The organism is Gluconacetobacter aggeris (genome assembly GCF_014174395.1).
Classification (GTDB): Bacteria; Pseudomonadota; Alphaproteobacteria; order Acetobacterales; family Acetobacteraceae; genus Gluconacetobacter; species Gluconacetobacter aggeris.
Genome location: NZ_JABEQD010000007.1, coordinates 115,344 through 171,785 on the forward strand (window position 1 = coordinate 115,344; position 56,442 = coordinate 171,785).

The 56,442-nt window shown below is 66.0% G+C and carries 55 protein-coding genes, 1 tRNA gene and 1 riboswitch (2 of these 57 running past the window's edge); of the genes, 31 read left to right on the plus strand and 25 right to left on the minus strand.

Going from position 1 to position 56,442, the window contains the following annotated elements; genetic code table 11:
* The 5 genes from HLH36_RS11550 to HLH36_RS11570 form a co-directional block, all read left to right on the plus strand.
* Positions 1-354 carry the 3' portion of a hypothetical protein gene (locus HLH36_RS11550; protein WP_182986521.1) on the plus strand. It extends 705 nt beyond the left edge of the window, so the window shows 354 of its 1,059 coding nt (coding positions 706-1,059); its start codon lies off the left edge, out of view; the stop codon is at positions 352-354.
* A 129-nt stretch (positions 355-483) separates the two neighbouring features.
* Positions 484-1,620 (plus strand): ABC transporter permease, encoded by a 1,137-nt coding sequence (locus tag HLH36_RS11555; protein ID WP_182986522.1) that lies wholly within the window; start codon positions 484-486, stop codon positions 1,618-1,620.
* A 1-nt stretch (position 1,621) separates the two neighbouring features.
* Positions 1,622-2,419 (plus strand): ABC transporter ATP-binding protein, encoded by a 798-nt coding sequence (locus HLH36_RS11560; RefSeq protein ID WP_182986523.1) that lies wholly within the window; start codon positions 1,622-1,624, stop codon positions 2,417-2,419.
* 3 nt (positions 2,420-2,422) lie between these two features.
* The gene (locus tag HLH36_RS11565) at positions 2,423-3,397 is read left to right on the plus strand and encodes an MlaD family protein (protein WP_182986524.1); all 975 of its coding nucleotides are present in this window, start codon (positions 2,423-2,425) and stop codon (positions 3,395-3,397) included.
* A gap of 245 nt (positions 3,398-3,642) precedes the next feature.
* Positions 3,643-4,155 (plus strand): PqiC family protein, encoded by a 513-nt coding sequence (locus HLH36_RS11570; protein WP_338030438.1) that lies wholly within the window; start codon positions 3,643-3,645, stop codon positions 4,153-4,155.
* Positions 4,156-4,162: 7 nt separating this feature from the next.
* On the opposite strand, the gene HLH36_RS11575 is transcribed toward HLH36_RS11570, so the two are convergent.
* The 3 genes from HLH36_RS11575 to HLH36_RS11585 form a co-directional block, all read right to left on the minus strand.
* The gene (locus HLH36_RS11575; protein WP_246376766.1) at positions 4,163-5,215 is read right to left on the minus strand and encodes a purine nucleoside permease; all 1,053 of its coding nucleotides are present in this window, start codon (positions 5,213-5,215) and stop codon (positions 4,163-4,165) included.
* 62 nt (positions 5,216-5,277) lie between these two features.
* On the minus strand, positions 5,278-6,861 hold the full coding sequence (locus HLH36_RS11580) for an adenosine deaminase family protein (protein ID WP_182986526.1): 1,584 nt from the start codon (positions 6,859-6,861) through the stop codon (positions 5,278-5,280).
* Between the two features lie 47 nt (positions 6,862-6,908).
* A complete protein-coding gene (locus HLH36_RS11585; RefSeq protein WP_182986527.1) occupies positions 6,909-7,127 on the minus strand; it encodes a DUF1653 domain-containing protein in 219 nt (72 codons plus the stop codon).
* A 147-nt stretch (positions 7,128-7,274) separates the two neighbouring features.
* Between HLH36_RS11585 and HLH36_RS11590 the strand changes: the two genes are divergently transcribed.
* The gene (locus HLH36_RS11590; RefSeq protein WP_408871884.1) at positions 7,275-7,799 is read left to right on the plus strand and encodes a hypothetical protein; all 525 of its coding nucleotides are present in this window, start codon (positions 7,275-7,277) and stop codon (positions 7,797-7,799) included.
* 38 nt (positions 7,800-7,837) lie between these two features.
* Here HLH36_RS11590 and HLH36_RS11595 read toward each other — a convergent pair whose 3' ends face one another.
* A complete protein-coding gene (locus tag HLH36_RS11595) occupies positions 7,838-8,533 on the minus strand; it encodes a creatininase family protein (protein ID WP_182986529.1) in 696 nt (231 codons plus the stop codon).
* A gap of 24 nt (positions 8,534-8,557) precedes the next feature.
* Positions 8,558-9,595: a GntR family transcriptional regulator gene (locus HLH36_RS11600; protein ID WP_182967660.1), complete on the minus strand. Its 1,038-nt coding sequence runs from the start codon at positions 9,593-9,595 to the stop codon at positions 8,558-8,560.
* A 227-nt stretch (positions 9,596-9,822) separates the two neighbouring features.
* Between HLH36_RS11600 and HLH36_RS11605 the strand changes: the two genes are divergently transcribed.
* The 4 genes from HLH36_RS11605 to HLH36_RS11620 are packed head-to-tail and all read left to right on the plus strand — an operon-like array spanning position 9,823 to position 15,491.
* On the plus strand, positions 9,823-12,162 hold the full coding sequence (locus HLH36_RS11605) for a TonB-dependent receptor domain-containing protein (RefSeq protein WP_246376753.1): 2,340 nt from the start codon (positions 9,823-9,825) through the stop codon (positions 12,160-12,162).
* A gap of 1 nt (position 12,163) precedes the next feature.
* A complete protein-coding gene (locus tag HLH36_RS11610) occupies positions 12,164-13,639 on the plus strand; it encodes a peptide MFS transporter (RefSeq protein ID WP_182986530.1) in 1,476 nt (491 codons plus the stop codon).
* The gene (locus HLH36_RS11615) at positions 13,636-14,553 is read left to right on the plus strand and encodes a polysaccharide deacetylase family protein (RefSeq protein ID WP_182986531.1); all 918 of its coding nucleotides are present in this window, start codon (positions 13,636-13,638) and stop codon (positions 14,551-14,553) included. The genes HLH36_RS11610 and HLH36_RS11615 overlap by 4 nt, the downstream gene beginning before the upstream one ends.
* Positions 14,550-15,491, plus strand: coding sequence for an isoaspartyl peptidase/L-asparaginase family protein (locus tag HLH36_RS11620; protein ID WP_182986532.1), 942 nt, complete (start codon positions 14,550-14,552; stop codon positions 15,489-15,491). Before HLH36_RS11615 ends, HLH36_RS11620 begins: the two co-directional genes overlap by 4 nt.
* 210 nt (positions 15,492-15,701) lie before the next feature.
* Here HLH36_RS11620 and HLH36_RS11625 read toward each other — a convergent pair.
* Positions 15,702-15,775, minus strand: a tRNA-Gly gene (locus HLH36_RS11625).
* Positions 15,776-15,895: 120 nt separating this feature from the next.
* Positions 15,896-15,976: riboswitch (SAM riboswitch) on the plus strand.
* A gap of 123 nt (positions 15,977-16,099) precedes the next feature.
* Between HLH36_RS11625 and metZ the strand changes: the two genes are divergently transcribed.
* Genes metZ through HLH36_RS11645 form a run of 4 tightly spaced genes read left to right on the plus strand, consistent with a single transcriptional unit; the run spans position 16,100 to position 19,388 of the window.
* Positions 16,100-17,299, plus strand: coding sequence for an O-succinylhomoserine sulfhydrylase (gene metZ, locus HLH36_RS11630; RefSeq protein ID WP_182986533.1), 1,200 nt, complete (start codon positions 16,100-16,102; stop codon positions 17,297-17,299).
* Positions 17,300-17,317: 18 nt separating this feature from the next.
* Positions 17,318-17,794, plus strand: coding sequence for a Co2+/Mg2+ efflux protein ApaG (gene apaG / locus HLH36_RS11635; protein ID WP_182986534.1), 477 nt, complete (start codon positions 17,318-17,320; stop codon positions 17,792-17,794).
* A 44-nt stretch (positions 17,795-17,838) separates the two neighbouring features.
* Entirely contained in the window at positions 17,839-18,447 is a 609-nt protein-coding gene (folE, locus tag HLH36_RS11640) for a GTP cyclohydrolase I FolE (protein WP_182986535.1), read from the plus strand.
* Between the two features lie 41 nt (positions 18,448-18,488).
* Positions 18,489-19,388, plus strand: coding sequence for a dihydrodipicolinate synthase family protein (locus tag HLH36_RS11645; protein WP_182986536.1), 900 nt, complete (start codon positions 18,489-18,491; stop codon positions 19,386-19,388).
* A gap of 59 nt (positions 19,389-19,447) precedes the next feature.
* Here the strand turns inward: HLH36_RS11645 and HLH36_RS11650 are convergent, their stop codons facing one another.
* Positions 19,448-21,673, minus strand: a complete 2,226-nt coding sequence (locus tag HLH36_RS11650) for a TonB-dependent receptor (RefSeq protein ID WP_338030439.1) — start codon at positions 21,671-21,673, stop codon at positions 19,448-19,450.
* 463 nt (positions 21,674-22,136) lie between these two features.
* Here HLH36_RS11650 and HLH36_RS11655 point away from each other — a divergent pair, with 463 nt between their 5' ends.
* A complete protein-coding gene (locus HLH36_RS11655; RefSeq protein ID WP_182986537.1) occupies positions 22,137-24,260 on the plus strand; it encodes a M3 family metallopeptidase in 2,124 nt (707 codons plus the stop codon).
* Between the two features lie 162 nt (positions 24,261-24,422).
* Here HLH36_RS11655 and HLH36_RS11660 read toward each other — a convergent pair whose 3' ends face one another.
* The 6 genes from HLH36_RS11660 to moaB form a co-directional block, all read right to left on the minus strand.
* Positions 24,423-25,676: an arsenic transporter gene (locus HLH36_RS11660; RefSeq protein ID WP_182986538.1), complete on the minus strand. Its 1,254-nt coding sequence runs from the start codon at positions 25,674-25,676 to the stop codon at positions 24,423-24,425.
* A complete protein-coding gene (locus HLH36_RS11665; RefSeq protein ID WP_182986539.1) occupies positions 25,673-26,932 on the minus strand; it encodes an MFS transporter in 1,260 nt (419 codons plus the stop codon). Before HLH36_RS11665 ends, HLH36_RS11660 begins: the two co-directional genes overlap by 4 nt.
* Positions 26,933-27,216: 284 nt before the next feature.
* Positions 27,217-28,158, minus strand: a complete 942-nt coding sequence (locus HLH36_RS11670) for a metallophosphoesterase family protein (protein WP_182986540.1) — start codon at positions 28,156-28,158, stop codon at positions 27,217-27,219.
* A gap of 324 nt (positions 28,159-28,482) precedes the next feature.
* The gene (locus tag HLH36_RS11675) at positions 28,483-29,094 is read right to left on the minus strand and encodes a POTRA domain-containing protein (RefSeq protein WP_246376757.1); all 612 of its coding nucleotides are present in this window, start codon (positions 29,092-29,094) and stop codon (positions 28,483-28,485) included.
* Positions 29,095-29,209: 115 nt separating this feature from the next.
* Entirely contained in the window at positions 29,210-29,785 is a 576-nt protein-coding gene (locus HLH36_RS11680) for a DJ-1/PfpI family protein (RefSeq protein ID WP_182986542.1), read from the minus strand.
* A gap of 30 nt (positions 29,786-29,815) precedes the next feature.
* Positions 29,816-30,364, minus strand: coding sequence for a molybdenum cofactor biosynthesis protein B (gene moaB, locus HLH36_RS11685; RefSeq protein ID WP_182986543.1), 549 nt, complete (start codon positions 30,362-30,364; stop codon positions 29,816-29,818).
* Between the two features lie 129 nt (positions 30,365-30,493).
* Between moaB and HLH36_RS11690 the strand changes: the two genes are divergently transcribed.
* From HLH36_RS11690 to HLH36_RS11700, 3 genes are read left to right on the plus strand one after another with little or no spacing between them, the layout of a single operon-like run.
* Entirely contained in the window at positions 30,494-31,072 is a 579-nt protein-coding gene (locus HLH36_RS11690; protein WP_182986544.1) for a TetR/AcrR family transcriptional regulator, read from the plus strand.
* Positions 31,069-32,220 carry a heparan-alpha-glucosaminide N-acetyltransferase domain-containing protein gene (locus HLH36_RS11695; protein WP_182986545.1) on the plus strand — a complete coding sequence of 384 codons (1,152 nt, stop codon included), beginning with the start codon at positions 31,069-31,071 and terminating at the stop codon, positions 32,218-32,220. The genes HLH36_RS11690 and HLH36_RS11695 overlap by 4 nt, the downstream gene beginning before the upstream one ends.
* A 29-nt stretch (positions 32,221-32,249) precedes the next feature.
* Positions 32,250-32,603 carry a DUF2834 domain-containing protein gene (locus tag HLH36_RS11700; protein WP_182986546.1) on the plus strand — a complete coding sequence of 118 codons (354 nt, stop codon included), beginning with the start codon at positions 32,250-32,252 and terminating at the stop codon, positions 32,601-32,603.
* Here HLH36_RS11700 and HLH36_RS11705 read toward each other — a convergent pair.
* Together HLH36_RS11705 and HLH36_RS11710 are read right to left on the minus strand one after the other, a co-directional pair.
* Entirely contained in the window at positions 32,588-35,272 is a 2,685-nt protein-coding gene (locus tag HLH36_RS11705) for an AAA family ATPase (RefSeq protein WP_182986547.1), read from the minus strand. The genes HLH36_RS11700 and HLH36_RS11705 overlap by 16 nt on opposite strands.
* Positions 35,269-36,411 (minus strand): metallophosphoesterase family protein, encoded by a 1,143-nt coding sequence (locus HLH36_RS11710; RefSeq protein WP_182986548.1) that lies wholly within the window; start codon positions 36,409-36,411, stop codon positions 35,269-35,271. Before HLH36_RS11710 ends, HLH36_RS11705 begins: the two co-directional genes overlap by 4 nt.
* 254 nt (positions 36,412-36,665) lie before the next feature.
* Here HLH36_RS11710 and HLH36_RS11715 point away from each other — a divergent pair, with 254 nt between their 5' ends.
* From HLH36_RS11715 to HLH36_RS11730, 4 genes are read left to right on the plus strand one after another with little or no spacing between them, the layout of a single operon-like run.
* Positions 36,666-38,741, plus strand: coding sequence for an FUSC family protein (locus HLH36_RS11715; RefSeq protein WP_182986549.1), 2,076 nt, complete (start codon positions 36,666-36,668; stop codon positions 38,739-38,741).
* On the plus strand, positions 38,738-38,932 hold the full coding sequence (locus HLH36_RS11720; RefSeq protein ID WP_182964422.1) for a DUF1656 domain-containing protein: 195 nt from the start codon (positions 38,738-38,740) through the stop codon (positions 38,930-38,932). Before HLH36_RS11715 ends, HLH36_RS11720 begins: the two co-directional genes overlap by 4 nt.
* Before the next feature lie 12 nt (positions 38,933-38,944).
* The gene (locus tag HLH36_RS11725; protein WP_182986550.1) at positions 38,945-39,952 is read left to right on the plus strand and encodes a biotin/lipoyl-binding protein; all 1,008 of its coding nucleotides are present in this window, start codon (positions 38,945-38,947) and stop codon (positions 39,950-39,952) included.
* 51 nt (positions 39,953-40,003) lie between these two features.
* Positions 40,004-40,351, plus strand: coding sequence for a hypothetical protein (locus HLH36_RS11730; RefSeq protein WP_182964420.1), 348 nt, complete (start codon positions 40,004-40,006; stop codon positions 40,349-40,351).
* A 202-nt stretch (positions 40,352-40,553) separates the two neighbouring features.
* On the opposite strand, the gene HLH36_RS11735 is transcribed toward HLH36_RS11730, so the two are convergent.
* Both HLH36_RS11735 and HLH36_RS11740 read right to left on the minus strand, forming a co-directional pair.
* Positions 40,554-40,886 carry a chaperone modulator CbpM gene (locus HLH36_RS11735; protein ID WP_182986551.1) on the minus strand — a complete coding sequence of 111 codons (333 nt, stop codon included), beginning with the start codon at positions 40,884-40,886 and terminating at the stop codon, positions 40,554-40,556.
* Complete coding sequence (locus HLH36_RS11740; RefSeq protein WP_182986552.1) at positions 40,883-41,800, minus strand: DnaJ C-terminal domain-containing protein; 918 nt, start codon at positions 41,798-41,800, stop codon at positions 40,883-40,885. Before HLH36_RS11740 ends, HLH36_RS11735 begins: the two co-directional genes overlap by 4 nt.
* A 205-nt stretch (positions 41,801-42,005) precedes the next feature.
* Between HLH36_RS11740 and HLH36_RS11745 the strand changes: the two genes are divergently transcribed.
* From HLH36_RS11745 to HLH36_RS11765, 5 genes are all read left to right on the plus strand, one after another.
* On the plus strand, positions 42,006-42,356 hold the full coding sequence (locus HLH36_RS11745; RefSeq protein ID WP_182986553.1) for a hypothetical protein: 351 nt from the start codon (positions 42,006-42,008) through the stop codon (positions 42,354-42,356).
* Between the two features lie 154 nt (positions 42,357-42,510).
* Positions 42,511-43,254, plus strand: coding sequence for a (Fe-S)-binding protein (locus HLH36_RS11750; protein WP_182986595.1), 744 nt, complete (start codon positions 42,511-42,513; stop codon positions 43,252-43,254).
* Entirely contained in the window at positions 43,251-44,669 is a 1,419-nt protein-coding gene (locus tag HLH36_RS11755; protein ID WP_182986554.1) for a lactate utilization protein B, read from the plus strand. The genes HLH36_RS11750 and HLH36_RS11755 overlap by 4 nt, the downstream gene beginning before the upstream one ends.
* On the plus strand, positions 44,666-45,256 hold the full coding sequence (locus HLH36_RS11760) for a LutC/YkgG family protein (RefSeq protein ID WP_182986555.1): 591 nt from the start codon (positions 44,666-44,668) through the stop codon (positions 45,254-45,256). Before HLH36_RS11755 ends, HLH36_RS11760 begins: the two co-directional genes overlap by 4 nt.
* A gap of 31 nt (positions 45,257-45,287) precedes the next feature.
* Positions 45,288-45,521: a CcdB family protein gene (locus HLH36_RS11765; RefSeq protein ID WP_182986596.1), complete on the plus strand. Its 234-nt coding sequence runs from the start codon at positions 45,288-45,290 to the stop codon at positions 45,519-45,521.
* 26 nt (positions 45,522-45,547) lie between these two features.
* On the opposite strand, the gene HLH36_RS11770 is transcribed toward HLH36_RS11765, so the two are convergent.
* On the minus strand, positions 45,548-46,531 hold the full coding sequence (locus HLH36_RS11770) for an aldo/keto reductase (RefSeq protein ID WP_182986556.1): 984 nt from the start codon (positions 46,529-46,531) through the stop codon (positions 45,548-45,550).
* Between the two features lie 334 nt (positions 46,532-46,865).
* Between HLH36_RS11770 and HLH36_RS11775 the strand changes: the two genes are divergently transcribed.
* Complete coding sequence (locus HLH36_RS11775; protein ID WP_182986557.1) at positions 46,866-47,783, plus strand: DUF2272 domain-containing protein; 918 nt, start codon at positions 46,866-46,868, stop codon at positions 47,781-47,783.
* Between the two features lie 48 nt (positions 47,784-47,831).
* Here the strand turns inward: HLH36_RS11775 and HLH36_RS11780 are convergent, their stop codons facing one another.
* Together HLH36_RS11780 and HLH36_RS11785 are read right to left on the minus strand one after the other, a co-directional pair.
* Positions 47,832-48,275 carry a SufE family protein gene (locus HLH36_RS11780; protein ID WP_182964412.1) on the minus strand — a complete coding sequence of 148 codons (444 nt, stop codon included), beginning with the start codon at positions 48,273-48,275 and terminating at the stop codon, positions 47,832-47,834.
* Between the two features lie 265 nt (positions 48,276-48,540).
* Positions 48,541-48,948: a rhodanese-like domain-containing protein gene (locus HLH36_RS11785; RefSeq protein WP_182986558.1), complete on the minus strand. Its 408-nt coding sequence runs from the start codon at positions 48,946-48,948 to the stop codon at positions 48,541-48,543.
* A gap of 114 nt (positions 48,949-49,062) precedes the next feature.
* On the opposite strand from HLH36_RS11785, the gene HLH36_RS11790 reads away from it, so the two are divergent.
* A complete protein-coding gene (locus HLH36_RS11790) occupies positions 49,063-50,100 on the plus strand; it encodes a cysteine synthase A (protein WP_182986559.1) in 1,038 nt (345 codons plus the stop codon).
* A gap of 75 nt (positions 50,101-50,175) precedes the next feature.
* Here the strand turns inward: HLH36_RS11790 and lepB are convergent, their stop codons facing one another.
* The 3 genes from lepB to HLH36_RS11805 all read right to left on the minus strand — a co-directional run bounded on the left by lepB (position 50,176) and on the right by HLH36_RS11805 (position 53,220).
* Positions 50,176-50,976: a signal peptidase I gene (gene lepB / locus HLH36_RS11795; RefSeq protein ID WP_246376759.1), complete on the minus strand. Its 801-nt coding sequence runs from the start codon at positions 50,974-50,976 to the stop codon at positions 50,176-50,178.
* A 170-nt stretch (positions 50,977-51,146) separates the two neighbouring features.
* A complete protein-coding gene (locus HLH36_RS11800) occupies positions 51,147-52,424 on the minus strand; it encodes an MFS transporter (RefSeq protein ID WP_338030440.1) in 1,278 nt (425 codons plus the stop codon).
* 37 nt (positions 52,425-52,461) lie between these two features.
* Positions 52,462-53,220 carry a PRC-barrel domain-containing protein gene (locus tag HLH36_RS11805; protein ID WP_182986561.1) on the minus strand — a complete coding sequence of 253 codons (759 nt, stop codon included), beginning with the start codon at positions 53,218-53,220 and terminating at the stop codon, positions 52,462-52,464.
* A 150-nt stretch (positions 53,221-53,370) separates the two neighbouring features.
* Between HLH36_RS11805 and HLH36_RS11810 the strand changes: the two genes are divergently transcribed.
* Positions 53,371-54,093, plus strand: coding sequence for a response regulator (locus HLH36_RS11810; protein WP_182986562.1), 723 nt, complete (start codon positions 53,371-53,373; stop codon positions 54,091-54,093).
* 52 nt (positions 54,094-54,145) lie between these two features.
* Entirely contained in the window at positions 54,146-55,612 is a 1,467-nt protein-coding gene (locus HLH36_RS11815) for an ATP-binding protein (protein ID WP_182986563.1), read from the plus strand.
* Here HLH36_RS11815 and HLH36_RS11820 read toward each other — a convergent pair.
* Both HLH36_RS11820 and HLH36_RS11825 read right to left on the minus strand, forming a co-directional pair.
* Positions 55,583-56,110 carry a hypothetical protein gene (locus tag HLH36_RS11820; RefSeq protein ID WP_182986564.1) on the minus strand — a complete coding sequence of 176 codons (528 nt, stop codon included), beginning with the start codon at positions 56,108-56,110 and terminating at the stop codon, positions 55,583-55,585. The genes HLH36_RS11815 and HLH36_RS11820 overlap by 30 nt on opposite strands.
* Positions 56,111-56,161: 51 nt before the next feature.
* Positions 56,162-56,442, minus strand: the 3' portion of a protein-coding gene (locus HLH36_RS11825; protein WP_246376761.1) for an MlaC/ttg2D family ABC transporter substrate-binding protein. It continues 337 nt past the right edge of the window; the window shows 281 of its 618 coding nt (coding positions 338-618); its start codon lies beyond the right edge, outside the window; its stop codon occupies positions 56,162-56,164.

Sequence of the window (56,442 nt, forward strand, 5' to 3'; positions counted from 1 at the left end):
GCTTCAATCCCCTTCCTGGCCCGCCTGCTCGACGCCATTCCGGCGGAAACCGCCAAGATCCTGTGGTTCCCCCCCTCGGCGCGCGAACAGCAGGGTGCCCCGGGCACCCAGGTCGCCGCCACGCGCGCCGCCTGCCGCACCGCCATCGCCGCCCTCGCCCGCACCACGCCACACGTTATGGCGATCGACTTCGAAATCCCCGGCCCCCTCGCCGACAGCCGCGCCAATTTCTGGGACCCGATCCATTACCGCCAGGCCGTGGCCCGCATGGTGATGGACGACCTGGCCGCCGCCGCCATGGGTCGAGACGTGGCCCCCACGCAGGCCAGGGTCCTCGTGCCGCCGCATCCCTGATGCGGCCCCCCTTGCCCAACTGCCTCTATCTGATAAGGAAACAGGAGCCGTCAACGCGGCACCCCGTCGCCCGCCCACCCTTTTTCCCAGACCACCCGCCACGGGAATGTCCTGCGATATGGAGAGGCTGTGAACAGTACCGATCGCGGCCAACCGGAATGGTCCCTGCAAGCCGGCGACAATGCCAACGTGATCGTCCTGTCCGGCGACTGGATCGCGCAGCAGGGCCATCTTCCGGAGTTTCCGGCCGATGGCCTGCGGCAGGCGCGCCCCGGCCAGAAGCTGATTTTCCAAACCCATGATCTCGGCCGTTGGGATACCGGGCTGATCGGCTTCCTGTGGGCCCTCAAGCAGGGCGCGGCACAGGCCCAACTCGACATGCGCGCCGAGACCCTGCCGGACGCGGCGCGCAAGCTGCTCGATCTGCTGCCCGACCGTCCCGCGCCGGCTCCGCCCTTGCCTCGCCGTCGCTACGCCCCCCTGGCGGCCATCGGCACCGTCACCATCGACAGCCTGACCGAAATCGGCACCGTGACCGAGCTGGGCATCGAGACCGCCCGCGGCGGCGTGGCCAGCGTGACCGGCCGCGGCCGGATGCGCCTGACCGACCTGATGTCGAACATCCGCGACGCCGGCCCGTCGGCGCTGCTGATCGTCAGCGTCGTGAACTTCCTGGTCGGCGCGATCCTGGCCTTCGTCGGCGCGGTCCAACTGCGCAAATTCGCGGCCGATATCTATGTCGCCAGCCTGGTCGGCATCGCCATGGTGCGCGAGATGTCGGCGGTCATGACGGCGATCATCATGGCCGGCCGCACCGGCGGCGCCTATGCCGCGCGCATCGCCACCATGCAGGGCAACGAGGAAATCGACGCCCTGACCGTCTTCGGTATCCCGGTCTCGAGCTATATCATCCTGCCGTCGATCCTCAGCCTGACCGCCACCATGCCCTTCCTGTATCTGTACGGATGCCTGGTCGGGATGCTCGGCGGCTTCACGGTGGCGATCGGCATGCTGTCCGTCACCGGCGCCGGCTATTTCCACCAGACGCTCAATGCCGTGGCGCTGAACCAGTTCGTGTTCGGGTTCATCAAGAGCATCTTCTTCGCCATCCTGATCGGGCTGACCAGTTGCCGCATCGGCCTGCAGGCCGGGCGCAGCGCCGCCGATGTCGGCGTGGCCGCAACCCGCGCCGTGGTGGTCGGGATCGTGGGCGTCATCGCGCTGGACGCGATCTTCGCCGTCATCGCGACGACGATCGGAATCTGACATGGCGCCACAAACCCCCGCCGCCGATACAAGCGACACGCTGATGTCCCTCCAGGGCATCACGCTCGCCTTCGGGCCGAAAGTGATCCAGAAGGACATTTCCTTCGACATCAAGCGCGGCAGCATCTTCGCCGTCATGGGCGGCTCGGGCTGCGGCAAGAGCACCGTCCTCAAGAGCATGATCGGCCTGTTGCGCCCCACCGCCGGCCATTACCTGGTCGATAGCGAGGATTACTGGACGGCCGACCCAGCCCACCGCCAGACGGTCAGCCGACGCTTCGGCGTGCTGTTTCAGAGTGCCGCGCTATGGAGTTCGCTCACGGTCGGCGAAAACGTCGCCCTGCCGATGCAGATGCTCACGAAGATGGACCCCGCCACCGTCCGCAGCCAGGTGGAACTCAAGCTGGGGCTGGTCGACATGCTGCACGCCATCGACCAATACCCGTCCGAGCTCAGCGGCGGCATGAAGAAGCGCGCCGGCCTGGCCCGTGCCATGGCGCTGGACCCGGACATATTGTTCTTCGACGAGCCCTCCGCCGGGCTCGACCCGATCACGTCGGCCCGGCTGGACGATCTGATCCTGAACCTGCGCGACGGTCTGGGGGCCACCATCGTCATCGTCAGCCACGAACTGCCCAGCCTGTTCAAGATCGCCGATGACGGGATCTTCCTCGACGCCAAGACCAAGACCCCGATCGCCCACGGTGCGCCGTCCTGGCTCCACGATCACTGCGACGAACCGCAAGTCCACGCCTTCATGCACCGCGAACGCGAAACCGAGTCCGGGAGGACCGACTGACCCATGGCAAATCGAGAAACGATCGTTGGCGCCTTTGTCGTCGGGGGTGTGGCCCTGGGCATGGGGGCCCTGATATTCTTCGGAAATTTCAACCTCTTCTCGCCCACAAGGCAAGCTACCGTGGTGTTCCAGGGCTCGACTTCGGGCCTCAGCATCGGCGCGTCGGTCACCTTCCGCGGGGTGCGGGTCGGCGCGGTCGATTCCATCTCGATCACCTATGATGCCCGAACCCATGCCGCCTATATCCCGGTAACGGTCGAACTCCAGCCCAACCGCATCTCGATCGCCGGCAGGTCAGGCAGCCACCACAGCCTGACCCTGCAGAGCATGATCGACCACGGGCTGCGCGCCTCGCTGAACATGCAAAGTTTCGTCACCGGCCAGGCGGAGATCGACCTCGATTTCGACCCCTCCGCCCCTGCGGTCCTGCACCCCGACATCGTATCCGGCAAGCGGGTCGAGATCCCGACCCGCCAGTCCGCGATCCAGAAGGTGCAGGAAACCCTGACCCAGCTTCCCCTGAAGGAACTGGCCGACAACGCCCAGGCAGCGCTCGCCAGCATCAAGCAGTTGAGCGAACGGCTGGATCAGGACCTGCCTCCGCTGGTCGACAGCATCAAAGAGACCTCCGACCATTCGCGCATCGCCGTCGACAGCGCGACCCACGCCATCCAGGACCTGGAGCAACGGCTGGGTACGACGCTGACGGCCATCGACCGGCTGGCCAATACCGGCACCCAGCAGCTCGATGCCCGCGGCGCCGACCTGCACGAAGTGCTGCGCAACGCCAACGACACGGTGATCCAGGCCCGCGAGAGCCTGTCCGCCCTGCACGACATGACATCGCCCCGCTCGGCCGACCGCGCGAACATCGACTCCACCCTGCGCGACCTGTCCGCCGCCGCCGCTGCCCTGCGCGGCTTCGCCAGCGACGTCGAACGCAATCCGCAACTCCTCCTAACAGGACGCCGCCCATGAGAGGCTATTCTCCCAGCCGGTCTGCCGGCGATCCGACGCGCGTTTCTTGCGCTCCGGTGCTCACGGCCATCAAGGCCGCTCCGCTCCGGTGCTCGGAAACACACGCCGGGCGGCCCGCTTCGCGGCCCTCTCGCTCGGCAGACCGGCTGGGAGAACAGCCTCTCCCACGCCGGGATCAACGCGTTCCGGCGTGGCTGGCTGGCCTCGTTCTCCCCGCCCTGCTCGCCGCCTGCGCGTCGCCGCCAGTGCGATTCTACACGCTGGGCGCACCGGCCATCGCAACGGGTGCGGTGCCGGTCGGCGCCGTCACGCCGGCAACGCCGACCGTCGCGGTCGCCCGCGTCACCCTGCCCGATTATCTGGATGGCCAGGACCTGATCGCCCGCGACGGCAACCGGATCGAACGCAGCGCCACCGGCCGCTGGGCCAGCCGCCTGTCCCTGGGCGCCACCGACCTGATCACCGCGCGACTGGCCCAGAGCCGCACCGACCTGTTCGTGACCGACCAGCCACAAATCCTGCCCGCCACCTGGCGGCTGGCGGTCAATATCAGCCGTCTGGACATCGCCCATGACGGCACCGCGTCACTGGCCGCCGACTGGTCGATCATCCCGCATGACGAACACCAGCCGCTGATCCACCAGCGCGCCACCCTGACCCGCCAGGGCCCCGCCACGACCGACGATCAGGTCGCAACACTGACCCAGTCGATTTTGGACGATCTGGCGGAACGCATCGCGGCCGGGTGGCCGCGCTAACGGCCGTCTATTTGCCCTGCATCAGCGGCGTGCCCGGCACATGGTCGGCATACCGGTCCCAATGCAGCGCCAGTTCGCGCACCACGACGCTGCCGACCTGATAGGCGGCAGCGACCGAGGGCAGATAACCTGAATACCCGCCCTCGCTGGCCTCGGATTTCAGCAATTCAGCCGCACTCTCGCCCGGCGGCGGCATGTCGAAATTGCTGCCGGTCCGCAGCACCAGTACCCGCTGCGGGTCCACACGCCCGACCTGCGCCTGAAGCGTCAGCGCCTGCATCAGGCCGATTTCCTCCTCGGCCGTGGTCGCGAAGGTGCCCTTGCCCTCGGTCCAGTAGCCGACCCAGCGCTCCGCCCAGCGGTTCATCCGCTCGCCGACCCAGAAGGTCTCGCTGGACAGCGTGTCGCCCAGCAGCACGGCAGGCGGCTTCTGCGCCTGCGGATACCCGACATAGCGCGCCCGGATCGCCTTCAGCGCCGGCGTGTCGGGCAGTGCCAGCGAACGCGTCAGATTATACGCCCAGCCGACCAGCGCCGGATTGAGCGTATATTCCATGTCGCCCGACAGCGAATGCAAAGGCGGCACCGGCCTGTCGGTCGGCGTGCTGCCCTGGACCGGCGTATAACCATCCGGCCAGTCGGACGGTATCTCCCGCGCATCGATCGCATGCGACAGCCCGCCATTGATGACGCGCGGTGCCCACGCAGCCCCACCGATCGACGAGAAATTGGGATCGATCCCGGCAATGCCCGCCAGCACGAAATAGGTTCGCCGCAGGTCGAAACGCGGGTCCAGCACCAGCGCGGTGATGGCCGAAGCCATATGTTCCGGTCCTTCACCGGTGGCGATGCCCAGCACCTGAAGGTCCGGATTATAGCGCATCACCCCATGCCAGGTGCCCGGCGCCGGCAGTTCCTGCTTCAGCGGCAGCTTTTCCACCCAGGTCTGGAATTCGCCCGGCACGTCACCGGTATCCTTGCCGATCTCGAATGTCGTCACCACCACCACGCGCACGGGGATCTGCGCCGCACGGGCCCCGGCACTCCCACAGGCAGCCATGCCGCCCAGCAGGCAGGCCCCCGCCAGCCACCGGCCCAATCGTTTGCGCGATGCGTGCGTCATCATGCCGGTCCATATCCTTTCGGCCGCGCGGAGCCAGCACCCTGCCCCGCTTCGCGGATCATCATGGTTTCGAAATCATGCAGCCGCGCTTCCAGCGCCCATTGCAGACGCGCCCGGGCACTCGCGGCCAGAAAATCATGGCATGCGCCGCTAGCCGGCATTGCCCCCGTCGGCACGGACGCACAGGCCGCAACCATCCGATACGGCGCCACCCCGCGCCACAGGCTCTCGCCAGGAACAAAGGCATATTCCAGCCCGGCACGCGACAGATCGCGCAAGGCGGCATAATCCAGCGCATAGACCGTCGCCGCCCGCGCATATTCATGCGTCAGGTCGATCCGCGACACCCCCTCGTCATCGGTCGACAGCGCCACCGGCACCCCCGCCGCGCGATAGGCATCGAACGGATGCCCCGCCCCGGCAATGCCGAGAATGACATCGTTGCTGGTCAGGTTGATCTCCACCATCACCCGGCGCCGCGCCATCTCCGCCATCAGCCCGTCCGGATCGTCCTCATGCAGGATATCGACCCCATGGCCGATCCGGCGCGCCCCCGCCACCTCGACCGCCTGCCGGATATGGTCGCGCAACCCCTCGGGCGGCACCATGCCGGGCGCCAGTTCCCCCGCATGCAGCGACAGCTTCACCCCCGGATCGCGCGCGGCCAGCCAGCCGAACATGCGCATATGCAGCCCGTAATCGCGCATCGCCACCGCATCGTCCTCGGGTGCCACGATATTCACACCGACAAAACGCGGATCGGCATGGACGAGCGCATAACCGAAATCAAGCTGCGGAAAGACCATGGCAGGCGGCATGGTGCGGATCGTCTGGTACAGATAGCGCACCGTCACCCCGCATCCCGGCGCAGCCTGCGCCGTTCCGCACCGCAGCACGGCCCGCATCCGCGCCTCCATGGCGTCGACATCCTGCCGCGCCGCCCCAACCAGCGCCGGCAGGTCGGGGCCGATGGCCCGGTCAGCCTCGGCAAACGCCTCGTCATGCAGAGGATGCCGCGCCCCCAGCCCCGCCGCCGCGCCAAGCTGGGGCGAAATCATCAATTCCAGATACAGGACATGATCGCCGGCCGCATGCGTCGCCGCCTCGGCCAGCATGTCGCCGCCATGGGCCGCCTGCGCGGGCATGAAGCGCGCAAAGGTCGCAAAGAAATGGTCATGCCCCGACCGGTCGGACGCGGTCGGCACGAAATCGCGCATCGACAACGCATCGATCATATCCGCCCGCATATCCGGCCGCCCCGACAGATCGGCAGCCCGAACCCCGTCACCACCCGCCACGCAGCCCCCGGCCAGAATACGCCCCTGCACGGGCGAGACGCACAATCCATCCCGCGCCGCCCAGTCCAGCATGCTCTCGGCATAGACGGCACCGGCCAGATGATTATGCAGGTCCGCGCCCTTGGGCATGGCCCGCAGCAGCATATCCAGCCGCGCCGGATCACGGCCCAGCAGCGCGAAAGCGCGCGACGCGGCGTCGGGCGATACGGATTGGGGCGCGGCAAGGGCCTCCCCGGGCAGGATCAGGCCGGCGGCCAGGGCACAGACAACGGAGAATCGCGACATCCCGCGATCGTGCGGCGATCGATTCAAAAAGGCAACAGGCCGCCCGATCAGCCCGTCGCCTCCCGCACGGGGCTGAAACGGGGCACGCCGTCCACCTCCTCGATCCACATGGCCAGCGGCCGCACCCAGTAATCGCCGCGCGCCTCGCTGCGATAGGTCACCAGCCATTCCTCGGTCTCGGAATGCCGGCCGACACAGATCAGCGTGTACAGGCCGCCCTTGTAATGGCGGTACAGACCCGGCTGTGTCCTTTCGGTCTCGTTCATGCGTTACTCCCCTCACGGGGCTCCGGATCGCGGTCCGGAGCCAGCCTTTCCCCAGGCGGCCCCCAGGACCGCCCGCGAACCGACGGACCTCATCGCATGATTCGCCCGCCCCGTCATACAAGCCTGCTCGCCACCCTGGCCGCCGCCATGGCGCTCGCCCCCGCCGCCCTCGCCCTGGCCGCACCCCACCACCCGGCAGCCCCCGCGACCGAGAGCGGCGATCCGGTCATCCTGGCCCAGCAACCCGGCGGCGCGCTGGACCAGGCAGCCCGCACGCTCAATGCAGCCGACCTGGCGGCGGCCACGCGCAAGGGCGATACGCCCGTGGTCCTGGTCGGCTCCGCCCCCCTCTCGACCCGTGCCGGGGACGCGGCCCTGTTCGTGCAACTGCAATCGGCCAATCTGTGCGGCTCGGCCGGCTGCGCCACCTCGGTCTACCTGCGGCGCGGCCGGCGCGACTGGGTCAAGGTGCTGGATTCCGTCAGCGGACCGATCGCCCTCTCACACCGCCTCCATGGCGGCATGCGCGACCTGATCGTGGACGGCACCGACCGCTGGGTCTGGAACGGCACCACCTACCGCGACACCATGCCCGCCGCCCCCGACACCGGCCTGCGCCGCTCGATCGAACGCTTCCAGGCGCAACATCACACGGAACAACCGCCGCAATAACGGGTTGTGCCGGCACCGCCGTCGGGTACCGACCGTGATCAGACCGCCGCAATGACCCGCCGCGTCTCCTCGACCGCGATGGCCCATATGGCGTGCATCTCCGCATCCGCGCGTGCGTAGCGTCCGCCGAAATTGCCGTCGCCCAGGCGAATCCTGACCATTTCGGGCGTCACATCATGCAATTGTTCCAGCATGATGGCCGGCTTCGCCTCATCCGGCTGGGCGATGCCCGCAATACGCGTCCACGGAAAATTCTCCATCCACGACGCATGCATCGCCACTGGATCGGTCGCCGTCACGATACGCCAGGTTTCCGGCGCCCGCCACCAATCATGAAATACGCCTCTGCAATCGATATTTTTCTCGAACCACAATGAGAGTGACGACCAGATCGGACAATTTCCACCGTGCCCGTTCACAAACACAAAGCGACGGAACCCCTGGCCGTGGAGGCTGGTCACGAGGTCCTCAAGAAGGGCAAGATAAGTTTCCGTCCGCAGCGAAATCGTGCCGGGATAGGCAAGAAAACGCGGCGTCATGCCGAACGGCACAACAGGACAGACCGGAATCCCCAGCGGTCCGCAGGCTTCAAGCGCCACGCGCTCGGCCAGGATCGCATCCGTGAACAGGCTCAGATAGGCATGTTGTTCGGTCGAACCGAGCGGGATAACGATGCGATCATCCGCCTCCAGATAGGCCTCGACCTGCATCCAGTTCATCTCGCGTAAATTCATGATGTTTCCTGTGACATGCGCCCCTCACGGCCGCCGTGCGGTCAGCTCGGCGATCAGGCGGCTGACGTCATGGGGATTGGGCGTGTGCTGATATTCAAAATGGATCGATTCGTCGGGGAATTTCAGCCCGAGATCATCCGCGCCGGTGGCGTAGACGATCACATCGGCATTCCTCGTCAGGACCTCGCATTCTGGCGCGTCGATCAGGACGACCACAGGTTCCGCGATATGCGGCGCGAACTGCTGGACACCGGCTTTCATCGACCCCGCGAACTCCGGATTGATGACGACGAGCAGGACGCGACTTCCCGGATCGATCTGCGCCAGTTTCATCCGCGTCTCCATCGACGGAATGAAGGTGATGACCGCCACGCCCAGTCCGGGCAACATACGCGCGACCTCGGTGCGGCGATGTGCAAATGTCACAGCCATCTGACACAAGTCAACACGCTGCCGTTCTGACGGATTCGTCTGCAACTGGGTGATGGTCGTCGGCAGAAACCGTACCTTCCCCTCGCTCAGCCGCTCCATCTGCCGACAATAGGCAATTGTGGTCTGCATGAAATTGCCGACGACCATCACCGATGGCGGGGGCACACCCAGGCCGCCACCTTCCATCCGCGCGCTGACCAGGCCCAGGACCTCGCTCGTGCTCAGCCCCAGCGCCCGGGCACGGGTGACCAACACATCGATCGCGGATTGGATCTCCGAGCCGCGCGCGCCTCGGGCCGACCATCCGGCCATCAGGTCGGCAACGAACGTGCCTGCCCCGGTCCGTCCGCGCAGTACGCCGCCGCGCTTGAGTTCGGCATAGACCTGCCCCACCGTGACCGGGGAAATGCCCAGCCGCTCGGCCAGTTCGCGAACAGGCGGAAGCCGCTGGCCCGGCCTGATGACGCCGAGCCCGATCCCGTATTCGATCTGTCCCTTGAGTTGCGTTCCGATCGGCAGGTCCAGAGTCCTGTCGATCCGAAAGAGGGTCACGTCCAGGCGCTCGCCCCCATCCTGTTCCACCACCTCCGGGTTGGCGCTGTCCTGTCGAATGAGATCCTCCTCCTCCATCGCCGGACCTGTTCGACAACATTCGGGAACGGCGCAACGTGCCTGCTCATATTAGGACGGAAACTTGTTACACACAAGGATGCTAAAATTCGCCAAATCGTCCATTTTGTATCATTGCAGAGTAACATTTTGTGTGCTTAATCCGATAACGGTTCGTTCCGGTCGATGAATGACCTGCCGGCGGACCCGACGACCCGACATGACGCAACGGAGACGCAGGCACGCATATGTTCACCAGAAAGATGAACCCCTTCGGCGCCGCAGCCTTCATGCTGCTGTCCTCGACCGCCCTGGCTGCGACACCGCAGAACGCCACGCCCCATCAGAAGCAGCATGCGAAACCGGAGCGTTCACATGCGGCATCGAGCGCGAAGAACGAAAACGTCATGGTCACCGCGGCACTCCGGGCCGCCCACAGCGCCATCACAGACGTGTCCAGGAAGGACATGGAAAAATTCGTCGCAGGCACAAGCCCGCTCAAGATCCTCGGCAGCCTGACGGGCGCGAACTTCGTGTCCAACGATCCCCTTGGCCTCGATATCTATTCGAAATCGTTCTATGTGCGCGGCTTCAACCAGAGCCAGCTCGGCGCGACGCTCGACGGCATTCCGCTCGGGGACCAGTCTTACAACAAATATAACGGCCTCGACGTCAATTCGGCGATCACACAGGACAATATCGCCCGGATGAATCTCAGCCAGGGCGGCGGCGACGTCACGCTTCCGTCGACCAGCGAACTGGGCGGCGCGATGGAATTCTATTCCGCCGATCCGGCCGACAAGGCAGGCGGCATGATCTCGCAGATGTTCGGCAGCTACAACAGCTATCGCACCTACATAAAGGGCGATACCGGCACCTTCACGCCTTTCGGAACGAAGGCATATGTATCCTATATGCGGGTCGATGCCGATAAATGGAAAGGCTATGGTGACCAGTTCACCCAGCAGGTCAATGCCAAGATCGTCCAGCCCATCGGAAACAACAGCAGTATCAAGGCATTTTTCAACTGGAGCGATCTCGCCCAGTACGAATACCAGGACCTGTCCCTGGAGCTGCTGCACAAGGTAGGCCAGCGCCTGGACAACTACGCGCCCGACTACCGCACCGCCTACCTCGCCGCGCAGGGGATTTATCCCTCGTCCTTCGCCTCGCTGTCCGATCCCGCCGATGCCGCCTACTACAATGGCGGACAGGCCGAACGCGATTATCTGGGCGGCCTGACACTCGATTTCGACATGGGCCACCATATCCGCTGGAAGACGTTGTTCTACGGCCATGGCAGCCAGGAATACTCGACCTGGGCGAACCCCTATGTCGCATCGCCGACCGGCGCCCCGCTATCGTTCATGGTCATCCCCGAGCAGGTCCGGCGCCTGGGTTTCACGACCGAGATGACCCACACCTACGAAAACAACGTGCTGCGCACGGGCGTATGGTTCGAGAATAATTGTTACGATATCGGAAAATATTACTATTCCGAACCCGCCCTCGGGCAGGGCGCTCCGATCGGCGCAGTCGGCCCGTTCAGCACCTATGGCGGCCCGTTCGCCCAGGTCTGGGGCATGGGCTTCAACACCAACACGGTCCAATACCACCTGACCGATACGTACCACATCCTGCCGGGCCTCGCGATCACCGGCGGTTTCAAGTCCCTCGTCGTCACCACGGCCGGCGGTGCGAACGAAAATAACGTCTCCTACACCCATGTCGACCAGTTGCCGAACGGCAGCGTCACCTCATCGGCAGCGTTCCTGCCGCACGTCAATATCGACTGGCATTTCCTCAAAAACCACGAGCTTTATTTCGACGTGGCAGAGAACATGCGCGCCTTCACCTACGAAGGCTACCAGTCGGGTAGCGTGCCGTCCCTGTGGGGCGTCAAAAACCAGGCGGCATTCGATATCGCGCGCCGGACATTGCGTCCGGAACGCAACTGGACCTACGTCGTCGGCTATCATTATTACGGCAAGGTCGTGTCGGCTTCCGTCGACGCCTACCGCTCGAACTTCACCAACCGCCTCGGGCTCATGGCCTCCGGCTCGCTGGTCAATCCGACCTCGACCGTCGGCAATCTCGGCGGCGTAACCATGAACGGCGTGGATGCCGACGTCGTGATCCACCCGATCCGCCATCTCGCAATCGACAACAGCATCAGCTACAATCGCTCGACATACGATAACAACATCACCTCGGCAGGCGTGCTCTATTATCTGCAGGGCAAGAAGGTTCCCGCCTACCCTCAGTTCATGTACAAAACGAGCCTGACCTACAGCTACGAGGGGCTCTCGGCTCATTTCGATGCAAGCTACATTTCACGCCGCTACCTCAGCTACACCAACGATACCAGCGTGCCGGGCTTCTGGATGACGAATGTCGGTGCGCGATACAGCTTCGGCCAGCAGAGCATCTTCCGCGACCTCTCGGTCTCGTTCGATGTCTACAACCTGCTGAACACACCCTACATCTCGACGGTGGGCGAGCAGGGCTTCCCGCTGGTGGGCGACCGCCAGTCCCTGCTGGCAGGCTCGCCCCGCCAGTTCTTCGGCTCCATCAGCGCCAGGTTCTGACATGATGGAGCCCCGCCGACGCACCTTCCTGCGGATCGCCACGCTCGAATTGTGCGAACGGTTCGGCTTCTACGGCCTGCAGAGCGTCTCGGTCCTGTATTTCGTCAGGACCATGGGTCTGTCGGAACAGGGCGCCATCATGCTGTGGGGCGCATTCAGCGCCCTCATGTTCGGCGTGCCCGTTCTGGGCGGCTGGCTTGGCGACAGGATTCTGGGCGCCCGGCGGACGGTCGCCGTCGCGCTCGCACTGCTGGCCATCGGCTATACCGGCCTGGCCAGCGGCATGGGCGGCGCGACCGGTGTCTCGCTGGTGCTGGCCGTCCTGGTCTGCGGCGGCGGCATCTTCAAGCCCAACATCACCAGCCTGCTGCGTCACGCCTTCAGCGGCGCCGACGACCGGCTCGATATCGTTTTCACCATCTACTACATGTCCATCAATATCGGGGCGACAATCGCGGCCCTCGCCATTCCCTTCCTCGCCGTGCATATCGGCTGGCAGGCAAGCTTCGGTATCGCCGCCGCCGTGCTGTGGGCCGGTTTCGCGGTCTCGCTGACGCTGCCGGCCACGGCGCCCCCGCCGGCCGGCGCGCCGGATCGCCGCCTGTGGCTGCTGCTCGGTGCCGGTATCGGCGCGGCCTTTACACTGCTTCACTATCCGGCGCTCGCGAGGGCCTGCATCTGGGTCGCGGCCGCCGCCATCCTGCTGATCTGGATCATGCTCTACCGGCGTTCGAAACCCGCCTGGCGCGCGGGCCTGAAACTATCCTTCGCCCTCCAGTCCGAAGCGATCCTGTTCTTCCTGTTCAACCAGCAGATCGCGACCTCACTGACCGGCTTCGCGCGCGACCACGTCGCGGCCACGATCCGCCTCGAGGGCATGGACTGGGCGCTGCAACCCGGCCAGTTCCAGTCGCTGAACAATCTGTGGATCGTCGCGTTCGCCCCCTGCCTCGCCGCACTCTATTACCGCGCCGAACGGAAGGGGCGCCCGATTTCCGTCCCAATCCGCTTCCTGTCCGGCTTCGTACTGCTGACCGGCTCCTTCGTCCTGTGGCGCGCGGCAGCACTGGCTGGCGCGGCCGGGCCGGTCTCGCCCTGGTGGATGGTCGCGGGATATGCGCTGTTCTCATTGGGCGAACTGCTGATCGCAGCCCTCGGGCTCGCCGTCATCGCCCGCTACGCACCCCCCGACGGCGTCGGCCGCCTGATGGGGTGTTTCTCTGTCCTCGGCGGCCTTGCCAGCTATCTCGGCAGCCTCGTCGCCACCGATGCCACGCGCGGGCCGGCAGGAGGTCTCGGCGCGGCTTCCATCGCCGGATATGCCCATCTGTTCGGCAACCTGGCCGCGCTGGCTGCGCTCGTCGCCCTCGCTTCCGCCCTGTTCATCCCCTTCGCCCGCAAGATGGACGCACACTGGCGCCGCGCGCTTCCGCCACCGCCGGCCGCCAACGAACCAATCCTGGAAACCCTGCCATGACGACGCCTCCCGACACCCCTCTCCCTCCCTGGCAATGGCCCGAGAGTCGCTGGCGCGCAGCCGTCGGACGCGCCAGGGCCGGGCGCTCGCTGCATCCCGCTGCCTGGCCGGACGGCGCACGCTGCGCCTTCGCCATCTCGTTCGACGCCGACCACGACACGATCCCGCTGCGTGACGGCGATGAAAGCCCGATGCGGATCAGCCAGGGCCATTACGGCAACCGTCGCGGCGTGCCGCGTATCCGCGCGCTGCTGCAACGCCATGGCGTGCCCGCAACCTTCTTCTACCCTGCCGTGTCCGCTCTCCTCTATCCCGAGGAAGTGCGCGGCATCGTCGCCGACGGGCATGAAATCGGCATCCATTCGTGGATCCACGAGCGCAACACCCATCTGGACGCAGAAACCGAAAGGGACCTGACCTCCCGCGCGCGGGACGTGCTACAGGATATCAGCCGCAAGCTGGTCGTCGGCATCCGCACGGCAAGCTGGGATTTCTCGCTCAACACGCTGTCCATCATCCGCGAGATGGGCCTGCTATACGACAGCAGCCTGATGGCCGACGATGATCCGTACGAACTGGTACAGGACGGGGGCCCCACCGGTATCGTCGAACTGCCGCCCGAATGGATCCGGGACGACGCCGTCTATTTCAATTTCGACCGCTTTTCGGCGCTCCGCCCCTACACGCCCCCGCGCGACGTACTGGATATCTTTCTGGCAGAATTTCAGGGCGCCCATGACGAAGGCGGGCTGTTTCTGCTGACGCTGCATCCGCATATCAGCGGCCATCGCAGCCGGATCGGCGTGATCGCCGCCCTGCTCGAAGCCGCCCGGCAGAAGGGGGATGTCTGGTTCGCCACACACGAGCAGGTCGCGGCCTGGTGCATGACCCACCCCCAGGGAGATACGCCATGAGCCCCGCGCCGACCCGCCGCCCCGTCATCGCCCTGCATGGCGGCTGCGGTGTCATGTCCCGTTCCCTTCTGTCCGAGGAGGAATGGGCCGACGCGCGAGCCGACATCCGCAAGGCGCTGGAAGCCGGATACGCGATCCTGTCCGAAGGCGGCCCTGCCGTCGCGGCCGTCGAAGCCTGCGTGATGGCCCTGGAGGATTCCCCGCATTTCAACGCCGGGCATGGCGCCGCACTGAACGCCGCGGGAGGGCATGAACTGGACGCCTCGATCATGGACGGCGCGACCGCGCTGGCGGGTGCCGTCGCGGGCGCACGGGCCGTGCGCAACCCGGTGCGGTTGGCCCGACGGCTCATGGAACAGAATATCCCCATGATGCTGGCCGGCCCGGCAGCCGACGAATACGCCGCCGCCCATGGGCTGGAGACGATGCCGCAATCCTATTTCACCACCCCGCGTCGGGCAGAGGCGCTGCAGGCGATGCGCGCGCACGACCGGCTGGGCACCTTCGCCAGCGAGAGCGAGAAGCACGGCACGGTCGGCGCGGTGGCACTGGATTGCGACGGCAACCTCGCCGCTGCCACCTCCACCGGGGGCTTCACCAACAAGGCGGTGGGCCGCGTGGGCGACAGTGCCATCATCGGTGCCGGCACCTATGCGCGGAACGGCATCTGCGCGGTGTCCTGCACGGGACAGGGCGAACAGTTCATCCGCCACGTGGTCGGCCACGAGATCGCTGCACGCGTGCGCTATGCCGGACACTCAGTCGGGGCGGCGATTCGCATGATCCTGGCGGAGTCCTTCACGCCGCAGGGGATCGGCGGCGGCGTCATCGCCATCGACCACGCCGGCACGGTCACGGCGGAATTCAACACAGAAGGCATGTTTCGCGGCTGGATCGACGCAAACGGCGAACTCTTTGTCGCCACTCACAAGGACTGAAACTCAAGCCCGATTGCCCGGAAACCGCTCCCGTCCCAATGCCGCCAGAAGGCATTGGGCGGCCCGCCGCTACCCGGCCAGACGGCCAACTGAGAAATGCGGTCTGATGAGCAAGAGTGCCGCATAGGGCCACGCCGTCACATGCTTCCGGGCGCCGAAGCGCAGAAAACGCACGTCGGATCGCCACCAACCGGAATGTATCAGCAAGTCTGGAGCGGGTGAAGGGAATCGAACCCTCGTATGCAGCTTGGGAAGCTGCCGTTCTACCATTGAACTACACCCGCGTCGCGGCTAGCCCTATACCGCACCGGCCGGCCCGATGCAATCCACCCCCACCCGCCCCACATGGTTGACGAGCAGCCCCGCGATCCGCAATAACCCTGACGTCCAATGGCCCCAGGGGGCTGCGGGGCCCTCGTGATTTGGATCGGCCGGCTTGCGACGAGGTTAAACAGACGCGCTAAAGAGGCCTGACACCGCCAGACTCCGCGGGCGTCACGGTTTCCACGGTCGGATTTCCGCGCCAGGACGCGGGGGCCACGGAGCCGGTTCGCCACCCGGATGCTCCCAGCCTCGGCCTCCTGACGGTTTTGTTCCGGGAACTGACGATGAGCAACGACTCCACCTCCGCCTACCGCCCCGCCACCCGCCTGCTCCATGCGGGCATCGAGCGCACGCCCTTCGGCGAGACGAGCGAAGCGATGTTCCTCACCTCCGGCTTCGTCTACGACAATGCCGAACAGGCCGAGGCCACCTTCACCGGCGACGTGGTCCATTATCAGTACAGCCGTTTCGGCAACCCCACCGTCGCGGCGCTGGAATCCCGCCTGGCGGACTTGGAAGGGGCCGAGGCCTGTATCGCGACCTCCACGGGCATGGGCGCCGTTTCCTCGGCCCTCCTGTCGCACGTCAAGGCCGGCGACCGGGTCGTGGCATCGCGCGCATTGTTCGGGTCCTGCCACTGGATCGTCGCCAACCTGCTGCCCCGCTACGGTGTCGAGACCGAATTCGTCGACGGGCGCGACCTGGACGCCTGGGCCGCCGCCCTCTCCCGCCCCACGGCGGCGGTGCTGCTGGAAAGCCCGTCGAACCCGATGCTCGAGATCCTGGATATCGCCGCGATCTCCGAACTGGCGCACAAGGCCGGCGCGCTGGTGGTGGTCGATAACGTCTTCGCCACCCCGCTGTACCAGAAGCCGCTGGAACTGGGTGCCGACGTGGTCGTCTACTCCTGCACCAAGCATATCGACGGCCAGGGCCGCGTGCTGGGCGGCGCGGTGCTGGGCCGCCGCGACTGGATCACCGACACGCTGCAACCCTTCACCCGCAATACCGGCAACGCCCTGTCGCCCTTCAATGCGTGGGTGATGCTGAAGGGGCTGGAAACACTGTCGCTGCGCGTGCGCGCAATGACCGAAAACGCCGCCGCCGTCGCCGACCATCTGGCCGCCGCCGATTGCGTGACCCGCGTCTTCTACCCCGGCCGCACCGACCATCCGCAATACGAGCTGGCCAAACGCCAGATGAGCGACGCCTCCACCCTGGTGGCGTTCGAGGTCGCAGGCGGCAAGGAGGGTGCGTTCGCCTTCATGAACGCGCTGCGGCTGATCGCGATCTCCAACAATCTGGGCGACGCACGCTCCATGGTCACCCATCCGGCCACCACCACGCACATGAAGATCGGCGCCGAGGAACGGGCCCGCCTGGGCATCAGCGACGGCGCGATCCGCTTCTCGGTCGGGCTGGAAGATATCGCCGATCTGAAAGACGATCTGGATCGCGGCCTCGCGGCCCTGCGGTCGCGCTGAGCCGACAGGGACCACGCCATGGCCATTGACAGACCGCCGCCGCCGGGAATGCCCCCCGACCCGGACGCCGCTCTGGCGGAGGCCATGGACGGCGCCCCCTGCTACGAGGCGACCACGGAATCGATCCGCGTGACCGTGCAGACCTTCTGGCTGGACGACCAGTCCATGCCGGAAGAACACCGCTTTGCCTGGGCCTACCGCATCCGGATCGAGAATCTGGGCCGCGAGACGGTCCAGCTCCTGCGCCGGACGTGGGAGATCATGGATGCCATCGGGCGGGTCGAACATGTCCACGGCGACGGCGTGGTGGGCGAACAGCCGGTGCTGGAGCCCGGCCAGGTCTTCGAATACACATCGGGCACCGGGTTGCAGACACCGACCGGCTTCATGCGCGGCCTCTATCATATGATCGATGCCCGCTCGCACCGGCCGTTCGACGTCCAGGTCCCGCCCTTCAGCCTGGATTGTCCCTACCACCCCGCCATCATCCATTAGCCCATCGCGCACGCTCTTCCCCGAAGACAGGATTCATGACCGAAATGTCCCAGTCCCCCCTTCTCCGCCCCTCTCGCGAGGAGGCGGAAGACGCGATCCGCACCCTGCTGCGCTGGGCGGGCGAGGACCCGTCGCGCGAGGGCCTGCTGGACACGCCCGGCCGGGTCGTGCGCTCCTACGAGGAATTCTTCGAAGGCTATGGCGAAGACCCGTCGGCGATCCTGTCGCGCACCTTCTCCGAGGTCGATGATTACGACGAGATCGTGCTCCTGCGCGACATCCGCTTCGAAAGCCATTGCGAACATCACATGGTGCCGATCATCGGCGTCGCCCATGTGGCCTACCTGCCCAGCAAGCGCGTGGTGGGCATTTCCAAACTGGCCCGCGTGGTCGACGCCTTTTCCCGCCGCCTGCAGATCCAGGAACGCCTGACGGCACAGATCGCCAACACGATCAACGACGTGCTGCAACCGCACGGCGTCGCCGTGATCCTGGAAGCCGGGCATCAGTGCATGACCACGCGCGGCGTCCACCGCCCCGGCGTATCGATGGTCACCAGCCGCATGCTGGGCATCTTCCGCACCAATTCCGACACAAGGCGCGAACTGATGTCCATGCTCAACCGCCCCTCGGTCGCAACCGCCCATCTCTGACGCCATCCTCCGATCCACCCTGCGAGGCACCAGGAGGTAACATGTCGATCTTCCACGGCCTGTCCGCCTTCCCGATCACCCCGGCCGACGAACACGGCGTCGTGGATGCCGAAGGCGTCGCGCGCCTGACGGCGCATCTCTCGGCAGCCGGCGTCGATTCCATCGGCCTGCTGGGCAGCACCGGAATCTATGCCTACCTCACCCGCGCCGAACGGCGCCGGGCCATAGGCGCCGCGGTCAAGAGCGTGGGCGGCCGCACCCCCCTGATCGCCGGCGTGGGGACGCTGCGCACGGACGACGCCCAGGCCCTCGCGCGCGATGCCGAAGCCGAAGGCGCGGACGGGCTGCTCATGGCCCCGGTCTCCTACACCCCGCTGACACAGGAAGAGGCTTACCAGCATTACGTGGCAGTCGCCGGCGCCACGCAATTGCCGCTGTGCATCTACAACAATCCCAGCACCACCCATTTCAGCTTCGGCGCGGAACTGCTCGAACGGCTGGCGGATGTCCCCAACATCGCCGCCATCAAGATGCCGCCCCCGCCCGAAGGCGCCGTCGCCGACGAACTCACCCGCCTCCGCGCCGGCCCGGCGGGCAGGCTGGCCATCGGCTATAGCGGCGACTGGATTGCCGCCGAGGCCCTGCTGGCGGGCTGCGACGGCTGGTTCAGCGTCCTTGGCGGCTTCCTGCCAGAACTGGCCCGCACCCTGGTTACGGCCGCCCGCACGGGTGACGATACCACGGTGCGGCACTGCAACGACCGGCTCCGGCCGATATGGGCCCTCTTCCGCGAATTCGGAAGCCTTCGTGTCGCATACGCAGCCATCCATCACCTGCGATTGTCCGGGGCCAACCCTCCGCGACCGATTCGCCCTCTGCCCGAACGCGATCGCCACCGCGTGGCGGAAGCTCTCCTTGCCTGTTCCGAAGACGAAAGCTGACGGTCGCCTACACGTCCCGGCCACGCCCCCGATACGATTCCACCATCCCTCGGCACGCCTCAGAATTCCGAGACAACCGAGAAATATGCGCCCCGTCTCTGCCCGTATTGCGCCTGGTAGATTCCAACGCCGCTGCCGTTCCTCAACTGGTAACGCTCGTCCAACAGATTGACGATATCGGCACGGATCGTAACATCGTGCCCAAAGCGCACTCTCGTGAAACTGTGCTGATAGCCGATGTTGAACACATCATATTCCGGCTGTTTCTCAAGGTTGGCAAAACCACTGCGCAGGCCATACCCATACACGAAATCGACATAGGCCATGTCCCGCTTCGTGCTCCATGACGCGCCGGCCGTTGCTGTGAATTCTCCTTGATGGTCGAGCTGAATCGCATGAGTTCTAATGTAGGCAAGCTCCGCCGCATCGAACTGGTATTGGGCCGAATTGATATCGCGCGCAGCCGTTTTCACATAAGAGAAATTCCCGAACACCGACCACGGGCCATGCCGCCATGAACTTCCGAACTCCGCGCCATGGACACGCCCGCGCCGATAGCTGAAAGGTGCCAGTATCACCGCCCGGCCAAATTGGCCCAGATCGGTAAGATCATGTGCCCATTTGGCATAGGCATCGAGCGAGATCTGGAAATCCGGCGTAATACGCAGCAGAATCCCCCCATCAACATAGTGCGATCTTTCGACTCGCGTCGCATCGTCAATCATGTTCGCCGCAGCATTGGTCGTTCCCGCGAACCGCGCCAACGTCGAAGGGTAGACATATTGCGGCGAAGGCGGAGCGAAATAGCGCGCATATCCAATATGCAGGGTCGCGATCCGGCCTGGTTTCCAGACCATGTTCGCACGCGGACTCAACTGCCCCTCCCGACCGAAGGATGAGGCAAAACGGTCATAACGCAGACCATAGTTGAACGTCAGATCGCGGGCGATCCTGTACTCATCCTGAAGATAGACCCCGGCTTCGATCGCCCAATTCTCCGTATTGTCGATCAGGCGCACCGGCACATCCGAAATCTGCCGACCATTCGCATCGGCGGGGAATGCCAGCGTATCCGTATCGAGCCGCTCGGACGTATATTGCCCCAGCGCCCCCACCCGCATCGTATGCTGGGGCGCGATTGCATAAGACAGATCGAACTGCACGCCTCCGGTCGTGAAATCATTCACCTCATGTTCGGAAACACCCTGATAGATAAGATCCCGATCGCGATCCGGCGCATAATCGATGCGCCCATAACGAAAATACGGCGACACCTGGACATTCATCCTGTCCGTGCTGCGCTGGTAGGAAAGGACCGCATAATCATTCTGTTCCGTCTGGCTGTCGTCCAGCCCGGCCCAGTTCATGGCGGGATCGTGCGGGTCGACGCCGGCCACATCGTAGAGGGTCGTATAATCCGGGCTGCGCATATCGAACGTCTTGAACGAATTCGGAATCTGGAATCGGGCATAGGACGTACTGGTCAGCAGGGTGACACGGCTGACATCATCGACATGACAGGACAGGTAGGAAAAAGCCTTTTCCTGCATGGTCACGTCGTGAACGGGACGGAAGGTGTCGCTCGGATTCTCGATTCCGATATTGTTCCGCGTGAACGACAGCGTCGTGAAATAGTCCAGTTTTCCGTGCCGGCCGCCAAGCTGCACGGACGGGACGACACTGTCATAGCTCCCCCCATAGAGCGAAACCTGATTGTGCTTCAGACTTTCTCCGGTCTTGGTATTCACATCCACCACCCCGGCCGTACGGAAACCGAACTGCGCCGGCAATGTACCCGTCAGCAGATCCACAGACTGGATGATGCGGGTATCCAGTTCCTGCCCGAACCCATTCAATCCCTCGGGCAACAGCACACCGTTGACACGATAGGCCAGCCCTCCATGTTCGCCCCGCACATGAACCTCGCCATAGCTGTCCAGGACGACGCCGGGCACACGCAGCAGGATCTGATTGAACGCAGCATTCTGCCCCTGGGGCGTGGCCGCGATCTGGCGCTGGTCGATCGTATAATCCACAGCTCCCAGCCCCGGAAAAATACGGGCCCGCTCCCGATTGAGGTGCCCGACCACATCGATACGCTCCCGACCCGCCGCAGGCTCTGCCGCGGCAGCCGCTGCCCCCCTTCCGCCGCTTTCTCCACTCGCCTGATTCCGCCCCGCAACCGCCCCCATGCTCGCGCCCTTCCCCTGCACGGGTGGTGCCCGCACGACACCCGGCGGGGAAAAGGGCGCGTCATCGGTCGCCCCCGCCGATGCAGGCTCCACGGAAAAGCATCCCAATCCGAAAGCCAGGCAGCCGCCCAGCACGCCCAGGTTCCCCGCGCGTGACCACGGGCCGGCGATTTTCGGTCCACATCTGAAATGCATAAGCTTATAAACATAGCATATGCTATATTCGTGCCGTCGCATGAGCGCGTGCTTCCTTTGCATGGAATGTTCCAGACTTGTTCAAACAGCCGGACGCCGGACAATCCCGCCCCGAAACCGGAAACGAGAGCAGGATGCTCTCAGGGCCGGCACACTCAATCGTACCGCCCCAAAATATGCAATATGCTATATTATATTGCATATGGAAATTCATCATCGGCGTTCCCCTCGGCCGGAACGCACGGTACGGGCCACCCGGTTTCCATCCCGATCCCGTCTGCCTATAAATGATTACCAGCCGGATCATCCGGCTTCGCCCGCAGCGCCACACGGCGCCGCCTGTGTTCCAAGGGTTCACTGAATGACACGATTGCTCCGCATCAGCACGCTGGTCGCCACGACCGCGCTGGCCAGCCTTTCCGCCAGTGCAATGGCCGCCTCCAATCCGTTCGCCACCCCGAGCACGCTTCCGCTCCAGGCACCGCGTTTCGACATCATCCATGACGGCGACTACAAGCCGGCCTTCCTCCAGGCCATGGCGATCCAGAAGGCCGAGATCCGCCGCATCGCCGACAATCGCGCCGCGCCGACCTTCGACAACACGATCGTCGCGATGGAACGCTCGGGCCGCATGCTCGACCGCGTGGGCCTGACCTTCTACGGCGTCTATCAGGCCAACACCAATGCCACATTGGACAAGACACAGAGCGACATCGCCCCGCTGCTCTCGCAACATCAGGATTCGATCTATCTCGATGCGAAACTCTTCAAGCGCGTCGAGACCCTGTACAATGACCGGGCCCGTCTGAATCTCACGCCCGAACAGATGCAGGTGCTCACGCTCTACTACCAGCAGTTCGTCCATGCCGGCGCGAAGCTCTCACCCGCCGACCAGGCGAAACTGCGTGCCCTGAACACGCAGATTTCCACATTGGAAACGGCGTTCCAGCAGAAGCTCCTGGCCGCCACCCGTGACGGCGCGCTGACGGTCGACAGCAAGGCTGCCCTCACCGGCCTCGATGACGGCACGATCACCGCATTCGCCAAGGATGCCGGCGATCGCAAGCTGTCCGGAAAATGGCTGATCCCGCTGCAGAACACAACGCAGCAACCCGACCTGGAGAGCATGACCGACCGCGCCACGCGCGAGGCCCTGTTCCAGCAGAGCTGGACCCGCGCCGAAAAGGGCGATGCCAACGACACCCGTGCCACGATCTCGACCCTGGCCCATGCACGGGCGCAGAAAGCAGCCCTGTTCGGCTACCCCGATTTCGCATCCTATGTGCTGTATGACCAGATGGCCGGCACACCCGCCGCCGTGCAGCGCTTTATCGCCCAACTGGCGCCGGCGACCCGCACGCAGCAGGATCACGAAGCCGCCCGCATCCAGGACACGATCCGCAAGGACGGCCAGTCCTTCTCACTGCAACCCTGGGACTGGACGCATTACGCCGAGCAGGTGCGCAAACAGGATTACGCGCTCGACCAAAATCAGGTGAAGCCGTATTTCGAGCTCAATACGGTGCTGCGCGACGGCGTGTTCTTCGCGGCGACGCAGCTCTATGGCATCACCTTCAAGCAGCGGACGGACATCCCCGTCTACAACCCGGACGTGATGGTGTTCGAGGTCCTCGACAAGGACGGCTCGACCCTCGGCCTGATCTATTTCGATTATTTCAAGCGCGACAACAAGAATGGCGGCGCGTGGATGTCGAATTTCGTCGGCCAGTCCAAACTTCTGGGCACGAAGCCGGTCGTCTATAACGTCGCCAACATCGCCAGGCCGGCGGCCGGCCAGCCCGACCTGATCACGTTCGAAGACGTGGTCACGATGTTCCACGAATTCGGCCACGCGCTGCACGGGCTGTTCGCGAGCCAGACCTACCCGCTCGTGTCGGGCACCCAGGTCGCCCGCGACTTCGTCGAATTCCCCTCGCAGTTCAACGAGCACTGGGCGCTCGATCCGACCGTCTTCGCCCATTACGCGCGCCACTACCAGACGGGCGCCGCAATGCCGAAGGAACTGGTCGACAAGATCAAGAAGGCGGCGACATTCAATCGCGGCTACGCCATGGGCGAACTGATCGCGGCGGCCCAGTTGGACATGGCCTGGCACAGCCTGCCCGCCAACGCGGCCCAGCAGGATGTCGACGCGTTCGAAAAGGCGGCCCTGGACAAGACCGGCCTCGACACCGCCCTCGTCCCCACCCGCTACCGCTCCAGCTATTTCCTGCACATCTGGTCCAACGGCTACTCCGCCGGCTACTACGCCTATCTGTGGACCCAGATGCTCGCCGACGATTCCTTCGCCTGGTTCCGCGACCATGGCGGCCTCACCCGCGAAAACGGCCAGCATTTCCGCGACATGATCCTCTCCCAAGGCCACACGCAGGACTACGCCCCCCTATTCCGCGCCTTCTACGGCAAGGACCCCGACATCACCCCCATGCTGAACCACCGCATACTGGGCACAGACCCGAACTGACGCCCACCCCACAACCGCACGCCGGAACCAATCCGGCGTGCGTCCACCACGCTCCTCCGCATCGCAGACAGCATGACAGCCGCACGACCATCCTTAGCCGACGCTCAGATCGCCTCACCAGACCGCCCCTTGGAAACGCGCTGCAAGTATCGCACAGACCGCTCACCCGGCTAAAAATCGTGCACCAAGAGCTGTAAAGAGCGCAACCGGCATGGCTACGGCGCCTATTTTTAGAAACTGTAGAAACCCGACGTCCTCGCCCCCGCGACGGATCACCTGCAACCACAGAATCGTGGCCAGAGATCCTGTTACGGAAAGATTTGGGCCAAGATCCACACCGATCAGGAGGTTATCAGTCACCAGTCGCGGTACATGAGCTTGCGCGACTGCCTCACTGGCGATCAATCCGGCAGGCAGGTTGTTCATGATGTTGGATATGAAGGCCAAAAGGGTGCCCGCGCCCCAGGCAGCGGTTACAGGATTGGCGTTGGCGGTGTGCTGAAGCAGGCGGGCAATCTCCCCGACCAGCCCCGTACTTTCGACGGCGGCCACCAAAACGAACAGCCCACCCACCAGCGGCAGAACACCCCATGAAATATCCCGCACGAGCGCAATTGGTGATCGTCCTGCCAGCGCAGACACGCCCAAAGCTGTCCCAATGCCGGCAATCGCTGTTGGCAAGCCGAGAGGCCGGTCAAATGCGGACACCGTCACAAGCAGGAGCGCGGTCAACACGATCCCGCCAAAAGCCGCCTTGCCTCCCAGTGTCAACGGGATGGTCTCAACCTGAGCGGCACATTCCCGACGCAGGTGTGTCCGTTCCATGCGACGCAAAACCAGATAAGTCGTCACGATCGCCAAGAGCGATGGCAGCGCGAATGATACCATCCATGATCCCAGGGCTGGGAGTGCGCCGTCATACAGAACCAGGTTTGCTGGATTAGAGACGGGCAGGACAAAGCTTGCCGCATTGGCAACGAGTGCACAGGCAAACAACAGTGGAAGTGGATCGGCTTTTGCCTTGGTCGCTGCTGCGAACACTGCAGGTGTCAGTACAACGGCCGTCGCATCATTGGACATGAAAGTCGTCACCACGACACCCGCCAGATAGACCAGTGTGAACAGCTTTACCGTCGAACCCGCGGCATGATTGACCGCCCAGGTTGCTATCCAGTCGAACAGCCCGTTTGCGCGTGCCGTTTCACTGAGCAGCATCATGCCAATCAGAAACAGATAGACATCGCCACCTTTCAGGAGGCCGGCACCTGCCATGGAAAGGGGGATCAGTCCCGTCAGCACGAGGAGTACGGCTCCTATGGCTGCCCATACCCGCTCCGGGACCCGAAACGGCCGGATGATGACTCCAGCTGTCGCCAGGATGGCGATCGCCCAGATCGCTTCATGATGAAAAATCATGCCGGCGCCCGGTCGGCAGAACGCACGGTCGATGCGGATCCTATCCAGAGGCCCAGCGATACGATGGCAAAGCAGCCCAGAATGTAGAATGCCGCAGGGTATCCAAGATCCTCAGCAAGCCATCCTCCCAGCGCAGGAGAAAGGCTTGCTCCAATTCCCTGCGCGGTCATGACCACCCCCTGTCCGATATTGATCCGTCCGGTTCCGTTCAGAAGCCTGGCCACCAGCCCCGGCACGGCGACACTCTGAAGCCCCGCACCGATACCATCGAGGATCTGCACCGGCCACACGCCCCAATGCTGGATGAAGCTACCCGCAATCAGGCCACGAAATGGCAGGGCGGCAAACGATATGAGCAGGACGATCCAGTAGCCACGCCCCCTGATGAAGCGCATCGCCAGAAGACTGACGACGATCATCACGGCCTGTGCGACCATCACGGTCATCGCCGTGAACATGGCCGGATTGCCTTTGCCTGCACTGACGACTGCCATGCCGTATAGGGGCAACATCGCTGCGTTGCCCAGATGGAAGAAGCACAGACAGATCGCCAGGATAAGGAGAGGCTTATGTCGTAGAAATGACTGCAGGCCCTCGGCCTTCCTCTCATCATGGTCTACGGTACCGTCCAGCCCGCGCGCTGCCTTATGATCGATGGATTTTTCCGGGATCATGAGCACGGCAGAAATGGCGAACAAGCCGAAAGCCACTTCGAGGCAGAAGATCGCTGAGAGGCCAAACTGCCACCCCAGCCAGCCGGAAAGTCCGGCCCCGACCATATTGCCGGCATGGTTCCAGGCCTGGTTACGACCGATCTGTGTGTTGAAGCCTTTCTGACGCACGATCCCAAGCGTTATTCCCGCCATCAGAGGGCCGATCCCGGCTCCAGCCAAAGCGGTTGCAAGCTGACTGACCGTTACGACCGGCACCGATTGCGAACTCAGCAAAAGAAGAGAGGCAGAAATCGTGCAGAGCGCCGCCACAATGACGAGCAGCCGCTTTTTCGTCGTGTGATCAATCAGCGCCCCCGCGGGAATGGTGGCGAGCATTCCCGCAATGCCTCCCGCACTCATGACGGTTCCGATCGGCCCCGTTTGCCAGCCATGACGCTGAAGAAAAACGCCCAGAAAAGGACCTATACCCGCCTGAACATCCGCCATGAAGAAATTGAGTACGCATAAGGCGAACAACGCCCGATTGAGTCTGGGGACGTCAAGACTTTCATCAATGCCGGCAGTGGCGAGGGTCTGGATCATCAGGTACTCTTCGTTCAGCAGCTAGCCTTAACCGGGTTCGAGAGAATAAGTTATATAACCCTTTCTGCCGCTCTTTTTGTCGAATTTAATGAATTGGTTATAGATATCCACTCGTTTGGACGAAGTCGCGCAAGCAGGAAAGTGTCCGCTTTGGAGAAAATACATAATAAGCCGAAATGTCTTAAAGGAAGCGAAAGCGGACACGCTCGCAATGCGAACATACCCGCTCCAAACGCAACTCGATCAGCCATTCCGACACCCGATTCTGAGTCCCCCCATATTCCTCATGTATTCTGCGGATCGACGCTCCGAAAGCCATATGTCTCATACCGCGTCGTCACGGCTCCGTTCGCGACGTCCACCACCATGAAGCCTTCCGGGGTCCCGTAGCGCGTGCCATGCCACCAGTTGCCGGAGACGGCACCGCCGGTAATGTAGGGCACGCCGTGCCAGTCGATACGCTCCAGAATATGCGTATGCCCCTGAAATACACCGATGACATTATAGCGGTCGAACAGGGGAAGAACCTCGTAAGCATTGACGACGCTCAGCGCGTGATGCTTCGCAGGCGTCGCAGGCGGGGCCGCATAGTCCTCGACGGCGGTGACGAGCGGAATATGCGTCACCACGATAATCGGCATGCCTTCAGGCTGCGCGGCGAGATCATTGGCCAGCCACGCAATCTGCGGGGCGTCGATCCGTCCCTCATATGAGCGATCCGCCGTGATCCCGATGGAATCGAGCACGACGACATGCACGCCCTTATGGTCGAATGAATAATAAAGACGGCCGAAATTATCCTCGAAATACTTCTTGCCATACATCGGGTCGGTCGGTTCCGCGCCGCTCTTCGTATAGACGCCAAAGCAGTCGTGATTGCCGATCGTATGATGAACCGGCAGCATCAGATCGTCGGCGGTACGCTTGTAAAGGTCCAGCAGCATCGTGGCGCGCGAAGCATTGACGCCAAGTGCGTCGAAAACATGGTCACCGCCCTGAATGGCGAAATCCGCTGGAACACCACGCGCTTTGACGAAGGCCGCATGACATCCAACCTGCGCGTTCAGCTCCGGCTGAAGATGCGTGTCGGTGATGAACAGAAAGGTAAATGGCTCATGCGCACGCATCGGCGGACGATTCGGCGCCGCCGCCCGCGCGCTGGCGGCACCGGCCAATACAAACCCGCCCGTCAGGGAAAGGAAGGAACGTCGGTTGATCTGAAACATGAAAGAGATGCTCCGGGCCAGGATGAACGATCTCGACAGTTTCGCATTCCCGCGCACGGAACGAAGCAGCAGACAGTCAATGTCATAAAGGATTCATAGAACGGGCCTGCCAACGACCCATTCATCCGAACGGCCCTCAAACCAGAGCGTTCAGGCACATTCCATATAGGTATCGGAACGTCTTATGGACGCATAGGCTCATGAACGAGGACCGAGCAACCGCAATGCAAAGAGCCCGTTCAAGAGAAACCGCCCGCCCAAGCCACCGCTCTATCCAAAAAGACGCGGAGCGCGGCCAACAGCCCCGCCCCGCGTCCACCACCTTTATTTCTCGGTAATCTGATACGTCAGCACCACATGGTTATCCCCAGCCGGCTGCGACGGCACCACCTGGATCGCCGCGCCGACACCATGGTCCTGATAAGCCTTCTGCACCGCCTGCTGATCGGCCGCCATCGCCGCCTGATCGATCGTCGAGCCGGGACGCAGCTTCGTCGCAGCCGTCAGGTCGGCAGCCGACAGCTTCTTGTTGCCCTCGAAGACGATCTTGTCGACCACCAGCGCGGTCTGGACCACCTCCGGCGCCTGCTCCTCGATCGCCCATTCGACATAGACGGCGGCACCGGCGAATTTCATTTTCTGGCCGAATTTCAGGCCCACATTCTTTTTCTGATACACGCCCATCACGTCCTGCGCGCCGGCGGCGATCTGGTCCCGGGTCACGGTATCACCCTGATGGAACGGCAGGGCGGCCAGGATCTCGTCGGTCGAGACCAGCTTGTTCCCGGTAATGACCAGCGATTTCAGCTTCAGCGGCGTGGTGGCCGACGGCGGGGAGGCCGCGAACGCCTGCGGGCCGCAGAACGAGGCGGAGGCAAAGCCGGTGGCGATCGCAACGGCCAGCGCCGAGCGGGCCAGAAGATGACGGGTGCGCAAGACGGAATTCTCCCAGACATGACCGGGCGGCCGGAACGCCGCCCTTGCCTGTCCATGATGCACAGCTATCCGCCCATGCCAATGCCGCCAGCCGACATGGGCGGCCCCAAGGCGATCAGATCGTGACGCCCACCCCCAGCACGGCAATAAACTGCGCCAGCCAGCGCGGATGCGCCGGCCAGGCCGGCGCCGTGACCAGCCATCCATCGGTCACCGCGTCATCGACCGCGATATCCGCATAAATCCCGCCCGCCAGCTCAACCTCCGGACGGCACGCCGGATAGGCCGACACGGTACGTCCCTCGATCACCCTTGCGGCAGCCAGCAACTGGGCCCCATGGCACACGGCAGCAACCGGCCGGCCGGCAAAGGCGCGCACCAGGTCGATCACCCGCGCATCCAGCCGCAGATATTCCGGCGCCCGGCCACCCGGAATCACCAGCCCGGCATAATCCGCCGCGTTCACCCCCTCGAAATCCGCCGTCAGGGCGAAACGATGCCCCGGCTTCTCGCTGTAGGTCTGCGCCCCCTCGAAATCGTGAATCGCCGTCAGCACATGCTCGCCCGCTTTCTTGCCCGGACAGACCGCATCGACGGTAAACCCCAGCATCGACAGCGCCTGATACGGGACCATGATCTCGTAATCCTCGACATAGTCGCCCGCCAGCAGCAGCAATTTCTTCGCGCTCATGGATCGCGTTCCCTTTTCCGTGGTCGTCGTTCAGTCGTGCGAAGCCGGCAGATGCTCGCGCAGGCGCGGCATCAGCTCCACGAAGTTGCAGGGCCGATGCCGGCTGTCGAGCTGCCAGACCAGAATGTCGTCCCAGCCATCCTTCACCGCACCGCTCGATCCTGGCAGCGCGAACAGGTAGGTCCCCCCCGCCACCCCGGCCAGCGCCCGCGACTGGATCGTGGAGGTCCCGATCTTCTGGTACGACAGCATGCGGAACAGCTCGCCGAATCCCTCGATGCGCTTCTCCAGCACCTGCTCATAGGCTTCGGGCGTCACGTCGCGCCCGGTCACACCGGTGCCACCGGTCGAGATGATCACGTCGATCTCGGGATCGGCGATCCATTCCTTCAGGCAGCCGGTGATATGGTCCACATCATCCGGCTCGATGCTGCGCGCCGCCAGATGATGCCCGGCAGCAACAATCCGCTCGGCCAGCAACCTGCCGGAGGTATCGGTTTCCAGGGTACGCGTGTCCGACACGGTCATCACCGCGATGCGGACAGGCAGGAAGGGGCGGGTAAGATCCAGCTTTGACATGGCGGCATGTTCTCCATCGCCGGAAGGGGCGTCAACGCCTTATTCAACCCGCAGGCCACGGCGTGATTGACAGACGCTCCGGTACATTTAATTAATGATCCATATGGATCAAAAATGAAGCTGAGGAAGATGGCACGCCCCATAGATCCCGACCTCCGCCCGCGCCTTCTTGAGCAAATCATCGCCTATGTGATCGCCAACGGCGTGGCCGACTTTTCCGTCAGGACCGTGGCCGCCGCGATCGAAACCAGCCATCGCACAATCCTGTATCATTTCGGCTCGCGCGAGCAGTTGCTCTGCACCGTCTTCGATACGATCCGCGAGACCGGAAGCGTAGCGCTGGACGCCGCCCTGCCACAGCAAGGCGATCCGCAACGCATCTTCAAAGCGGCATGGCGTTATCTGGCCCAACCGCGCATGCGGCCGACCCTCTGCCTTTTCTACGAAATGTATGCGATCGCCACCCGCGATCCGGATCGGTTTGGCGATTACGCACGCCGCACGGCGCATTTCTGGCTGACGACGGCCAGTGCCCGCTTCAGCAACGCGGGCGCATCACCCGAGGCCGCGCGCCTACTGGGCGGGATGACGATCGCTATGCTGCGCGGCGCCACACTGGAACTGGCGGCAACCGGCGAGGTGGAGCGGCTGACCGAAGCGGTCGATGCCTTTCTCGACCTCCTGCCCTGTGCCGGGGACATGCCATGACACAACCGGCCCGAATCGCCGGCATGGATGCCGCTCGAGGCGCCATCATGCTCATCATGGCCACGGACCACGTCAACGCGCTGGTCGTACGTCGCCATTCGGCCGAATTCTGGGCCGGATCATGGACGCACTACGGCGATACGCTGGCTGATCGCATCCAGCTCGGCTTTCGCATCTTCTCCGATCTCTGCGCGCCGGGCTTCTTCTTCTGGATGGGCAGCGGGATCGCCCTGCTGGCGGCGCGCCGAACCGACTGGCCCCACGGACGGCTGAGAACGCACACCTTGCTACGTGGCATCCTTCTCATAGCCCTGAGCTGGTTTGTCGAGGTGCCGGCATGGCTGGTCGGCATACACGGCGACCATACCGGTGGGTCGCCGGGCGGATGGCCGGGCGCGGGCCCGGCCATCCGCCTGCCGATCACCGTGCTGACCGCATTGGGACTATGCACCATCCTGCTGGCCCTGTTCCAACCCCTGCTGCGACGACGTATCGCCATGGCGTGCCTCGCCGTGTTCTGCGCGCTGTCCCCTTCCCTCTTCCTACCCGACGACCCGCGATCTCCCACCGGCATGCTGGCCCGGCTGGGACTGGTGGCCGGACAGACCGGGGGGCTCTATGTCGAATATCCGGTGCTGCCATGGCTGGGCGTCACCCTGTTCGGCCATCTTTTCGGTCAATGCCTGGCCCGCCAGCCCGGCAGAACGCTGCAGGCTTCGTTGTGGATCGGTGTCGGGTGCCTCCTGCTGAGCCTTATGCTGCGCTGGCACGGCACATTCGGCAATCTGCGCCCACCTCGTGACGGATCGTGGCGGGAGTTCCTCAATCTCGTCAAATACCCGCCCTCGCCGGTATTCGTGCTGTCGATGCTCGGCGGCACGCTCTGCCTGTTCCGGGCCTTGTCCCACGATCCCGAAAACCGGCTGGCGAGACTGTGCATCGGCTTCGGGCGCGCGCCACTGGCGTTCTACCTGGGGCATCTGTGGCTGTTCGCCATCATCGGCGCCGCGTTCTTCCCATTCGGTACCGACTACGCAACCGGGCTGCTGGTCTGGCTGGTCGGCCTGGGGCCGCTTTACTGGCTCTGCGCCACATTCGCGCGGATCCGGCGCGCCCAGTCCGCCACATCATGGTTTCATCTGTTCTGACTGTCCTCCGAAAACCGCTGGAGACAATCATGTCTTTACGACATCGATATTTTGCACTGTGCGTGTTGGGTGTGGCGACACCCTATGCGTTCTTCGTCCCCTGGTTGCTGGACCATGGATTGGTGCCCGGCGCTTTCATACGCGATCTGGCCGTGAACCGGGTCAGCCTCTTCTTCGCGGCAGATGTCGTGGTGTCCGCGCTGGTACTCTTCCGGTTTGCCTGGACCGAACACCGGGCCGGCAGGCTGTGCCGGGTCTGGCCGGTTTACGCCGCCACTCTTCTGGCAGGCGTATCATGCGGATTTCCACTGATGCTCTTCATGCGGCAGGCTCGGACAGAGCGGGCCACGAACCGCAACACCCCGGATCAGCCAGCCGGCTGATTCTGTTCCCCCACCGGCTCGACCGCCAGCCGCCTTGCCCCCAGCCCGGTAAACAGCTCCGTCCGGCAGGTCAGGATCAGGATCTGCAACCGGCCGGCTGCCTCGGTCAGAATGTCGAACATCCGGTCCAGCCGCCCCGAATCGGCATAGGTCAGGGCATCGTCCAGCACCAGCATCGCCGGCCGCCCCCGCGCCTGCATCAGGTCCGCCAGCCCCAGCCGCGCCAGCACCGCAATCTGCTCGCGCGTTCCGTCCGACAGAGTCGCGAACGGCTCGTCGATCCGCCGCGACAGCGCCGAAATGCTGAAATCCGGCTCCACGGTGGCCACGGCACGCGGAAACAGCGCCGCCAGTGCCGGCTGGATCGCGCGGGCCAGCGGCGCCAGATAACGCTCGGTCGCCGCCCGCTCCGCCGCCGCCACCGCATCGCGCAGGCATTGCAGGATCGCAACCTCCCGCGCGCAGGCCGCATCCTCCGCGGCATGGGCCGCCCGCAGCCGCTCCTGCGCCGCAATGCGCTCGTCCAGCCCATCGCCCTCCGCCGCGCGAATGCGGGCCTCGCGCGCCGCCATTTCCTGCCGCAGCGCCGCCAGGCGCGCATGGCCCTCCTGAATCGTGCGCTCCAGCCGCTGGATCGCCGCATCGGCCAGCGCCTCGGTCCCCTCGGGCCGCGTCTCCTCGATACGCACCAGCGCCTGCTCCGCCCGCTCGGCGGCTTCATGCCCGGCCGCCAGGCGGGCCGACAGCGCCTCATCCGCCTCCACCGCCCGCGCGGCCTCCAGATCGCGCGCCAACTGGGTCGCGCCATCCCGCGCCACCTGCCATTCAGCCCGCAACCGCGCCAGATCCTCCGCCGCCCGACGCATCGTCTCGTCGGGAGAAAGCAGCGCCCGATGCGCGGCATCGTACCGCGCCTCGGCCACGTCCATCGCCTGTCGGGCCGCCTCCAGCATCGCCAGCGGGTCATCCGTCCCGTCGCCGGCCTCACCGATCCGCGCGATGCGCACATCCAGATCCGCCAGCCGCCGCCGGGCCGCTTCCATCGCCGTCGCCGGCACCTGATCGGCGCCGGCCAGCAGGCCGCCCAGCACCGTCCGAGCAGCCTGGAAGGCCAGTTCCGCCTGCCGCCGCACAGCCAGCGCCGCCTCGGCAGCGGGAGTATCGGCACAACCAGCCGCCGCCAGCGCCCGGCGCAGCACCTCTTCCGCTCCCGCCAGTTCCGCGCGCAACGCGTCACGCCCATGGCTGGCCGGTTCGATGCGGATGGTGCCGATCCCCTCGATCCGCAGCACGGCATTGTCCGTCACCACAATGCGGCCGCTCTCCAGCGCCTGCCCATCCAGCACCAGCCGCCCGCGCGCGCCATCGGCCAATGTCACATCCAGCGTCGTCGCCTGTGCCCGGCTGGCAGCGCGCGCCGCATCCAGCGCGCGCTCGGCCTTGCGGATCGCCCCCAGCCGCGCATCGTCGATCGTGCAGGCATCCAGCTCCGCCGCCGCCTGCGTCACAGCCCGCGCCGCCTCGTCCAGCCGGTCCAGCGCCGCCGCCGCCTCGCGCCGCTCACGCACCAGCCGCGCCCGTTCCACCCGGCCCGCCGCCAGGTCCAGCGCCCGGCGTGCCGCCTGGCGCCCGGCATCGGCCATCCGCACCGCCTCCAGCCGCGCGGCATGCGCCGCCCCCGCCGCATCATGCGCCCCCTGCGCCGCCTGCAACGCGCCTTCCAGCTCCGCCACCCGCGCCGTTCCCGCCGCCAGATCGCGCTCCCACGCCGCGCGCCCGGCCAGATCCTGCCGCACGGCAGCCAGTTGCGCCGCCGCATGGTCGCGCACCGCCCGCGCGGCCCGATGCCGGGCATCATAATCCCGCAGCCGGTCACGCACCCGGCCCGCCTCGGCCAGACCGGCGCGCTCCTTTTCCCGCCGGTCGGCATCGTCCTCATGCGCCAGCCGGCGGCGCAGATCCGCCATGGCGTTCAGATCGTCTTCCAGGCCCTGCCGGCGGGTCTCCAACCGCGCCAGTTCGGCCGCCGCCTCCTGCTCGCCCTCCTTCGCGGCACGAAAGCGGCCGCGCGGATTCCCACGCCCGTCCAGCAGCACGGCAAGGTCGGCCGTCACCCGCGCCAGCACCCGGCCCGCCGCGTCCCCGCCGGTCATGGCATCCAGATCGGCTTCCAGGCACGACCGGATGGTGGCCCGCGCCGGGTCCGACAGGTCGGGCTGCACCAGGCTCTGCCCCTGCGTCACCCACAGCGCATTCAGCAGCCCCATCGCCTCGGCGCCGCGCTTGCCCGCCTCCACGCCCAGCAGATCCTGCAACCGCGCCTCGGCCGCGTCGCCATCCAGCCGTTCGCCGCCCCCTTCCAGCCGGGCAAAAGCCCGCTGCATGAAGCGCTTCTCCAGCCGCCAGTCGCCCCCGTCGAGCGTGAAATCGACCGCGATACGCGGCGCCCCCCGCCCGCCATAAGGTTGCAGGTCCGCGATCGGCCGCGCCTTCGACCCGTGCGGCAGCAGAAACACCGCACGCAACGCCGCCAGCAGCGTCGATTTGCCGAATTCGTTCGGCGCCCCCAGCAGGTTGATGCCCGGCCCCAGCCCCGTCAGCCGCACGGCATCGCCGAACCGGCGAACCTGCTCGACCTCCAGCCCCCGCAGAATCATGCCACCGGTCATGCCATCCCCCCGGCCCCGTCGCGCGCCAGCAGATACAGCCGTTGCAGCGCCGCCGCCGCGATCGCCCGCGCCGCCTCGTCGCCCTCGCCGGCCTGCCGCGCCAGCGTCTCGGCGGCGGCCCGCACGGCGCCGCCCGGCCCGAACGCATCCAGATCGTCCGACGACGGCGCCAGCCCCGGCGCGCCATCGATTCGCAGCAACCGCAACGCCGAGCCCAGCCCGTCCACAATCCGCGCCTGCCAGCCTTCCAGCTCCGACAGCCCCAGCGCCCCGCTCACGGCCAGCCACACCAGCACCCGGCTGGGATCATCGGGATCGATCGCGCGCAGCCGCCCCTCCAGCGCCGCGATATCGTCGGCACAGGTCAGCACCGCCTGCGCCCGCGCCCAGCGAAAGCGCCCGACCGCATGGGATTCGACCACCGGTTCGGCCCGAGGCCCATCCAGCGTCACCAGCAGCGCCTGCCCCCCGCCCGCACCGCCGAGGTCGAACCCATCGACCTCCGGCGTGCCCGAATACCAGGTGCGGGCATCGATCCGCTGGGCGCCATGCCAATCGCCAAGCGCGAGATAGGATAGCCCCGCCTGCCGCGCCCGATCGATGGCCAGCAGATTATGCCCCGGCGCCTCCTCCCCGAAACTCCGCACCGAACCATGCGCCAGCCCGACCCGGATCGCCCCCTCGGGCGTGGCCGCGCCATCCATCCAGGCGGTCGGGTCGCCGATGACATGCCGATGCCCCAATCCGGCGGGCAGCAGCCACGCCGTACCCGCCGCATCCAGCGCCGCCGGCGCGTGGGCCAGATGCGGCACGATATGATCCGGCAGGCCGGTCCGCGCCAGCCGTTCCCACAGCCCGTCCCGCTCGTTGAAATCATGGTTGCCGGGAATCAGGTGCCAGCGCAGGTCGGGAAACTGGCGCATCCGCTCCACCGGCTGGCGCAGCGTGCGCTCCGAGGGGCGCAGATGGTCGTAGATATCCCCCGCCACCACGACGCATTCCGCCCCCTGGGCGCGGGCCAGACGGCCGATCCGGCCGATCGCTTCCAGCCGTTCCTGCTGCAGGACGGGCAGGATATCATCGTCGGCGAAGCGGAAGACCTTGCCGATCTGCCAGTCGGACGTGTGAAGCAGGCGCATCCCCCCTTATCGCCCGATCCGGCAAGGACGGCCAGAGGGACATGCCACCGGCGCATACCAGCCATCGTCACCACCCGAAGCCGCAGAGGGCGCATGCGATAACGATATTTCTCATGCACCCATCATGTATTTTTCACATTCGTACATTTCCGATCCCCGCCGCACCCACCCTCTGATACGGTTTGTCGCGACCTGGACATATATGGCGCGTCCGCAACCGCCATAGTCCGCGCCGCGCGAGCAGACGGAGGACCATGAAGGCGATGGAACAGGGCGGAACGGGCATGGCGACGGCCCTCGCGCGCTGGATCTGGCTGCCCGCCACACGCCCGGCCTGGCTGCCGCCGGGCAGCATCGCCTTCTGCCTGCGCAGTTGGGCCGCCGTCATGCTGGCACTGGGCGTGGCCTTCTGGCTGCAGATCGACTCCCCCGCCAGCGCAGGCGTCACGGTCATGATCCTGACCCAGCCCCTGCGCGGGCAGATCCTGTCCAAGGCGCTGTACCGCATGGCCGGCACCCTGGCGGGCGCCACGGTGGCCATCGGGCTGATCGCACTCTTCGGGCAGGACCGCATGATGTTCCTCGGCGGCGCCGCCCTGTGGCTGGGCCTGTGCGTGGTGGTGGGCACGCTGTTGCGCGATTTCCGGGCCTATGGCGCGCTGCTGGCCGGCTACACGGTCGCCATCATCGGCATCGGCTGCATCGACCGCCCGGAGGATGTCTTCACCGTCGCCATCTTCCGCGTCTCGGCCATCATGATCGGCATCGTCTCGGTGGCGGTCGTCAATGACGTGACGGGCTCGCCCACCGCATGGCACCGGCTGGCCACCGGCCTGCGCCACGGCGCCGCCGAGGTGCAGCGGATCGCCCGCGACGCCGTCAACGGGCAGGCTTCGCCCGACGACGTCACCTGGGTGTCGCTGGCGGGGCGCATCATGGCCCTGACCAGCCAGGTCTCCTTCGCCCGCACCGAACTGGCCGACAGCGCCCTGCGCATGACGGGCGCACGCTCGGCCATGGTCGCGATGCTGGACATGATCTCGTGCAGCCGCGCCATCAGCGGCGTCCTGCGCATGGATCAGGAAGTCCGGCCCGCCATCCTCGCCCGCGTGCGCCAACGCTTCGGCGACGGCACCCCCTTCGCCGACGAGGACGAAGCCAGCCGCGCGCTGGAAGACCTGCTGCGCCTCGAACCCGGCGCCCCGCCCCTGACCCCGGCCGAAGCCTATCTGATCGAACGCACGATGGCCCTGCTCTCCTACGGGCGCTGGGTCCGGGACGGCATCCGCACGCTGGAGGAAGGCCACGCCGCCCCCCGTATCGCCCAGGATGTGCGGATCGCCCGCCAGCAGGACCCGGTGCTGGCCCTGCTGAACGGCATGCGGGTCATGGTCGGCTTCACCGTCGCCGCCCTGATCTGCATCCTCAGCGGCCTGCCGGGAACGACGACGACCCTGCTCCAGGTCGCCACCATCCTCACCCTGTCGATCACCACCTTCGACACGCGCGCCTTCGGCATGGGGGCGCTGATCGGCGTGCCGCTCTCCACCGTCTGCGCCCTGGTGCTCGATACCCGCATCCTGCCCTATGGCTCGGGCATGGTCTTCTTCTCGCTGATGCTGGCTCCGGTCATCGTCGCCAGTTGCCTGCTGCTGATCCATCCGCGCCTGATGCCGATAGGACTGAATTTCGGGGTCTTCTTCTTCATCGTGCTGGGCCTGGACAATTTTCACAATTACGACCCGACCCAGTTCGTCGACCGCAATCTCTATTACATGCTCTCTTCGGTGATCCTGTTCTTCGCGCTCACGCTGGCACCCCCATCGGCCCGGCGGCGGCGGTTCCGCATCGCCATGGCGGTGTCCATGACGCTGCGGCGCCAATTCACCGGCCAGGGCGACATCGCCAGCCCCGCCCTGATCAGCCGGCAATATGACCGCCTGCTCCAGGCCCGCACCTGGACCGGCCACCTGCCGCAGAAACCCATCACCCTGCGCGTGTTCGACCGCATCGTGTCGCTGGGCGACCTCAACGGCGCGCTGGCGCGGGCCCGCCGCCACCTGATGCGCGCCGCCACCATCCCGGCCGTGGCCCAGCCGGTCGCCCGGACCCAGGACATGCTGCGCACCCTCAACCTGGCCGAGGCCGGCGCCCCCATCCTGGACCAGGCCGCCCACCTGCTGGCAGCGTCCGACACCCTGCCCCCGGCCGACCGCGAAACGCTGATCGGCGCCGTATCCGGCCTGTTCGGCGCGGCCCGCCTGCTGGACCGCAACGCCCGGGCCCTGCGCCATTACGGCATCCTGCCCGTGCCGGAGGCATCGCGATGACGCCCACTATCTCGATAGCGGGGGTGGAGGTCGCCTCCTTCCTGATCGATGCCGGGCTGGCGGTCCTGACCCTGCTGCTGCTGCGCCCGCTTCTGGCCAGCCGGATGGTGCAGAAACGGGTGTGGAACGTGCCGCTGGTCGAATTCGGCATCCTGATCTGCCTGGTCGGGCTGTATGTGTTTCTTCTGTAAAAGGGTCGGATAGTGTTCGAACGCGCCCGCATGGTCATGCGGATGACCACCACGCTGGCCATCCTGGCCGTCGCCACGATCGTCCTGCTCGGGCTGTGGCAATACTATACCGCCGCCCCCTGGACCCGGAACGGCCAGGTGCGCGTCCAGGTCGCCAACATCGCGCCGCGCGTATCGGGCCAGATCGTGGAGATCCACGTCGCCGACAACCAGTACGTCCATCGCGGCGACGTGCTGTACACCATCGACCCGTTCGATTTCCGCGTCGCGGTCGCCCAGGCCACGGCCCGCGTCAACGAACGGCAGGCCGACATGACCCTCCGCCTGGCACAGCACCAGCGCCGCCAGCAACTCTCCTCGGCCTCCGCCTCGGCCGAGGAAAAGCAGCAGTTCGAAGCCGTGGCCGAACAGGCCAAGGCCCAGTATGCCGAAGCCCTGGCCGCCATGTCGCAGGCACGCATCAACCTGGAACGCACCCAGGTCCACAGCACCGTCAACGGCTACGTCACCAACCTGACGATGCGTGTGGGCGATTTCGCGACCGCCGGCGTGTCCGACATCCAGGTGATCGACGCCGATTCCTTCTGGGTCGACGGGTATTTCGAGGAAACGCGGCTGCGCGGCCTCTATCGCGGCGCCCTGATGCGCATCGACCTGATGGGCGTGCCGACCCCGCTATGGGGCCATGTGGAAAGCATCACGCGCGGCATTTCCTCGACCAATGCCGAGCGCTCGACCCAGGGCCTGCCCTCGGTCAATCCGGTCTATACCTGGGTCAGGCTGGCCCAGCGCATCCCGGTACGCATCCACATCGACACGCTGCCCGCGGGGCTGACGCTCTCGGCGGGCATGACGGCCAGCGTCTCGATGGTCCTGCCCGACGGCCGCCGGCCCCGCCTGTCATGGCGCACCCTGTTCGACGGGCTGAAACGGCTGGTGGCCCACCCCAGACCGCCCAACGCCACGCTGCACACCGCCACCGCAGCCGCCCCCCTGTCGGACACCGACCAGACACAGTAAGGTCCGGCAAAAGACAAGACAGACAACACAGGCAAACCCGGAGACTACGCCATGCCCCGCCTTCACGCCCTTGCCGCCGCGCTGCTGGCCCTGTCCGCGACACAGGCCCATGCCGCCGCCAGCCCGCTCACGGGCCAGTGGGCCGCCATGGGCCTCTCCCCGGTCGTGGTCGGCGCACCCGACGCACACCATCAGGTCCAGGTCACGCTGCCCGACGAGTTGCACACCTACGCGCCGCATCAGGTCACGCTGGCCCCCCACGGCAAGGACGAGCTGCAATCGCTCGGCCATGATCCGCTGGTGACATTCCGCCTGGTCTCGGCCAACAGCGCCAACCTGACCATCAAGGGCACCAAGCCCGGTCAGGTCGCCAACCTCCCCCTCAGCCGCAACGACTGAGAGCGTGGCCGGACATGCGCGCTGGTGGCGATCCGGCGCGCGTTTCCTGCGCTTCGCTGCTCACGGCCATCAAGGCCGCTCCGCTGCGATGCTCGGAAACACACGCCGGGCGCGGCCCTTCGGGCCGCTCTCGCTCACCAGCCCACATGTCCGGCCACGCTCTTCGGGACGTTCCTGAAGCATCACTGCCGGCCGGCTCCTGCTACCCTTCTTCCGGCACGCCCAACAGGGCGGCCAGGCGCGTGCGCAGATCGCCCGCCTGGGGGCGGTCCAGCACCGCGCGCAGATGCAGCATCTGGCGCCGCGCGTCATAGAGCTGGTCCAGCAGGGACAGCACCACCGGCATCCCCTCGTCCCCGATTCCCAGATCCCCCGTCAGTTCGGCAATCAGCCGCGCCCGGGCCACGTCGATATCATGAAAGACATAGGCCCCCGGCTCGCCCTCCGGCCGCAGCCACGCGCTGTCGATCCAGTGCTGGATATCGACCGCGCTGACATTGCCCACCTGCACGCACAGGGTCTCGATCGTGATCATGCGGCACCTCCCCCCTTCGCCTCGCCCGGTGGGGTCCAGGATTTCAGGAAGTCCTCCAGCGCCGCGTCCGTGGGGCCGATCGTGACCTGCAACGTCACGTACAGGTTGCCGGCCTCCTGGCCGCCATGGGCCTTCACGCCCTTGCCGCGCAGGCGCAGCACGCTGCCGCTGTCGGAATGGGCCGGAACGTTCATCGACACCGACCCGCTCGGCGTCGGCACCTTGATCGGCCCGCCCAGCACGGCGGTCTTCACGCCCACGGGCAGCGTCATGCGCACATCGTTGCCGTCACGGGTATAGGTCGGACTGGGGGCAACACTGATGGTGATCAGCGCATCACCGGCCGGCCCGCCCTGATGGCCCTCGCCCCCCTTGCCGCGCAGGCGCATCACCTGCCCGTCCTCGATCCCGGGCGGGATCTTCACATCCAGCGTCCCGCCGCCCGGCAGGGTCACGCGCGACGTGCCGCCATTGACCGCATCCTCGAAACTGACGGTCAGCGAGAAATTCCGGTCGTCGCCCCGCGCCGGCCCCTGCGGCCGGCGGCGAAAACCCCGCTGCCCGAACATCGACCCGAAGACATCGCCCAGATCATCCTCGGAGAACCCGCCGGCGGAATAGCGAAACCCCTGCGCCCCCTCGGCATGGTCGCGATAGCCACCGCCCCCTCCGCCGGGCCAGCCACGCTCCTGGCCCGCCGCATCGATCTCGCCACGGTCGAAACGCGCACGCTGGTCGGCATCCGACAGCAACGCATGAGCCGAGCCGATCGCCTTGAATTTCTCCTCGGCCACCTTGTCACCCGGGTTGAGGTCGGGATGATATTTCTTGGCCAGCTTGCGATAGGCCTTGCGGATGTCGTCCTGGCTGGCCGTGCGCGACAGGCCCAGGATCTCGTACGGATCGGTACTCACGGTTCTGCGTCTTCTCCCTGGCTGGACGCGATGTCGAACGAACGGGCGCGCCGCCCGGCGGCGCCCCGGCGCCCCGTCATGCAGGCGCGCCCCTTACCCGAAATAATGGGGAGCCCCCGCCGGACGGTCAATGTAAGCCGGCGCGCAGGGCTGCTATCCTGCGCGCGCCCTCCCGGCGGAGGCCGCAGAAACAGGGATTTCGACCATGACCCTCCGCATCGACGCAAGCCGCCTGCTTCTGCTGCTGGCCGGAACGGGCATGGGCCTCGCCGGCCCGGCGCAGGCGCACCCGCACAAGGAACATTCGATCTACGGCTCCGTTTCCGGCTACCGCGCGATCATGGACCATGACAGCGACGCCTATCACGCCGCCGACGCCTTCTGCCAGACCGATGCCTCCGTCAACGCGGCCACCAGCGGCACCATGACGGCGATGAGCGGCGGGAGCGGCAATCAGTTCAAGCGCCTGAAGACCCAATACGCCGCCTGCATGGAAAGCCGGGGCGCATGGATACGCATCACCGGCAACGCGGCCGGCGACCGACCCCGACAATGACTGACGCCGGGACAAGCCCCCAGAAATCCCCCGGTTGAGTCGCCCCCGCATCTTGTTATAACAATCGCCGGTCCAAGAACCGAGAAGGCCGGAAACGGCCCATCATGACGGCCCGCACGGGCGGCGGTGCCGAGGGGGGGAAAGCCCGATGCGAATGAAAATAGGCCTGTTCGTGCCCTGCTATATCGATGCCTTCTATCCCGGCGTCGGCATCGCGACGCTCGAATTGCTGGAACGGCTGGGCCAGGACGTCACCTACCCGCAGGAGCAGACCTGCTGCGGCCAGCCGATGACGAACGCCGGCTGCGTGTCGGATTCCGCGGCGTCCGAAGCCCTGTTCGTGCGGCTGTTCGCCGGCTTCGACGCCATCGTGATGCCGTCCGGAAGCTGCACCCATCACGTCCGCGCGCATTTCGACGCCATCGAACAGACCGACGCCGTACGCCACGTCCGCGCCAACACCTACGAGCTGGTCGAATTCCTGCACGACGTGCTCAAGGTGCGCGATTTCCCATGGGCGGAATTTCCCCATACGGTCGGGCTGCACAATAGCTGCTCGTCCCTGCGCGCGCTCCGCACCGCCAGCATGTCGGAACTGGGCGAACCCGCCTTCTCCAAGCCCATGACCCTGCTGTCCGGCGTCAAGGGCATCCGCTTCGCCACCCCTGCCCGGCCCGACGAATGCTGCGGCTTCGGCGGCACCTTCTCCGTCTCCGAGGAAGCCGTGTCCGCCCGCATGGGGCTCGACAAGGTCCGCGACCATCACCAGGCGGGCGCCGAATATATCGTGTCGGCCGATTCCTCCTGCATGATGCACCAGCGCGGCTGCGCCGAGCGCGCCGGCGTCAACATCCGCTTCATCCACATCGCTGAAATCCTCAATGGAGCCCGGCAATGAAGGAAAAGCCCATCAACCACGCCGGCGCCGCCGCCACCTTCATCGCCGACAAACCGCATCTGGACTTCCACGATGCAAGGCTGTGGGACATGCGCCAGAAGCGCGACGCCCAGATGCATGTACTGCCCGAATGGCAGGAACTGCGCAGCCGGGCATCGGCCATCAAGGAACACGCGCTGGCAAACCTCGCGGACTATCTGGAACAATTCGAACGCAACGCCAAACGCAACGGCATCCACGTCCACTGGGCCGCCGACGGCACGGAGCATAACCGCATCGTCGCCGAAATCCTGGCCGCACGCGGCGCCAGGACGCTCATCAAGAGCAAGTCGATGGTGACAGAGGAATGCGACCTCCGCCCCTACCTGGCGGCGCGCGGCGTCACAGTCACCGAGACCGACCTGGGCGAACGCATCCAGCAGCTCGACGACCAGTTGCCCAGCCACATCGTCGTCCCATCGGTCCACAAGCTGACCGAGGACGTGGCCCGGATCTTCGCCCGGCATTACGGCACCGACCCCGACGCCGACGACCCGCACCAACTGGCCGAGGCACAGCGCCTGGCCGCGCGCCCGGTCATCCTGCATGCCGACGCAGGCATGACCGGCGGCAATTTCTTCGTGGCCGAAACCGGCACCTTCGTCGTCTGCACCAACGAGGGCAATGCCGATCTCAGCGCCACCGTGCCGGGCGTGCATATCGCCACCATCGGCATCGAACGCGTCGTGCCCCGCATGGCCGACCTCGGCGTGTTCATCCGCCTGCTGTCGCGCAGCGCCCTGGGCTCGCCCATCACCCAATATACCAGCCATTTCCGCGGCCCGCAGGATGGCGGCGAAATGCACGTCATCCTGGTCGATAACGGCCGCTCCGCCCGGCTGGGCATGGACGATTTCTGGACCTCGCTGAAATGCATCCGCTGCGGCGCGTGCATGAACACCTGCCCGGTCTACCGCCGCTCGGGCGGCCTGTCCTACGGCGCGGTCTATTCCGGCCCGATCGGCGCGATCATCGACCCCACCTTCAACGAGCGCAAATACAGCACCCTGCCCTACGCCTCGACGCTCAACGGCAGTTGCACCAATGTCTGCCCGGTCAAGATCAACATCCACGAACAGCTCTTCAAATGGCGGCAGGTCCTGGTCGAACACCACCAGATGCCGTTCGTGAAGCGCGAGATCATGCACATGGCCGGCAAGCTGATGGGCCAGCCCAAACTCTACCGCGCCGCCATCGCCGGCACCGAAACCGCACTCGGCACCCTGCCCCGCTTCGCGCTGTACAACTGGCTGAACCCCTGGGGCAAAAACCGGGAACTCCCCGAACCGGTCAAGGAAACCTTCCATAGCTGGTACCGCCGCAACCGCCCGGCGGCAAAGCCCGGCCAAACCGACAATGCGGAGAACACGCCATGAGCGCCCGCGACACCATCCTGGCCACCCTGCGCCGCAACAGCCCCGACCCGGCCGCCCACCCGCTGCCGGAGCCGGCCCTGCTGGGCGAATCCGACGCCAGCCCGGAACGCTTCACCGCCAGCCTCATCCCGATGGGCGGCACCATGCTGGACCGCGACCCTGACGAGACACTGGACCAGGCCATCGCCCGCCGCTTCCCCCAACCCGGCCTGATGATCTGCTCCCTGGTCCCCGAAGCCACCGGCACGGTACACATCGAAGACCTGCCCACCCCGCAAGCCGCCGAACCGGTCGACGTCACGATCGTCCGCGCCGCCTTCGGCATCGCGGAGACCGGCTCGATCTTCCTCAGCGAATCCCAGCTCCACCTCAACGCCATCGCCCACCTGACCCAGCACATGGTGGTCCTGCTGGACCCGGCGCAGATCACGGCCAACATGCACACCGCCTACCTGCGCCCCGAATTCCACACCGCCCGCTACGGCGTGCTGATGAGCGGCCCCTCCGCCACCGCCGACATCCAGGGCGTCCTCATCCGCGGCGCCCAGGGCGTCAGGAGCCTCACTGTGTGTTTCGCATCCCAATAGGAGGGATTAGGCAGTCGGACACCGCGCCGATCTGCTCCAGGAACTCGGCACCCGCGTCGTTGTGCCGTTCCTGCCGCCCCACAAAGCCCCGAAACCCGCCAAAGGACTGAATCCGGTCTTCGCGTTCGAGGGGCTGCCCTGGGTGATGATGACCCAGTACCTCGCCGCCGTGCCCGATCGGGAGCTCAAGAAAGTGGTGGCGTCTCTCGCCATCCACCAGGACGATATCACCCGAGCCCTCGACCTGCTCCTGACCGGTTTCTGAACGACAAGCCTCCGATGTGATCAGCCTCAACCGCCCGGCGGCGCCATGAATTCCGGCCCCACCGGATCGGTGATGTGGGCCGCCAGAATACGGTCGATCTCCGCCTTGTCCTCCGCCGACAGCGTCCAGCCGCACGCCTGATCGATCCCGGCGATCTGCTCGGGCTTCCTCGCCCCCCACAACGCGATGGTCGGCCCCTGGTCCAGCACCCAGCGGATCGCCAGCGCCAGCACCGACCGACCGAACCGCTCCTTCGCAAACGCCTCCAGCGCCGCAACCGCCGCCAGATACTGGGCAAAGCGCGGCGCCTGGAATTTCGGATCGGCACTCCGCAGATCGTCACTCCCGAAATGGCTGTCGGCCTTCATCTTGCCCGACAGCAGCCCCCGGCACAGCGGCCCATAGGCCAGCACGGCCAGACCATGCCCGACCGACCAGGGCAGGATATCGGCCTCGATCGCACGTTCGAACAGGTTATAGGGCGGCTGCACGGCCGCCAGCGGCGCCACGGCGCTGAACTGCTCCATCTGCGCGACCGAGAAATTGCTCACCCCCAGCGCCAGCACCTTGCCCTCGCGATGCAGATCCTCCAGCACCCGCGCCGTCTCGTCGATCGCCACCGACGGGTCGGGCCAGTGGATCTGGTAGAGGTCGATCCGGTCGGTGCGCAGCCGGCGCAGCGAATCCTCGATTTCCTGCCGGATGCGCGCGGCGGAGCAGTTGCGGAACGGCTTGCCGTCCTTCCAGTCCAGCCCGACCTTGGTGGCGATGGCCACCTTGTCGCGCCGCCCTTCCAGCGCCTGGCCCACGACCTCCTCCGAATGACCGAACCCATAGACCGGTGCGGTGTCGATCAGGCTGATCCCCAGATCCAGCGCCTCGTGAATCGTGGCGATGGCCTGGCGGTCGTCCGCGCCACCCCACATCCAGCCACCGATCGCCCATGTGCCCAGCGCAATGCGCGAGACCGGAAAGGGAATGCCCGAGACGGCAATGGTTTCCATCGGCATGAAATGCTCCTTCCTGCCCGGCTCTCATCGAGAGCGGACTCAACGATGGGGAGAGAACGCAAAAAGGACCGGAGCGTACGTACGCTCCGGCCAAGTCTTTCCCTCGTATGCAAGCGACGGCCGAGCCGTCGCCTGTCATCGGGCGCCAGAACCGGCCATACGGCAATGAAAAAACATTTCATAATATTGCTGGACTCCAGGAGGACGTCCCCGGTCGCCTGCTCCGGTTCCCCCGACGAGGCCTCTTTTCCTGCCACGCGTCGCGTCCTATGGGTAAGGGGCCGGCGTCGTGCGCGCGACACAGCCGGTCCGCGCTGAATGGAGAAGCGAATCAATGTCGCGCAAGGTCGCAATGACGGCATCCCGCACGATTACCCTCATGGCCCCCCTGGCGCTCCTCGCCGCCTGCGCCCCGCATTATCCCTCCCCGCATCGAGCCCATACGCCATCGGCGCAATACGCGAACGGCCAGGGCGCGCTGGTGGTGGACGAGCACGTCCCCGACTTCGCCAGCCGCAATTTCGAACCCTTCACCCGCCAGGACGTCGCCGCGATCGCGATGCGGGAATGGCGGATGTTCGGGCAGGCGGTCGATGACGACGACCCCGAACAGCGCCCCGAGGCCGCCAGCGCGACCGTCAAGCCGGAACGCATGCCCGGCCTGTGGCAGCGCGTGGGCGAATATTGGTGGATCGGCCAGGACCCGAGCGAACGCGAGGTCGCCTGGACCGGCAAGCACAATACCGAAGGCGCGATTACCGACTATGTCCATGACGGCATGTTCGCCTGGTCGGCGGCCTTCATTTCCTACGTCATGCGGGTAGCCGGCGCGAACGACCGTTTCGTCTATTCGCCGAACCATTCGACGTATATCAACGCCGCCGCCTCCGGCACCGAAAGCGGCGTCCGCGCGCAGGACCCGGCCGCCTACGCCCCGGCACTGGGCGACCTGATCTGCGTCGGCCGGGGTGCGAGCAAATCGGTCCGCTTCGCCGACCTGCCGACGCGATATGGTTTCCCGGCCCATTGCGGCATCGTGGTCGCCACCGGCCAGAACGGACAGCCCTTCGGCCGCCAGATCAGCATCATCGGCGGCAATGTCGACGACACGGTGGCCCTGACCCACGTCCCGGTCGGGCCGGACGGAAAACTGGCCGACGCCACCGGCCACAGCTACGACCCACGCTATCCATGGTGCGTCGTGCTGCAGGTGCTGTACGACGCCGACGCCGAACCAGCCGGGCAAGACTGAACCGCGACACGACCCGGCACGCGCACCGGGTCGCCGCCAGCCGCGTGTCTACGCGCCGACCTGGGCGGCCGCATGCCGGATGGCCCGCGCCATCGCCTCGACCCCGTTGCCGCGATTGGTCGACAGCGCCTGCACCAGCCCCAGATCACGCAGGAAACCGGAATCGGTCGCCAGGATTTCTTCCGCGCTCCGCCCCGAATAAACGCGCAGCAGCAGCGCCACCAAGCCCGAGACGATGGCGGCGTCCGACGCCCCGGCAAAGAACAGCACGCCGTCCCGCGCGGTCATTTCCAGCCACACCTGGCTCTGGCAGCCGGGCACGCGATGGGCATCATCCATCCATTCGGCGGGAAAGGGCGGCATCGTGCGGCCCAGTTCGATGATGTACTGGTAGCGCTGCATCCAGTCATCAAAGAGGTCCAACTCCTCACCGATCGCAGCAATCGCGGCGGCGGCAGTCGCATCCTGGGGCGTGACGAAAGGATCAGTCATCAAGGCTACCTGACACAAAACAATCAAATGGGCGGGCGAAGACTAAAACACATCCCCACCCGCTAGAAGCCCGCGCCAACCGCGCAGTGCAATCCAGTGCAGGCATCGCAGTTTGTGCCGGAAACGTGGGCTGGCGAGCGAGAGTTCCGCAAAGCGGCACGCCCGGCGTGCGTTTGCGAGCACCGAAGCGCAGCGGCCATATGGGTCGTGTGCATCCGAGCACAGGAAACGCGCGCCGGATCGCCGCCAGCGCGCGTCTACAGCATTAATTCTGGCGCCAGGGCAGGCCGTCGGCCTTCCACCCCGCCTTGGCACCCCGATGCCCCTCGGCATCCAGCGGCCCCTCGAATCCCCCCGCCACATTGAACACATGCGCGAATCCCGCCATCCGCGCCGCCATGGCGGCGGAATGGCTGCGCGCGCCGGAGCGGCAGATGAAATGGATCTCATGCTCCGGGGTCAGTCCCGCCGCCTGAAGCTGCTCCACAAAGCGCGGGTTCGGCTGGCCGCCCAGCGTCTGCCACGACACCGGGATCACCTGCTTGCCAACCGACGTCAGGTCGGGCAGGCCCACGAACATCCATTCCGCATCGGTGCGCACGTCGACCAACTGCGCCTGCGGGCGATTGCCCAGCGCGTCCCAGGTTTCGGTGGGGGCTACGTCCTCGATCATCTTGTGTCCCATCGCAAGAATGCACATTGTGCGCCTGAACGGGCGCCCGGCCCCGGCCGGGCGCATTCCGGCGGCACCCAGCCGCCACGCACGTTGCGGAGAAGGTGCTGCGTTATGGGCCAAAGTGCAAATCCCGCCTCGATCGGCTGGACGACCTCGTCCCCCGACATGACTGCCGCGATCGGCCACACGCCGCTGATCCGCCTGCGGCGCGCGTCTGAGCTGACGGGCTGCGAGATCCTGGGCAAGGCGGAATTCATGAATCCCGGCGGCTCGGTAAAAGACCGCGCCGCCCTGGCGATCATCAACGATGCCGAACGGCGCGGCGTGCTCAAGCCCGGCGGCACGGTGGTCGAAGGCACGGCCGGCAATACCGGCATCGGGCTCACGCTGGTCGCCAACGCGCGCGGCTACCGCTCGGTGATCGTGATGCCGGAGACCCAGAGCCAGGAGAAGATCGACTTCCTGCGCATGATCGGCGCCGACCTGCGCCTGGTGCCGGCCAAGCCGTTCCGCGATCCGGGCAATTACGTCCACGTCTCCCGCCGCCTGGCCGAGGAAACGGGCGCGGTCTGGGCCAACCAGTTCGACAATCTCGCCAACCGCGAGGGCCACCGCGTCACCACCGGCCCCGAAATCTGGACCCAGACGGCAGGCAAGATCGACGCCTTCACCTGCTCCTGCGGCACCGGCGGCACCCTGGCCGGCATCGCCCTGGGCCTGGAGGATTCCGCCCGCGCCGAAGGCCGCGCGCGCCCCCGGATCGTGCTGGCCGACCCAGAAGGCTCGGCCCTGTACGGCTGGGTCAAGTCCGGCGACCTCAGCGTCAGCGGCGGTTCGATCACCGAGGGCATCGGCCAGTCGCGCGTCACCGGCAATCTGGAAGGCATCGCCATCGACGACGCCGAACGCATCCCCGACCCCGAGGCGCTGGAGCTGATCTACGACCTGCTGATCCACGAAGGCCTGTCGATCGGCGGCTCGTCGGGCATCAACGTGGCGGCCGCCATCCGCGTCGCACGCAGGATGGGGCCCGGCCACACCATCGTCACCATCCTCTCGGACGGCGGTAGCCGCTACCAGTCCAAGCTCTTCAACCCCGCCTTCCTGCGCGAGAAGAACCTGCCGGTTCCCGCCTGGCTCGACCGATAAGAGACAGTTCGCGCAATCGCCCGATGCCTCCACTCCGCAGGCTGGCGGCGTGGGGGCCTGCCGGCCGCCCGACGGTCAGTCCACCCATTTCAGGAAGCGGGCCGGGCGAACGGAGGCCAGATAATCGCCGACGCCACCCAGTGGCGCCACGCTGTCGCGCGAGACGGTAACGACCATCACCTTGCCCTGAAGGTTCCACAGCGGCAGCAGGCCCACGCCGCCTTCCGCCTGCGGTACACGGCTGTCGGCCGAATTGTCGCGATTGTCCCCCATCACGAACAGATGGCCGGCCGGGATCGTAACCTCCGCCATATCGTCCAGCGGCGTGCCGTCCGGCGTTTTCAGCAACAGATGGCGCGTGCCGCCGGGCAGCGTCTCGGTGAACCGTTCGGCCGGGACGGTGCGGCCGTCGGAGAGTTCCTCCCGCGCCGGCCCTTCATCCTTCCAGGCCAGTTCGCGGCCGTTGAGCCAGACCCGCCCGCCGGAAAGAGCGATCCGGTCACCAGGCAGCCCGATCACACGCTTGACGAAGGTGGTGTCGGTCCGGGCCGGGCTGCGAAACACGATCACGTCGCCGCGTCGCGGCAGGCGCTGGAACAGCCGCCCCCCTTGGGGCAGGCGATTGCCGAACGGCAGATTGGCGGTGCTGATGCCATAGGCCAGCGGCCGGGCCAACAGATAATCGCCGATCAGCAATGTCGGCTGCATGGAGCCTGACGGCACGACATAGGGCGTTGCCAGCGCAACGCGGCTGAGGACGATCAGAACGGCGAAGAAACCCCAGCCCGGAACCCATCCGAACGTCCCACGCGTCGACGGCATGCGTTGCCGTCGCAGCGCGAGATACAGGTGAAGCCGATTCCGGAAATTACGCATGCCGAGTCCTTCCAAAAGCCAACTGGCCAACGCACGTCACGGGAATCGGAACCCGATGCGTGCATGACGATCTGGATGACGCACCCAGAATGCACGGCGCGACGCTCCCTGCCTACATCGCGCGCTGCCGGCCATCATGATGTGATCGCCCGCAGCGAACGGCCGCTACCCTACGCCCCTCCCTCGGCCGCATCCTTCCCTTCGGCCACGGCAGGCACCCCATCCGGGCGCGACGTATCGCCCATCAGCAGCGCCACCAGAATCACGCAGACCAGCCCCGCTGCAGCCAGGATCAGGAAGGCCAGCGAGGCCGAACGGTCGGCCACCGTGCCGGCCAGCGTGGTCGAGAAGCTGGCCCCCGCCCCCATGGCCAGCCCCAGAATGCCCATGCACATGTTGAACCGCCCGCTGATGCGCGTCAGGTCGGCGGCCACCAGCGGCATCATCACGCCGAACGACGACGAGCTGATCCCGTCCAGCAACTGGATCGCGATGATCAGATAGGGGTTGCTCGTCGTCGCCAGCAGGGCGGCCCGCAACGGCAGGGCGGCAAAGGTCACCAGCATCACCGGCCGCCGCCCGATCGTCTCCGCCAGCCGGCCGATGACCGGCGACAGCGCCGCGCCGACCAACTGCGGCAGCAGGATGCACGCCGCGATCACGATCTCGGCGATATTGCCCGCATCCTTGGTCACCTGCCCCGCCGCCAGCGACAGGATACCCGCCGCCGACAGATGGAAGAAGGCGACGCAGATCGCAAAGGCGAACAGCCGCCGGTCGCGCAGCAATTCCCACATCGCTCCCTTGGTGCGGGGCGGCCGCTCGCCCTCGGCCACGGCGGCGGTGTTGATCGAGGCCGACGCTTCGACCGGCTCGATCATCATCAGCGCCATCAGCCCCGGCATCGCCAGCGCGGCACCGAGGAAGAACGTGGCCTGGGGCGACACCCAATAACCCACCGCCCCCATCAGCCCCGAGCCGATGGCGTTGCCGATGGACGCAAAACTGGCATTGCGGCCGAATCGCTCGCCCAGCAGCCCCTTGCCGTCATCGGGCAGGCGCAGCACCTGCGCCGCCACCACCGCCAGGGTGATGGCACCGATCGCCGGCGTCAGCGTGCAGCTCGCCAGCCCGTGCAGAACCTCCGCCAGCGCGACGGGCATCTGCTGCGGGAAGATGGCCAGCAGCAGGCACGAGAAGATCACGGCGAGAATCGAGAGCGCCGCCACGCGATGCTTGTCGCGCAGCCGGTCGACCAGCATCCCGGCCGGAACCTGGCTGACCATGGCGGTGACCGACCCGATGCTCAGGACGTAGCCGATCTGGCCCTGCGTCCAGTGGGCGCCGGTCAGATACACCGCGATGAACGAGCCGAAGGAAGCCTGCAGATTTCCGACGAAGAAATTGAGCAAATCCAGCCCGCGCTGGCTGTTCCTGGGCAGTTTCACGCAGGGCCGTCCCCGCGCTGTCCCTTGCCGCGCCGCCTCATCGCGCCATGAATCCCGACCGGCCGGCGGCAGCATGCCCGGCGGGCGGCTCGTCTCCTCCGCCACCCGGCGCGGGGGGCACCAGCGGCGGCGGCGCGGGCTGGGGTTCGACCGATAGCGGACCGGGCTCGGCCTCGGCGGGAGCCACCGCCGGGGCCACGGGCGCGGGCGGCGGCGCCTGGACTACCGTCACGTCCATCGAGGTCGGGTCATAGGCCGGGGCCGAGCGGACCCCCGCCCCGTCGATGCGCAGCTTGACCGGGCTCTTCTCCGTCAGCCCGCCCATCACGAACGCATCCCACGCAATGGCGATGCGCCGGTTGCCCACCCCCAGAAAACCGCCGACATCCACCACCACGGCCGCCGGACGCCCCTCCTGGTCCAGCAGCACGTCGATCACCTGTCCCACATGGCTGCCATCGGGCGCCACCACGTCGCGGTCGATCAGGCTGCCCAGCCGGTGCGCGGCGGTGGCTGGCGCGGCATGGCCATGCTCGGCCGGCACCGGCGGCGGCGCGGCCAGCACGACCGGCGGCGGCGCCGTCAGCTCCGGCAGGTCGCCCGTCGGCATGTCCCGCGCGGGATTGCCGAGAAAGGACACTCCCGGCCCGCCATCCGGGCCAGGCCCCACCGGGTCGGCCGCGCGAACGGCGCCGGCCGACAGGACAAGAAGGGCCGACAGCGCGCCGGACAGGACCGCCGGACGTACGAAACGGCCGGGCGTACGCGCGACCGGGGACAGGGTGGAATGTTCCATTCCCAATCCTGTGCATGAACCGGGCGCTCCTGTCACAGGCTTCCAGCGGGTCCATCGCGTTTTTTTTCCGGCCCCGCCCCTTCCGGGCCCCGATTGCAACCGAATGAAACACCGGCTGCACGGCGCGAAAAAGCACGTTAGAACGAAGGCATGGAGCCCCTGCCTCATATTCTGGTCGTCGACGACGACCGCGAAATCCGCGATCTTCTCGCCCGTTTCCTCGAACGCAACATGTTCCGCGTCACCACGGCGCGCGACGGGCGCGAAACCCGCAAGGCGTGGCAGGCCGGCCATTACCAGATCGTGGTGCTGGACCTGATGCTGCCCGGCGAAACCGGTCTGGAACTCGCCCGCTGGCTGCGCGAGCAGGCCAATGTGCCCATCATCATGCTGACGGCGATGGGCGAGGAGACCGACCGCATCATCGGCCTGGAAATGGGCGCCGACGATTACCTGCCCAAACCCTTCAACCCGCGCGAACTGCTGGCGCGAATCCGCGCCATCCTGCGCCGGACCAGCGAGGCCGCTCCCCTGCGCGGCGCCGGCGGCGCGGCCCAGTGCCTGCATTTCTCGGGCTGGACGCTGGACGCCACAAGGCGGCGGCTGCTCAACCCCGACGGCACCGAGGTGGCACTGACGGGCGGCGAATACGACCTGCTGACGGCATTGCTCGACCGCGCCAACCGGGTGCTGACCCGCGACATGCTGTTCGACCTGCTGCGCGGCCGCCAGGCCGGCCCCTTCGACCGCGCGATAGACGTCGCCATCAGCCGTCTGCGCCGCAAGCTGGAAGATGACGGCCGCAACGCCCAGCTCATCAAGACCGTCCGCGGGGGCGGCTACGTGCTGGCATCCGATGTCGAACGCAGTTGATGAACGCAGTTGATAAACGCAGTTGATGACCAGAGCTGAAGACCGACGCTGAATGAACGCCGCCGATTCGGGCCAGGCCGCCCGCACGCCCAGCCTGCCCCGCCGCGTGCTCCGCTGGTTCTGGCCCCGCTCGCTGGCAGCCCGCACCAGCCTGCTGCTGATCGTCGGCCTGGGGATCATCGAGGCCATCGGGCTGACCGTCCACGCGCTGGACCGCATCGATTTCGACCGCCGCATGATCCAGCAGGAAAGCCAGAATCATGTCGGCATGATCTATCGCTCGATCGTCGAGACCCAGCCGCAGGACCGCGAGGCCGAACTCGAGGCCCTGCACCCGCCCGCGACCTTCCACATCGCCCTCACCCCCGGCCCCGACCCCGACATGGTCGAACAGACGGCCAACGACCCGCTGGCCCATATGCATATGGGCCAGCCCCCCTTCGGGCACGAGCCCTTCGACCGGCCGCCCTTCGCCCGCTCGCCCCAGGGCCAGCCGCCGCTGCCGCCCCACCTGCGGCCGCGCCAGATCCTGTTCAGCGCGCCGCACGGCTCGCCCCGGCGGGCGGTGGCGTTCCTGCTGCCCGACGAGACACGGTGGCTGACGATCCGCTACACCCTGCCGGCGCCCAATCCGTTCCGCTCTCCCACCTTCCCGACCGCCTTCGCGCTGATGACGGTGGCCGGCGGCGTGCTGATCGTCTGGGGCGTGCGGCGGCTGGTCGCCCCCGTCGGCACCCTGGCGGCAGCGGCCGAGGCCCTGGGCCGTGACGTCAACGCCCCACCGATGTCCGAGGACGGGCCGCTGGAAATCGCCCGCGCGGCGCAGGCCTTCAACACCATGGCCAACCGCATCAGGCGCTTCCTCACCGACCGCACCCTGATGCTGACGGCCATCGGCCACGATTTGCGCACCCCCATCACCCGCCTGAAGCTGCGGGCCGAATTCGTCGAGGACGACGAGCTGCGCGGCAAGTTCCTGGCCGACTTGGACGAGCTTGAGGCCATGGTCTCCGCCACCTTGGCCTTCGGGCGCGATACCTCGCGGCGCGAGCCCATGGGCCGCCTGGACCTGACCGCCCTGCTCCAGACCATCCTGGACGAAGCCGCGGAAACCCACCCCGACCAGGCCGACGCGATCGGCTTCGCCGTCCCCCCGCCGGCGGTGACGATCGAGGCCCGCCCGGTGGCGCTGAAGCGCGCGCTGAACAACCTGATCCAGAACGCCATCCTCTATGGCGGCGGCGCCCGGGTCACGCTGGAAACGCCGCTGCCGGAAAACGAGGGCGAAAGGCTGGTCACGGTCCTGATCGAGGATGACGGCCCCGGCCTCCCCCCCGAGGATCTCAACCGGATGTTCGAACCCTTCGTCCGCGCCGAAATCAGCCGCAACCGCGAAACCGGCGGCACCGGCCTGGGCCTGGCCATCGCCCGCAACATCATCTGGGGCCTCGGCGGCGACATCCGCCTGGGCAACCGCACGCCCCACGGGCTACGCGCCACAGTCACCCTCGTCTGCTGAAGCGCGTGAATATGCGCGCCAACGCCAACCGCCTTTGGCGTTTACATTGAGCAGACATCCGCGCAGACGGGCCATCTTCGTCGAGACGGCGGTTTCGTCCATGAAGACCAGCCGGGCCCGATCAAGGTCAGGCTGACTGTCGAACCAGGCCTCGCGCCGCTCTGCGACGTCGGGCCGTGTCTGCTCGCTGGCGTGCGCCGTTTTTTTTACGATCATGTCGTGACGGTCAAGGCAGCGCCAGATCGTGCTCGGCGCGAAGCGGACCCCATGTTCCGTAGCAAGTTTCTCCGCCAGCGCGATGAGGGAGATGTCTGCCCTGGCTTCAATCGCAGCCAACAAGACGCCCGACCAGGCCTCGATCCGATGGGAGCGACGATCATCACCCTGCCGCGGCGCGTGCTCCCGGCCGCTCGCACGCCATTCCGCCACCCAGCGGATCACGCTGAACTTAAACGCCCGCTGCTCGCCGCGTATAAAAACGCAGAATACCAGACACACTCGTCATCCGCGCCCAGGTCTCCTAAGCATTCGCGTTGTACGGCCTTCAGATTATCCATGCCGCTCGATCTGGCGTGTCAGAGCCCGAATCAGCGCATCTATATTGCCATTATTGCGTTCAATATAGGAGACATAATCCTGTCTTTCCGTTAAGCGTAAACTTACACCTTCAGCTATCATATCCACGACTTTTGGACCACCACTCGCCTGATTGACAATCCACAGGACGTTGGCCCTCGTCTGATTGGGGCGAACAATAACTGTCTCCACGGCCATATCGTCACCGGAGGGTGAAGCGCGACCTATACTGAACGTCACCCCACGATAATCAC

Bases quoted from the DNA above. Each gene is read 5' to 3' on its own strand.
- HLH36_RS11560 (WP_182986523.1), top strand. From the start codon at position 1,622: ATGGCGCCACAAACCCCCGCCGCCGATACAAGCGACACGCTGATGTCC.
- HLH36_RS11565 (WP_182986524.1), top strand. From the start codon at position 2,423: ATGGCAAATCGAGAAACGATCGTTGGCGCCTTTGTCGTCGGGGGTGTG.
- HLH36_RS11575 (WP_246376766.1), bottom strand. From the start codon at position 5,215: ATGGCTGCCTGTGGGAGTGCCGGGGCCCGTGCGGCGCAGATCCCCGTG.
- HLH36_RS11580 (WP_182986526.1), bottom strand. From the start codon at position 6,861: ATGTCGCGATTCTCCGTTGTCTGTGCCCTGGCCGCCGGCCTGATCCTG.
- HLH36_RS11585 (WP_182986527.1), bottom strand. From the start codon at position 7,127: ATGAACGAGACCGAAAGGACACAGCCGGGTCTGTACCGCCATTACAAG.
- HLH36_RS11590 (WP_408871884.1), top strand. From the start codon at position 7,275: ATGGCGCTCGCCCCCGCCGCCCTCGCCCTGGCCGCACCCCACCACCCG.
- HLH36_RS11595 (WP_182986529.1), bottom strand. From the start codon at position 8,533: ATGAATTTACGCGAGATGAACTGGATGCAGGTCGAGGCCTATCTGGAG.
- HLH36_RS11600 (WP_182967660.1), bottom strand. From the start codon at position 9,595: ATGGAGGAGGAGGATCTCATTCGACAGGACAGCGCCAACCCGGAGGTG.
- HLH36_RS11605 (WP_246376753.1), top strand. From the start codon at position 9,823: ATGTTCACCAGAAAGATGAACCCCTTCGGCGCCGCAGCCTTCATGCTG.
- HLH36_RS11610 (WP_182986530.1), top strand. From the start codon at position 12,164: ATGATGGAGCCCCGCCGACGCACCTTCCTGCGGATCGCCACGCTCGAA.
- HLH36_RS11615 (WP_182986531.1), top strand. From the start codon at position 13,636: ATGACGACGCCTCCCGACACCCCTCTCCCTCCCTGGCAATGGCCCGAG.
- HLH36_RS11620 (WP_182986532.1), top strand. From the start codon at position 14,550: ATGAGCCCCGCGCCGACCCGCCGCCCCGTCATCGCCCTGCATGGCGGC.
- metZ (WP_182986533.1), top strand. From the start codon at position 16,100: ATGAGCAACGACTCCACCTCCGCCTACCGCCCCGCCACCCGCCTGCTC.
- apaG (WP_182986534.1), top strand. From the start codon at position 17,318: ATGGCCATTGACAGACCGCCGCCGCCGGGAATGCCCCCCGACCCGGAC.
- folE (WP_182986535.1), top strand. From the start codon at position 17,839: ATGTCCCAGTCCCCCCTTCTCCGCCCCTCTCGCGAGGAGGCGGAAGAC.
- HLH36_RS11645 (WP_182986536.1), top strand. From the start codon at position 18,489: ATGTCGATCTTCCACGGCCTGTCCGCCTTCCCGATCACCCCGGCCGAC.
- HLH36_RS11655 (WP_182986537.1), top strand. From the start codon at position 22,137: ATGACACGATTGCTCCGCATCAGCACGCTGGTCGCCACGACCGCGCTG.
- HLH36_RS11660 (WP_182986538.1), bottom strand. From the start codon at position 25,676: ATGATTTTTCATCATGAAGCGATCTGGGCGATCGCCATCCTGGCGACA.
- HLH36_RS11665 (WP_182986539.1), bottom strand. From the start codon at position 26,932: ATGATCCAGACCCTCGCCACTGCCGGCATTGATGAAAGTCTTGACGTC.
- HLH36_RS11670 (WP_182986540.1), bottom strand. From the start codon at position 28,158: ATGTTTCAGATCAACCGACGTTCCTTCCTTTCCCTGACGGGCGGGTTT.
- HLH36_RS11680 (WP_182986542.1), bottom strand. From the start codon at position 29,785: ATGAGCGCGAAGAAATTGCTGCTGCTGGCGGGCGACTATGTCGAGGAT.
- moaB (WP_182986543.1), bottom strand. From the start codon at position 30,364: ATGTCAAAGCTGGATCTTACCCGCCCCTTCCTGCCTGTCCGCATCGCG.
- HLH36_RS11690 (WP_182986544.1), top strand. From the start codon at position 30,494: ATGGCACGCCCCATAGATCCCGACCTCCGCCCGCGCCTTCTTGAGCAA.
- HLH36_RS11695 (WP_182986545.1), top strand. From the start codon at position 31,069: ATGACACAACCGGCCCGAATCGCCGGCATGGATGCCGCTCGAGGCGCC.
- HLH36_RS11700 (WP_182986546.1), top strand. From the start codon at position 32,250: ATGTCTTTACGACATCGATATTTTGCACTGTGCGTGTTGGGTGTGGCG.
- HLH36_RS11705 (WP_182986547.1), bottom strand. From the start codon at position 35,272: ATGACCGGTGGCATGATTCTGCGGGGGCTGGAGGTCGAGCAGGTTCGC.
- HLH36_RS11710 (WP_182986548.1), bottom strand. From the start codon at position 36,411: ATGCGCCTGCTTCACACGTCCGACTGGCAGATCGGCAAGGTCTTCCGC.
- HLH36_RS11715 (WP_182986549.1), top strand. From the start codon at position 36,666: ATGAAGGCGATGGAACAGGGCGGAACGGGCATGGCGACGGCCCTCGCG.
- HLH36_RS11720 (WP_182964422.1), top strand. From the start codon at position 38,738: ATGACGCCCACTATCTCGATAGCGGGGGTGGAGGTCGCCTCCTTCCTG.
- HLH36_RS11730 (WP_182964420.1), top strand. From the start codon at position 40,004: ATGCCCCGCCTTCACGCCCTTGCCGCCGCGCTGCTGGCCCTGTCCGCG.
- HLH36_RS11735 (WP_182986551.1), bottom strand. From the start codon at position 40,886: ATGATCACGATCGAGACCCTGTGCGTGCAGGTGGGCAATGTCAGCGCG.
- HLH36_RS11745 (WP_182986553.1), top strand. From the start codon at position 42,006: ATGACCCTCCGCATCGACGCAAGCCGCCTGCTTCTGCTGCTGGCCGGA.
- HLH36_RS11750 (WP_182986595.1), top strand. From the start codon at position 42,511: ATGAAAATAGGCCTGTTCGTGCCCTGCTATATCGATGCCTTCTATCCC.
- HLH36_RS11755 (WP_182986554.1), top strand. From the start codon at position 43,251: ATGAAGGAAAAGCCCATCAACCACGCCGGCGCCGCCGCCACCTTCATC.
- HLH36_RS11760 (WP_182986555.1), top strand. From the start codon at position 44,666: ATGAGCGCCCGCGACACCATCCTGGCCACCCTGCGCCGCAACAGCCCC.
- HLH36_RS11770 (WP_182986556.1), bottom strand. From the start codon at position 46,531: ATGCCGATGGAAACCATTGCCGTCTCGGGCATTCCCTTTCCGGTCTCG.
- HLH36_RS11775 (WP_182986557.1), top strand. From the start codon at position 46,866: ATGTCGCGCAAGGTCGCAATGACGGCATCCCGCACGATTACCCTCATG.
- HLH36_RS11780 (WP_182964412.1), bottom strand. From the start codon at position 48,275: ATGACTGATCCTTTCGTCACGCCCCAGGATGCGACTGCCGCCGCCGCG.
- HLH36_RS11785 (WP_182986558.1), bottom strand. From the start codon at position 48,948: ATGATCGAGGACGTAGCCCCCACCGAAACCTGGGACGCGCTGGGCAAT.
- HLH36_RS11790 (WP_182986559.1), top strand. From the start codon at position 49,063: ATGGGCCAAAGTGCAAATCCCGCCTCGATCGGCTGGACGACCTCGTCC.
- lepB (WP_246376759.1), bottom strand. From the start codon at position 50,976: ATGCGTAATTTCCGGAATCGGCTTCACCTGTATCTCGCGCTGCGACGG.
- HLH36_RS11805 (WP_182986561.1), bottom strand. From the start codon at position 53,220: ATGGAACATTCCACCCTGTCCCCGGTCGCGCGTACGCCCGGCCGTTTC.
- HLH36_RS11810 (WP_182986562.1), top strand. From the start codon at position 53,371: ATGGAGCCCCTGCCTCATATTCTGGTCGTCGACGACGACCGCGAAATC.
- HLH36_RS11815 (WP_182986563.1), top strand. From the start codon at position 54,146: ATGAACGCCGCCGATTCGGGCCAGGCCGCCCGCACGCCCAGCCTGCCC.